61 protein-coding genes (2 of these 61 running past the window's edge) are annotated in these 57671 nt (G+C 47.8%); 7 read left to right on the forward strand and 54 right to left on the reverse strand.

Annotated features, from left to right (window positions below; all coding sequences use genetic code 11):
• Positions 1–249, forward strand: the 3' portion of a protein-coding gene (locus tag MKY92_RS23840; RefSeq protein WP_339297873.1) for a hypothetical protein. The gene continues 99 nt to the left of window position 1, outside the view; 249 of the gene's 348 nt are visible here — the last part of the coding sequence; its start codon lies off the left edge, out of view; the stop codon is at positions 247–249.
• Positions 250–405: 156 nt separating this feature from the next.
• Here MKY92_RS23840 and MKY92_RS23845 read toward each other — a convergent pair whose 3' ends face one another.
• Positions 406–945: a DUF4303 domain-containing protein gene (locus MKY92_RS23845; RefSeq protein WP_339297874.1), complete on the reverse strand. Its 540-nt coding sequence runs from the start codon at positions 943–945 to the stop codon at positions 406–408.
• Between the two features lie 226 nt (positions 946–1171).
• Here MKY92_RS23845 and MKY92_RS23850 point away from each other — a divergent pair, with 226 nt between their 5' ends.
• Entirely contained in the window at positions 1172–1465 is a 294-nt protein-coding gene (locus MKY92_RS23850) for a hypothetical protein (protein ID WP_339297875.1), read from the forward strand.
• A 202-nt stretch (positions 1466–1667) separates the two neighbouring features.
• Here MKY92_RS23850 and MKY92_RS23855 read toward each other — a convergent pair whose 3' ends face one another.
• The 6 genes from MKY92_RS23855 to MKY92_RS23880 all read right to left on the reverse strand — a co-directional run bounded on the left by MKY92_RS23855 (position 1668) and on the right by MKY92_RS23880 (position 7584).
• Positions 1668–1892, reverse strand: a complete 225-nt coding sequence (locus MKY92_RS23855; protein ID WP_017692532.1) for a helix-turn-helix transcriptional regulator — start codon at positions 1890–1892, stop codon at positions 1668–1670.
• A gap of 244 nt (positions 1893–2136) precedes the next feature.
• A complete protein-coding gene (locus MKY92_RS23860) occupies positions 2137–3129 on the reverse strand; it encodes a YhcN/YlaJ family sporulation lipoprotein (RefSeq protein ID WP_339297876.1) in 993 nt (330 codons plus the stop codon).
• A gap of 247 nt (positions 3130–3376) precedes the next feature.
• Positions 3377–4393 carry a DUF4340 domain-containing protein gene (locus MKY92_RS23865; RefSeq protein WP_339297877.1) on the reverse strand — a complete coding sequence of 339 codons (1017 nt, stop codon included), beginning with the start codon at positions 4391–4393 and terminating at the stop codon, positions 3377–3379.
• Positions 4390–5784: a GldG family protein gene (locus tag MKY92_RS23870; protein WP_339297878.1), complete on the reverse strand. Its 1395-nt coding sequence runs from the start codon at positions 5782–5784 to the stop codon at positions 4390–4392. The genes MKY92_RS23865 and MKY92_RS23870 overlap by 4 nt, the downstream gene beginning before the upstream one ends.
• Before the next feature lie 4 nt (positions 5785–5788).
• On the reverse strand, positions 5789–6505 hold the full coding sequence (locus tag MKY92_RS23875) for an ABC transporter permease subunit (RefSeq protein WP_017692528.1): 717 nt from the start codon (positions 6503–6505) through the stop codon (positions 5789–5791).
• The gene (locus MKY92_RS23880) at positions 6502–7584 is read right to left on the reverse strand and encodes an ATP-binding cassette domain-containing protein (protein ID WP_339297879.1); all 1083 of its coding nucleotides are present in this window, start codon (positions 7582–7584) and stop codon (positions 6502–6504) included. Before MKY92_RS23880 ends, MKY92_RS23875 begins: the two co-directional genes overlap by 4 nt.
• 236 nt (positions 7585–7820) lie before the next feature.
• On the opposite strand from MKY92_RS23880, the gene MKY92_RS23885 reads away from it, so the two are divergent.
• Positions 7821–8903 (forward strand): glycosyltransferase family 4 protein, encoded by a 1083-nt coding sequence (locus MKY92_RS23885; RefSeq protein WP_339297880.1) that lies wholly within the window; start codon positions 7821–7823, stop codon positions 8901–8903.
• Positions 8904–8966: 63 nt separating this feature from the next.
• Here the strand turns inward: MKY92_RS23885 and MKY92_RS23890 are convergent, their stop codons facing one another.
• Both MKY92_RS23890 and MKY92_RS23895 read right to left on the reverse strand, forming a co-directional pair.
• Positions 8967–10451 (reverse strand): DHA2 family efflux MFS transporter permease subunit, encoded by a 1485-nt coding sequence (locus MKY92_RS23890; protein ID WP_339297881.1) that lies wholly within the window; start codon positions 10449–10451, stop codon positions 8967–8969.
• A 263-nt stretch (positions 10452–10714) separates the two neighbouring features.
• On the reverse strand, positions 10715–11074 hold the full coding sequence (locus MKY92_RS23895) for a hypothetical protein (protein ID WP_076253288.1): 360 nt from the start codon (positions 11072–11074) through the stop codon (positions 10715–10717).
• Positions 11075–11260: 186 nt separating this feature from the next.
• Between MKY92_RS23895 and MKY92_RS23900 the strand changes: the two genes are divergently transcribed.
• Complete coding sequence (locus MKY92_RS23900; protein ID WP_339297882.1) at positions 11261–12499, forward strand: glycosyltransferase family 4 protein; 1239 nt, start codon at positions 11261–11263, stop codon at positions 12497–12499.
• Positions 12496–12666 carry a hypothetical protein gene (locus MKY92_RS23905; RefSeq protein WP_221820931.1) on the forward strand — a complete coding sequence of 57 codons (171 nt, stop codon included), beginning with the start codon at positions 12496–12498 and terminating at the stop codon, positions 12664–12666. Before MKY92_RS23900 ends, MKY92_RS23905 begins: the two co-directional genes overlap by 4 nt.
• 142 nt (positions 12667–12808) lie before the next feature.
• Here the strand turns inward: MKY92_RS23905 and MKY92_RS23910 are convergent, their stop codons facing one another.
• The 21 genes from MKY92_RS23910 to modA form a co-directional block, all read right to left on the reverse strand.
• Positions 12809–13339: a GNAT family N-acetyltransferase gene (locus MKY92_RS23910; protein ID WP_339297883.1), complete on the reverse strand. Its 531-nt coding sequence runs from the start codon at positions 13337–13339 to the stop codon at positions 12809–12811.
• 248 nt (positions 13340–13587) lie between these two features.
• On the reverse strand, positions 13588–14304 hold the full coding sequence (locus MKY92_RS23915; protein WP_076211216.1) for a glycosyltransferase: 717 nt from the start codon (positions 14302–14304) through the stop codon (positions 13588–13590).
• Positions 14305–14400: 96 nt separating this feature from the next.
• Positions 14401–15117, reverse strand: coding sequence for a glycosyltransferase (locus MKY92_RS23920; RefSeq protein WP_339297884.1), 717 nt, complete (start codon positions 15115–15117; stop codon positions 14401–14403).
• The gene (locus MKY92_RS23925) at positions 15114–16055 is read right to left on the reverse strand and encodes an NAD-dependent epimerase/dehydratase family protein (protein WP_339297885.1); all 942 of its coding nucleotides are present in this window, start codon (positions 16053–16055) and stop codon (positions 15114–15116) included. Before MKY92_RS23925 ends, MKY92_RS23920 begins: the two co-directional genes overlap by 4 nt.
• On the reverse strand, positions 16037–16864 hold the full coding sequence (locus MKY92_RS23930) for an SDR family oxidoreductase (protein ID WP_339297886.1): 828 nt from the start codon (positions 16862–16864) through the stop codon (positions 16037–16039). The genes MKY92_RS23925 and MKY92_RS23930 overlap by 19 nt, the downstream gene beginning before the upstream one ends.
• Positions 16861–17847 (reverse strand): polysaccharide biosynthesis protein, encoded by a 987-nt coding sequence (locus MKY92_RS23935; RefSeq protein WP_221820943.1) that lies wholly within the window; start codon positions 17845–17847, stop codon positions 16861–16863. Before MKY92_RS23935 ends, MKY92_RS23930 begins: the two co-directional genes overlap by 4 nt.
• Positions 17840–18931, reverse strand: a complete 1092-nt coding sequence (wecB, locus tag MKY92_RS23940; protein ID WP_339301896.1) for a UDP-N-acetylglucosamine 2-epimerase (non-hydrolyzing) — start codon at positions 18929–18931, stop codon at positions 17840–17842. The genes MKY92_RS23935 and wecB overlap by 8 nt, the downstream gene beginning before the upstream one ends.
• Positions 18932–18945: 14 nt before the next feature.
• Positions 18946–20571, reverse strand: a complete 1626-nt coding sequence (locus MKY92_RS23945; protein ID WP_339297887.1) for a glycosyltransferase family 4 protein — start codon at positions 20569–20571, stop codon at positions 18946–18948.
• Positions 20572–20637: 66 nt separating this feature from the next.
• Positions 20638–21777: a glycosyltransferase gene (locus MKY92_RS23950; protein ID WP_339297888.1), complete on the reverse strand. Its 1140-nt coding sequence runs from the start codon at positions 21775–21777 to the stop codon at positions 20638–20640.
• A gap of 60 nt (positions 21778–21837) precedes the next feature.
• Positions 21838–22932: a glycosyltransferase gene (locus tag MKY92_RS23955; protein WP_339297889.1), complete on the reverse strand. Its 1095-nt coding sequence runs from the start codon at positions 22930–22932 to the stop codon at positions 21838–21840.
• Between the two features lie 251 nt (positions 22933–23183).
• Complete coding sequence (locus MKY92_RS23960; RefSeq protein WP_051446920.1) at positions 23184–23525, reverse strand: hypothetical protein; 342 nt, start codon at positions 23523–23525, stop codon at positions 23184–23186.
• A gap of 1 nt (position 23526) precedes the next feature.
• Positions 23527–23826 (reverse strand): hypothetical protein, encoded by a 300-nt coding sequence (locus MKY92_RS23965; RefSeq protein ID WP_017692511.1) that lies wholly within the window; start codon positions 23824–23826, stop codon positions 23527–23529.
• Positions 23823–24164: a hypothetical protein gene (locus MKY92_RS23970; protein WP_017692510.1), complete on the reverse strand. Its 342-nt coding sequence runs from the start codon at positions 24162–24164 to the stop codon at positions 23823–23825. Before MKY92_RS23970 ends, MKY92_RS23965 begins: the two co-directional genes overlap by 4 nt.
• A 23-nt stretch (positions 24165–24187) precedes the next feature.
• Entirely contained in the window at positions 24188–24475 is a 288-nt protein-coding gene (locus MKY92_RS23975) for a nucleoside-diphosphate sugar epimerase (protein WP_339297890.1), read from the reverse strand.
• Positions 24476–24596: 121 nt separating this feature from the next.
• Positions 24597–25349: an amino acid ABC transporter ATP-binding protein gene (locus tag MKY92_RS23980; protein WP_339297891.1), complete on the reverse strand. Its 753-nt coding sequence runs from the start codon at positions 25347–25349 to the stop codon at positions 24597–24599.
• A complete protein-coding gene (locus tag MKY92_RS23985; RefSeq protein ID WP_036673453.1) occupies positions 25346–26056 on the reverse strand; it encodes an amino acid ABC transporter permease in 711 nt (236 codons plus the stop codon). The genes MKY92_RS23980 and MKY92_RS23985 overlap by 4 nt, the downstream gene beginning before the upstream one ends.
• 4 nt (positions 26057–26060) lie before the next feature.
• Positions 26061–26804 carry an amino acid ABC transporter permease gene (locus MKY92_RS23990; RefSeq protein WP_339297892.1) on the reverse strand — a complete coding sequence of 248 codons (744 nt, stop codon included), beginning with the start codon at positions 26802–26804 and terminating at the stop codon, positions 26061–26063.
• Positions 26805–26827: 23 nt separating this feature from the next.
• Entirely contained in the window at positions 26828–27667 is an 840-nt protein-coding gene (locus tag MKY92_RS23995) for a transporter substrate-binding domain-containing protein (protein WP_339297893.1), read from the reverse strand.
• A gap of 298 nt (positions 27668–27965) precedes the next feature.
• Positions 27966–28298, reverse strand: a complete 333-nt coding sequence (locus tag MKY92_RS24000) for a hypothetical protein (RefSeq protein ID WP_339297894.1) — start codon at positions 28296–28298, stop codon at positions 27966–27968.
• Positions 28299–28571: 273 nt separating this feature from the next.
• Entirely contained in the window at positions 28572–29258 is a 687-nt protein-coding gene (gene modB / locus MKY92_RS24005; protein WP_339297895.1) for a molybdate ABC transporter permease subunit, read from the reverse strand.
• Complete coding sequence (gene modA / locus MKY92_RS24010; protein ID WP_339297896.1) at positions 29255–30127, reverse strand: molybdate ABC transporter substrate-binding protein; 873 nt, start codon at positions 30125–30127, stop codon at positions 29255–29257. Before modA ends, modB begins: the two co-directional genes overlap by 4 nt.
• Positions 30128–30364: 237 nt before the next feature.
• Between modA and MKY92_RS24015 the strand changes: the two genes are divergently transcribed.
• On the forward strand, positions 30365–31408 hold the full coding sequence (locus tag MKY92_RS24015) for a helix-turn-helix transcriptional regulator (RefSeq protein WP_339297897.1): 1044 nt from the start codon (positions 30365–30367) through the stop codon (positions 31406–31408).
• Positions 31409–31555: 147 nt separating this feature from the next.
• Here the strand turns inward: MKY92_RS24015 and MKY92_RS24020 are convergent, their stop codons facing one another.
• Positions 31556–33628, reverse strand: coding sequence for a beta-galactosidase (locus tag MKY92_RS24020; protein ID WP_339297898.1), 2073 nt, complete (start codon positions 33626–33628; stop codon positions 31556–31558).
• A gap of 175 nt (positions 33629–33803) precedes the next feature.
• On the opposite strand from MKY92_RS24020, the gene MKY92_RS24025 reads away from it, so the two are divergent.
• On the forward strand, positions 33804–34661 hold the full coding sequence (locus MKY92_RS24025) for an AraC family transcriptional regulator (RefSeq protein ID WP_339297899.1): 858 nt from the start codon (positions 33804–33806) through the stop codon (positions 34659–34661).
• A gap of 75 nt (positions 34662–34736) precedes the next feature.
• Here MKY92_RS24025 and MKY92_RS24030 read toward each other — a convergent pair whose 3' ends face one another.
• From MKY92_RS24030 to MKY92_RS24140, 23 genes are all read right to left on the reverse strand, one after another.
• Positions 34737–34970, reverse strand: a complete 234-nt coding sequence (locus MKY92_RS24030) for a helix-turn-helix transcriptional regulator (protein WP_076211193.1) — start codon at positions 34968–34970, stop codon at positions 34737–34739.
• Positions 34971–34979: 9 nt separating this feature from the next.
• Entirely contained in the window at positions 34980–35456 is a 477-nt protein-coding gene (locus MKY92_RS24035) for a DUF2975 domain-containing protein (protein WP_307542436.1), read from the reverse strand.
• A gap of 206 nt (positions 35457–35662) precedes the next feature.
• The gene (locus MKY92_RS24040) at positions 35663–35998 is read right to left on the reverse strand and encodes a DUF3024 domain-containing protein (protein WP_181155550.1); all 336 of its coding nucleotides are present in this window, start codon (positions 35996–35998) and stop codon (positions 35663–35665) included.
• Positions 35999–36041: 43 nt separating this feature from the next.
• A complete protein-coding gene (rpsN, locus tag MKY92_RS24045; protein ID WP_339297900.1) occupies positions 36042–36311 on the reverse strand; it encodes a 30S ribosomal protein S14 in 270 nt (89 codons plus the stop codon).
• Between the two features lie 240 nt (positions 36312–36551).
• A complete protein-coding gene (locus tag MKY92_RS24050) occupies positions 36552–37748 on the reverse strand; it encodes a GTP-binding protein (protein ID WP_339297901.1) in 1197 nt (398 codons plus the stop codon).
• A 235-nt stretch (positions 37749–37983) separates the two neighbouring features.
• A complete protein-coding gene (locus tag MKY92_RS24055) occupies positions 37984–39144 on the reverse strand; it encodes an MFS transporter (RefSeq protein ID WP_339301897.1) in 1161 nt (386 codons plus the stop codon).
• A gap of 101 nt (positions 39145–39245) precedes the next feature.
• Entirely contained in the window at positions 39246–40439 is a 1194-nt protein-coding gene (locus MKY92_RS24060; RefSeq protein ID WP_339297902.1) for an MFS transporter, read from the reverse strand.
• Positions 40440–40453: 14 nt separating this feature from the next.
• Positions 40454–41206 (reverse strand): ABC transporter ATP-binding protein, encoded by a 753-nt coding sequence (locus MKY92_RS24065; protein WP_339297903.1) that lies wholly within the window; start codon positions 41204–41206, stop codon positions 40454–40456.
• A complete protein-coding gene (locus MKY92_RS24070) occupies positions 41207–42016 on the reverse strand; it encodes an ABC transporter ATP-binding protein (RefSeq protein WP_145325176.1) in 810 nt (269 codons plus the stop codon). It abuts the gene before it with no gap.
• Entirely contained in the window at positions 41997–42893 is an 897-nt protein-coding gene (gene opp1C / locus MKY92_RS24075; RefSeq protein ID WP_339297904.1) for a nickel/cobalt ABC transporter permease, read from the reverse strand. The genes MKY92_RS24070 and opp1C overlap by 20 nt, the downstream gene beginning before the upstream one ends.
• Entirely contained in the window at positions 42893–43825 is a 933-nt protein-coding gene (opp1B, locus tag MKY92_RS24080) for a nickel/cobalt ABC transporter permease (protein ID WP_339301899.1), read from the reverse strand. Before opp1B ends, opp1C begins: the two co-directional genes overlap by 1 nt.
• 13 nt (positions 43826–43838) lie before the next feature.
• Positions 43839–45467 (reverse strand): nickel ABC transporter substrate-binding protein, encoded by a 1629-nt coding sequence (nikA, locus tag MKY92_RS24085; RefSeq protein WP_339297905.1) that lies wholly within the window; start codon positions 45465–45467, stop codon positions 43839–43841.
• Between the two features lie 216 nt (positions 45468–45683).
• Positions 45684–46985, reverse strand: a complete 1302-nt coding sequence (locus MKY92_RS24090) for an opine metallophore biosynthesis dehydrogenase (protein WP_339297906.1) — start codon at positions 46983–46985, stop codon at positions 45684–45686.
• A gap of 66 nt (positions 46986–47051) precedes the next feature.
• Positions 47052–47849, reverse strand: a complete 798-nt coding sequence (locus tag MKY92_RS24095) for an SAM-dependent methyltransferase (protein WP_339297907.1) — start codon at positions 47847–47849, stop codon at positions 47052–47054.
• Positions 47850–47892: 43 nt separating this feature from the next.
• Positions 47893–48753: a diaminopimelate epimerase gene (locus MKY92_RS24100; protein ID WP_339297908.1), complete on the reverse strand. Its 861-nt coding sequence runs from the start codon at positions 48751–48753 to the stop codon at positions 47893–47895.
• Between the two features lie 335 nt (positions 48754–49088).
• Complete coding sequence (locus tag MKY92_RS24105; protein ID WP_339297909.1) at positions 49089–50315, reverse strand: amidohydrolase; 1227 nt, start codon at positions 50313–50315, stop codon at positions 49089–49091.
• Between the two features lie 50 nt (positions 50316–50365).
• Positions 50366–51424: an LLM class flavin-dependent oxidoreductase gene (locus MKY92_RS24110; RefSeq protein ID WP_076319775.1), complete on the reverse strand. Its 1059-nt coding sequence runs from the start codon at positions 51422–51424 to the stop codon at positions 50366–50368.
• Between the two features lie 54 nt (positions 51425–51478).
• A complete protein-coding gene (locus MKY92_RS24115) occupies positions 51479–52351 on the reverse strand; it encodes a LysR family transcriptional regulator (protein WP_339297910.1) in 873 nt (290 codons plus the stop codon).
• 69 nt (positions 52352–52420) lie between these two features.
• Positions 52421–52969, reverse strand: coding sequence for an NADPH-dependent FMN reductase (gene ssuE, locus MKY92_RS24120; RefSeq protein WP_339297911.1), 549 nt, complete (start codon positions 52967–52969; stop codon positions 52421–52423).
• Positions 52970–53092: 123 nt separating this feature from the next.
• A complete protein-coding gene (locus MKY92_RS24125; protein ID WP_339297912.1) occupies positions 53093–54010 on the reverse strand; it encodes an ABC transporter permease in 918 nt (305 codons plus the stop codon).
• A gap of 61 nt (positions 54011–54071) precedes the next feature.
• Positions 54072–55004, reverse strand: a complete 933-nt coding sequence (locus MKY92_RS24130) for an ABC transporter permease (protein ID WP_339297913.1) — start codon at positions 55002–55004, stop codon at positions 54072–54074.
• A 41-nt stretch (positions 55005–55045) separates the two neighbouring features.
• Entirely contained in the window at positions 55046–56689 is a 1644-nt protein-coding gene (locus MKY92_RS24135; protein WP_339297914.1) for an ABC transporter substrate-binding protein, read from the reverse strand.
• A 172-nt stretch (positions 56690–56861) separates the two neighbouring features.
• On the reverse strand, positions 56862–57671 hold the 3' portion of the coding sequence (locus tag MKY92_RS24140) for an LLM class flavin-dependent oxidoreductase (protein ID WP_339297915.1). Its footprint extends 534 nt past the window's final position; the window shows 810 of its 1344 coding nt (coding positions 535–1344); its start codon lies beyond the right edge, outside the window; its stop codon occupies positions 56862–56864.

Below are 57671 nucleotides of genomic sequence, written 5' to 3' on the forward strand. Positions count from 1 at the left end.
TGGAAACGCGGAGGTAGGCTCAGTTGGGAAGGCTGGAATCGACTTGAAGACTTGCTGCAATTTCATATTCCGATCAAACGAAAAGCCAGAGGCCGGAAATCTTCTTCCCAGCCTGCCGCCAAAATAGCAAAAAGAGCGCTCCATCTTCATCTGAATGAAGCACAGTTCGAGGAACTGGAGCGGCTCTTTTATCAGCCTTTATCGAAGAAAAGATGGAAGATGTTCATTCAAACAAATAGGAATCTATAAGTGATATGTATTCGGTTGTTTCATTTTTTCACGCTAAAACAAAAAAGCCTCTTCCTTCTTTAGATAAAAGAATAGGAAAGACTTTCGCGGTACAACGATTCAATTCAATTTGATTCATTTCCATTCAACTAAACCCTCAACTCAAGTTAACTTGTTCTAATTCATGCCATCATATCGTTTTAAAAACTTGCTGACTAAGCTGGGGTCTGTCATTTGATGAACCGATTGATTCTCAATCTCCTCCGCCAGATCGTCATCTGTGAGAGAAACGAAGAACGTAATGTCTGCTTTGGTTTGTCCATATCGGGCGAGAACGTCATCTGCTGTCTCATTCACAACTTTCGCAATGATTCGAATGATCTCATCCTTATACTTCTGGACATCTTCTGTTGCATACAACAATCGGCTGATATGGTTAAAGTGCGTATCCTCGCCATATTGATATTCGGAGCAGCCCCATCTGTAATAGATCTCGTCCTGCTCGCTGTCGCACAACCCCTGCTCTTTCATATTGGTGATATGTTTGCTCAATGACTCCTCTGTATTTACCGCCATGAATAGCGTTACCCAATCACTGTCTGTTCCAAATGCACAAGCATATACTTTCTCATGCTCTACCTTAGCCAGCGTTTGTTCCAGATCGGGTAGAAACCCCGCTCGAAATTGGTCTTCGAATTCACTTAAAAAGTGGTCCATTTAGCTCATCCTTTCATTTTTAATGCAGTTTAAGATTCAAATGTCTTTTCAAACCATTGATTCGGGCCGAAACGGTTAACGAGATAATCACATCCCCGCCCTGTTGCTATATAGGTCTCTCGATAACTACAAGGTACCACATAATCGAAATTAACACGCTTACTTCCTACACCCTTAAACGACTATGCTATAATAAAAATACAACTATCCAAGCGAGGTGACGCCGATGAAATGGGGAGAGATTACTGAATTACACCCAGATCGTTTTGTGCTTGTGGAAGCAATCAAGGCAAGCTCCAGCAACCGTGTCCGTCAACTAGAGGATATAGCATTTATTCAAAACTATGATAATCCTCAAGAAGCCTGGAGCGGTTATAAAGAACTGCACAAGCTCCATCCGACACGCGAGTTATATGTATTTCATACGAGCAGAAGCGATGTTGAGGTAGTAGAGGAATTTTTCTCAGGAGCCTCATGCAAAGTCGACTTTGAATTAATGGATGTTCAATTCTTAAATTAAGTCATGTAATGATAACCTTTGGATGGTTGTCGTTGCGTGGCTTATTTTTGTACACCATAGTTGTGTGACTCAATCCCGTAACAGCGGATCATCTGATGTAATAAACTATAAATCAGCAGCAAAAAAGCCTTGCCCCATTCTTCATGACAAAGAATAGAGAAAGGCTTTCATGCTGCTACTTAATCCTAACTGTAATTCGCAACTAAATCTTCAGTTCTCCAAGCTTAATCAGCTCGACAACTGCCTGCGAACGACCCTTAACATTGAGTTTCTGCATCACATTCGAAATATGGTTACGCACCGTTTTCTCGCTGATGAATAACTGCCCTGCGATGTCACGCGTTGTTTTGTCTTGAACCAGTAATTCGAATACTTCGCGTTCACGGTGGGTCAACAAAAATTTGCTTTTATGATCGATACCCTTCAATGTTCACCCCTCCTTGCTCGGGTTGTGTTGGTGTAACAAGGTTAAGGGGATACAGTCAACTCATCTTATGTTAGGTCAAGGGCGTTGGTTCAGTTTTATAAGAAAAATGGGCAGTAAACATGTGATTCATTGTCCAAAGAGAACGTATGCAATGGTATATGTATTGGATCATGTAAAACAAACATGCCTCTGCAGCGGATGTTACCATCTGCGCAAAGGCACACTTGTTCATGTCTTAAAAAAACTACCGATTCATTCGGTTCATCATGCCGCCATCATGGTGATTACGGTTCATCAGGCCATCGTCAAGGATGCCATCGCGGTGATTCATACCTGTTCCGTTCGTTGGGAAAATGCGCTCCACCATCGATTGGAACGTATCGATCATGCCGCTGACTGGCTTACCATTACGAATATCTGTGGCATAGCTCTCGACATGCTCCACAAACTCCGGATTGGCTGATACATATACATTCTCGATGTTTGGTGCAAACTGTTTGATTTTGGCTGAAATCTTACCCTTTATCTCAGCTGATGTGTTATCGTCCGTGCTATCTACACGTTGTCCTTCACTTTTCATACCATAATGCCCATCGTCCGTCCCATGTGCTTTGCCGCTGTTTGTCAGACCACGCATCATACCAATTGTGCCTGTGCCCATGGTTCCATAGATGCTGCGGTCATTCCCCATATGGCTGCGATCCGTTGCTGAATTTGTGTTCAGTCCTGGAGCAATTCCGCTAGTGCTGTACGGAGACATTGTGCCCGTACCGCCATTCACACGCATACCACCCATATCGTGATTCATGTTGCCCCCACGCATGGTATCACTGGCATGATTACGCATCGTTCCATTCAGCATGCTCGTACGACCATTGGACTTGCTTTCCAACTTACCTGCATGACCATCTGCCAAACGAACCGCCACATAAGCATTACGATCCGTTAACATGACACGGGCAGATTGCACTTCCTTCATCTCCGTGATGCGTTTTGCCAGCTCTTCACTGGATTTCAGGTCAGTCACATTATGCATGCGATAACTTTTCGCACGGATGCCATCCATGCCATTTGTTTCTACACCATAACGGTTAATGCCGTTGGCTTGCTGACGAACACTTTGCGTATGCATATTGTTGGTATCCCGATTCGTGCCACAACCTGTCAAACCGGCCATTACAAAGATTGCAGTAGATAATGATAACGTAATAGCTGTTGCCTTTTTGACTGCTGGCATGTACTCATCCTCCAATGTATGTTGGTTTTGGTCACAAAGATAGGATGCGCTTCTGTACGTACCGATATGCTGAAAGGATATGGTACCTTACCCTGTAAAATTGGTTCTTCTTTTGATCTTTGGTTTTGATCAGTGGACCGTGTTTCTTCGCTATATGAAATAAAAAAACAGTGCTGCTTGTTCGCAGCACTGCCTCGAAATAATATTTGCATCTCAACACAATAATATCACTTATCTTCCGCCCCGCTCATTTCCCGTCTGTTGATGAGGAAGTTGTTGCGTCATTTGCAGAACTCGATGACTCTTCCGAAGAAGTTGTCGATGTTTTAATGGTATCAGGGAATTTCTCTGCTTCCGTTAGACTTGTCACATCCATGGCATATGCCCATTGACCGTCCGGCGTAATGACCCAGATCTGATCCGGTTCGGATGGCACCGTAAGTCCCCGATACACATCTCGAACTTGTTGCCCGTTGACCGTCTGTTCAACAGACAAGGTGAATCGGGGAACCGAATTCTTCAGCTCGGACGCTTTGCGCACATCATCTGCTGTCGACAGGTTTTTGATTTTGCCGATAAGAGATACGGCATCTGTGGCTTCAATCGTTTTCCCATTCAGTGTCCAGGTCTGTTCTGCCGCATCGTTCTCCGATGTCGATGTTAACATCCAGGTAGCTGCTTCACCTTCCCACTCTAGGGACCCAACATTCGTCTCATCCATGTTGAACGGTGTAGTATCCAACAGATCACGACGTGACAAGGCTATATTGGTAATCGTCTCTGTCTGCACGGCAACCACAGGGCCCGTATCCACACGCACATAACGTGCATCATCTGCTGGAAGCTGGCCACCAATAGCCAATTTGATCTCCCGATTATCTTTGAGTTTGATATCCATAAGTGTAGCATCTGTTCCTAATCCGTACTTATCCAGATCCGTTGGCGCTTCTTCCACCACCAGTTCCTGATTCGCACCACTCAGAGCATCTAACCAACTGCTGACACTGTAACCGTTCAGAGGGTAGGCTTTCGGCTCAACCATGTGCCATACGCCATTTTCAAGCGACAAAGTCGAAGATGCTGCTGCACTTGATGTCTCCTCCGTTGTGTCATGTATTGTAATGGACTGGATATCCCCGGATTGAATACCGAGCAACTTGGCTTGCACCGCTTCTTCTTCTCGAAAATAATTTTGACTGGCCGCGTACACCCAGCCCACAATTAGTACGATGACCACCAGAATTGTTGGAACCCATTTTCTCATACGCGTCTGCGCCTCCACCATAAGAGTACACCGATAATAACAAAGATGAGTGGGAACGCTACAATAGCCACGAAGAAAATCGTTCTGGCCTGTTCGCCATTCAGGTATGCCATCTCATACCCGGCTTGTACCCGTGGGCGAATCGTCAATCCATTTTCTTTCTCACTCAAATAGTTTACCGTATTCAAAATAAAGTCCCGATTGCCGCCATTCGCAATTTCTGAATCCTGCATGAAAATGGACGAGCCCAGAATAACCGCCTTCGGTTTGCCATCCGTCGTATCGGCTGCATATCCTAATTCAACGGGTCCTTGAATATCCTCTTCGGCATCATTGGTTGTTTCATTCTGCAATAAGCCGCCGATATTTGTTTCCCCATAACTGTCATTCGAAGAATGCATTAACGGTGAAAGGGTATATTTATCCTGTTCTTTGCTGGTCAGCGCAATCGACAACGACAACATCGGATACAATTGGCTTGCAGCAAGTTTGTCCGTAATTGCATGTGTACCATACTCCGGCACCACCCAGAGTGGCCCCATCGTACTGGCTTGCTGATTATCCACCATGACTGCATGCTCATCAACGACGCCATAGTCAGCCATGAGGGCATCGATGTTTTTCCAACTGGATTTCATATCTTCCACAAATCCAAGGGATAATAACAGCTTGCCTCCATTACTCAGATAGGTGCGAATGGCTTTCATTTCCGAATCACTGAGATCACGTTGTGGACCAATAATGGCGAGCACATCTGCATCTTCCGGGACCTTCCCGGCCTGGTTCAACTGTAATTCTTCCGTCTGCACATTATTTTGTTCCAAGGAGGATTGCAGCGTAGTCATCTGAGCGAGACTCAGCTCTTCATGTCCGGTCAAAAAGACCATTTTATGCATCTCCGTGGATGACATATTCATGAGCGCCTGCGTAAGTTTTTCCTCACCTGTGAACTGATATGATCCGTCACTGCCGTCACCTGTCGCGGTGAACAAACTGGCGATATCAATCACTTTGTGTTGATCTCCCTGCTCCAGCACTATGGAGCTGCCTGTTATGCCGTATTTGGATGCAAGCGCAGGTTCCTGCGTCAGATTATATTGTTTTATTTTCAACTTGCTGTTACGTTTCGTGTATTCCTCGACCATATCCGTGACCTCACGGTTCAGGACGGTGTTGTTGGCATTTTCGACCGTTAACACCAGAATGTTGACGTCATCCTTCACATTTTTGATCGCAGTAAGGGACTGGTCAGATAACGTGTATTGTTTGTTCGAGGTAAGATCCAGCTGGAAGCCGCCAAGTGAATTCAGGAACAGTGTTAGCAAAATAAAGATGCCAATCACCGCTAAGGACAGCACGGTACTGTTGGTATGACTTAACCATTTTTTCATCTTCTCACCTCCACCGCTTCCGTTCCACAATTTGAATGCTTAACAGCAGAAACACACCCGAAAGGGTGACATAATACAAGATATCCGGTCCACTAAGTACACCTTTCATGAAGCTGTCGAACCGGTTAGTCAGGGCAAACGGGTCCAGCCACTGTTGCAAAGCAGATCCTGTATTACCTGCGAATGAATCAAGCATCCACAAAACGAGCAAAATAATAAAACCCGCCACCGCAGACACCATCTGATGCTGGGATAATGTAGAAGCGAACAATCCAATCGCCATCATGCTTCCGCCCAGGAAAAATAACCCCAGCGCAGACATCCATACGGTCGTCATATCCAATGTCCCATAGAACGACATGATGAATGGGTACACCAGACTGCACAGAATAAGCACGACCAGAATGGCCAGAGAAGCAAGATATTTGCCAAAAATAATTTCTGTTACACGTGCCGGAGAAGTCAGTAACAATTCATCCGTTCCTTGTCTAAATTCCTCTGCAACCAGTCGCATCGTTAACAATGGCACGACAAACAGCAGCATGGACAACGTATCCCCCAACACGAGACGATAATCGACAATACTCGGCTGGTAATATACAAAGCTTGAATAGAACAACAGACTGGTCATCAGTACATATACGGCAAAAGCAAAATAGGACGTTGGTGACAGAAAATAAGCTTGCAGCTCTTTATTACATACCGCCATCATTCGTCTCATTTGGAGTCCTCCCCTTTGCGAGCTTGGGGCGAAGCATCGGCTGCTGTACTAACTGATGTTCCCGATATACTTGAAGAGTCGATGTCCGAATTTGTATCTGTGTCTGTTGCCTCGGTTCTGGTCAGCTTCAGGAAGATTTGCTCCAGACTCAGGTTCTCCTTCTTCATCTCCAGTATCGGTAATCCTGCACCTGACAAAAGGTAGAACAACTCCTCCCGGAAATCTTCCGAGTTTTCTCCAGTAAGCAGCATTTTAACCGCTTCCGCTGAATCTGAAGTAAGTGAAGTATCTTTGCTGGTATTCACATCCGACGCTTGAATGACTTCACTCCGCACCTTCTCCCATGGTGTCAGCACATTATGTAATTGCTCCGCAGTGGCCTTCACTTCAATCGACACCTTGAACTGATCCCCCATTGCTGATCCGAAATGCTGAGGTGAACCATCCAGCACGAGCTGTCCCTGATTGATGATCAACATTCGATTACAGAGCGTGCTCACTTCAGGCAAAATATGCGTACTGAGCAGCACCGTATGGTTCTCCCCAAGTTCCCGAATCAGATCTCTAATCTCGATAATCTGATTTGGATCAAGGCCCGATGTTGGCTCATCCAGGACCAACAGATCCGGCTTGTGAATAATGGCTCCTGCCAGCCCAAGGCGTTGTTTGTATCCTTTGGATAACCCACGTACCATTTGTCTTTCCCGACCCTGAAGTCCCAGTCTGCTAACCATCTCACTGACCCGCAGCTTAACCTCACGTGCCGGGACATCTCGCAAATTGGCTACGAATTTAAGATAGGACTGCACCGTCATATCCGGATACAGTGGCGGAGTTTCAGGCAGATACCCAATCTTGGAACGAACACGCTGACCCTGCTCATGCACCGATACCCCATCCACCATAATGGAACCCGCGGTTGGATGCACATAGCCTGTAATCATACGCATCGTTGTTGTTTTTCCGGCACCATTGGGTCCGAGAAAGCCAACAATCTCACCACGTTCCATGGTGAAATCCAATTGATGTACGCCGCGCTGCCCTTCGTAAACTTTGCTGACCTGTTTCACTTCGAGCACATCATTCATCCTTTCCCGTTAAAATACCCGTGCAGCATCGTTTAGGATAAATGATGTACACGGGAAGTTCCTTGTATAATACGTGAGGTATCCTAGCCTCAGCTTAATGACACTTAAAAGACAGCTTAAAAATATTTGTCCAAAATGTGAACATTCCGACCAACACCCACACCCTGCACTTAAAGCCAACGTAACATAGAGTACAGGAGAATGTGCTCCTGACCAAAAGTCAGAGGGTGAATCGTGTGAAAGTATTATTCACGTTTTATGTTCCGAGCGGTGGCGTGGATACGTTAAATCGACTGCGCACCGCTGTTCTGAAACGCCATGGCATTGAAGCGCACCTATTGTATCTCAACACAGGCTCGGGATTGCAGAACAACAGTGATACGCCCATTTTTACCGCGTCCAGTGACGAGGATATCCATCATATCATCCATACTCATCATTATGATGCCATCATTGCCACTTCAGACATCGCTATGCCCGGCCGCTTGAGAGGACTTGGTTATACGGGACGAATAATTTTTGAAGCGCAGGGACTTGGAACACGCGATCAGGCTCTCGAAACAATACTGATGGGTGTCCCTTACCTTCAAGCACATTGTGATGCTGCCGTTATACCTCCCACAGACCACCTGCTGGATATGTTCATTCATATCTGTCCTTGGCTTCATCGGTTTGTTATTCCCAATATGCTGGATACGGACACCTTCGCACCAATCTTGGTGGATACCCCACCCTATCCGGTGCTGGCTTGGGTAGGACGACTTGAACACAACAAAAACTGGCGTGAATATTTAATCATATCGAGTGAAATCGTCAAAAAAAATCCGGAAGCCAGACTATGGTTATTCCACGATCCTACTTTGGCTAATCCAGAAGATGAAGTCATGTTCCGACACATGCTTGCGGAATACGGGCTTGAGGATCGCATTGGCATCTTTATCAATGTTCCTCATTCTCAGATGCCTGCATATTATTCCATGATTGCCGCTTCAGGGGGCATCATGTTATCCACTTCTCTGCTTGAAGGATTCGGTTATGCCGTCGCTGAAGCCATTAGTTGTGGCTGCCCGGTGCTCAGCACGGATTCGGATGGTGTACGTTCATTTATCACACATAATAAGACTGGAAAGTTTTATCCAATTGGAAATGTAGAGGCCGCTGTAGCCGAAGCAAGGGACCTCATGAATAACAAGAAACTGCGTGAGTATATTCGCATTCAGGGCAGACAGCATATGAGCTTGTCTTTTTCACCAGATCGATATGCCATTTCTTTCCGTGAAATGATGACAGCACTGCGAATTTTCCATTGAGCATAGCAAAAAAGGCAGTTCAGCAAATTCTCTGAACTGCCTTAGTATGGCTTTTAAGAAATCTTAGTGTCCCATCATCATCGCAGGATCAGGCTTGTCGCCATTTTGAAGTTCTTCTTCCTGCATCGGCTTAGGTTTGCGCAGAATCAGACTGAGCAAACATCCGAACAATGCAATACAAGCGGCAAGGAAGAACGTATCATTGAAACCAGCTACCAAACCATGAACGATAGCGGTTGGCTCTGTACTCGTTGTATTGTCTGCAATTCTTGAAGTAAGGAAGCCTGTAAGCCCTGCAACTGCAAAGGACACGACCACTTGCTGTGCAGCAGCCGTGAGCGGTGTCACCCGTCCAACCAACTTACGCGGAGCAGCATTTAATACGTGCGTATTGAGTGGCATCATGGACAAGCCCATACCCAGACCCATCATCACCAGAGCCGTGATAATCAGGCCAAGACCTGTCTCTGCCGTGATGGAGGACAGAATAAACAATGCTCCCGAGATAATACCCAGACCCACAAAGGCCAGAGGTCTAGCACCAATTTTATCAAACAATCGACCACCAAGCGGCATACCCACTCCGGAAGCCAACGCCTGTGGCAGCAGAATCAATCCAGTTTCCAGTGCAGTGTACCCTTTGATCTGTTGCAAATAAAGCGGGATCAGGATCATCGCACCGAACAGCGCGACTTGTGACACCCATGCGAGAATAATTCCTCGTGAGAAATCAGATGATTTGAATACCCGGAGTTCGAGCAATGGATTTTGATGACGAAGCTCCACAATAATGAACAAAATGAGCGCTACACCCCCCACAATGACACCCGTCAAAGTTGTTGCAGACGTCCAGCTCGTTCCACCCTCACTCACACCGTAAGCGAGCATCGAGAACGCAATTGGTGCCAGAATCATGCCGAGCAGATCCAGTGCAGGTGTGCGTCCACGATCTGTATCCGGCAAAAACTTGATACATAGAATGAATGCTGCAATACCAATGGGCAAGTTAATCAGGAAAATCCAGTGCCAGCTCAGTGATTCAATAAACCACCCGGACAACACCGGACCCAATGCAGGGGCAAGCAACATCGGAATTCCCAGCATCCCCATGATGGAACCTCTTCGCTCAGGAGGAGCCAGACGAAAGACCATTGCCATACCAATAGGAGCAACCATGCCTCCACCGAGACCCTGAATGATACGGTAAATGATCAATTGCTCAGGTGATTGGGCAATCGAGCATAACACAGAACCCAAGGTAAACATGGCAATCGTGAACAGGAACACTCTTTTGGCACCAAAACGGTCCGTTAACCAGCCTGCCAGCGGAATAACCGCAGACAAAGCCAAGGTGTAACCCGTAACCGTCCATTGGATCGTTTTAAGATCCGTCTCAAAATATTGAACCAGATTTGGAATGGCCACGTTCACCACGGTGCTGTCCAGTATAACCATAATCATTCCGACGATAATTGCCAGGAGTGGCAGTATAATGGCTTTAAGCGAAAACTCTGCCGGCTCCTGGGGTACTGCTGTTTGTTCTTTCACGTTCTCCACACTCTTTTCCAGCCAGTAGATCGCAGGCTAATCCATGCGTCTCACTCAGCCTATATTGACAACTAATTTCAAACTATCGTTTTAAATCTTCGTTTTAAACTTTCGTTTAATACTGATCTAATTCTAATGAAAATACCTTTGCTGTCAAGCTATTTTTTCAGACAATTCTACTATGGATGCACCACAAAAAAATGGAACAGGCACCTTCCCTGCTCCACACGTTGGTTAATCATGATTATGCAATGATGTCCATATCAATCTGCAAGCTTCATCATCTGATATTCTGACAGTATGCCCAATGTCTGACCGTGAATACTTCTGCAATATATTCGAATAACCAGATGCTTCGGTGAAGAACTGTTGCTGATGATCCTCAGTTCATAAGGCTCGGATGACACATCCAGATTATGAATGACCTGATTACCGCCCGCTCCCCCCGAATTTGACGTTAGGTGAAAAAGGTGTCGGTACAATTCTCCGTGAATACTGGCTCCACCAACAAATACATCCGTCCCTTCCTCGCCGCCCACATAGGCCAACTCCACATCCATGTACTTGACGGGAACAAATGTCTGTAACAGATTCTCATGAATCTCAAGTAAATATACCGCCACTGTAGATCCCTCCTTCGGAGCACATGAACCTTCCTGTACATAGGATATGCTTCCTCTCGTCCATTGCCATTTGCATTCACCCATTTTCGACCAATTACACGGAAATGCCCGACCTTCCGGTCCTCTTTTTTCATAGAATAAAAGGATAGAAGCTCGGCCGGTGCAGGCCGTGACAAGGAGGTAGCTATGAAAGTTCTGCTCGTTACGTATTGGGAGCTTACACATATGGGAGGCATATGGACATATGTTAAACAACTAGCCGACAGATTAATCGCACTTGGTGTAGAGGTTGATATCATGGGCACAAATGGTGCCAATAACGAAATATATGTTCGTAATCTGAATCGCGCTTTCTCCAAGGATAAGGTGTGGCCCATGCTGCAAGCCAAACTCAATCCGACTGATCTGCCACAATTTACTGCCGATCCTCTTCTCGCTTATTATGAACTGAATAGATATGCCTTCGAGATGGCGGCCGCTTATCTGGGGGTGGACCATTATGACGTTATTCATGCGCAAGATCCGGTAGCTGCCGTAGCCATAAAACGCATCTTGAACCGCAATATCCCACTGGTTACAAGCTATCATGGCGCTCTTGCACGCGAAGCCTTTTACGATGCTCAAAATTCCAACCCACAGCTTACTCTCCCTTCATATTTGCAATCCAAGCGTGGACGTTATTTTCTCTCATTGGAAGAGCGCAGTGCAGCACAGTCCGAGCTCATTCTCGTGTCAAGCCACTGGATCAAGAGTACGCTTACAGAACTTGCCGTTCCTGAATCAAAGTTCAGACAGATTCCCTATGCTGTAGATCTCCCAGCCTACCGTGCCTCAGCAGCTGTAAAGTTCCGCCAGCGACCACCTGCGGGCAAGAAAGTCATTGCCTTTACCGGACGACTTGAATACATCAAGGGCGTTCATGTGTTAATCAAGGCCTTAGCCAGTCTGAAAAACAAACGTTCCGATTGGGTCTGCTGGATCGCAGGAGAAGGCAATCTAACCGATGAATTGCGGTCACAAGCCGCGTCAACGGGTATTGGAGCCGATGTTGTGTTCTGGGGCAAGCTGGACAATATTCCTTCCTTCCTGCGCCATGCAGACATCTATGTCCAACCCAGCCTGCAGGACACCCAGCCGTTCTCCGTTACCGAAGCGCAACTGGCGGGTGTACCTGTTATCGTCAGTGGCACAGCCGGCATGCCTGAGATGGTTGAACCTGGACGTACGGGATGGGTTGTTCCTCCGCAGGATGTCGACTCGCTCCGTGAACTGTTGGATGCACTACTTGAGGATGATGTTACCCGAAGAACAGTGGGGGCGGCGGCGAAAGCTTGGGCTGAACAACATCGTTCACTGGAAGTGATGGGATTGCGTACATTTCAAGTCTACCAAGAAGCCATCTACAGAGGAGGACATACGATATGACGTTACTTGTACCGAGTGATCTATACAACCGCTGGTTTTCGACTCCAGTTTCCACACCTCACATCGACGTGGATTACGCTGTAATGAACGAATTGATGCAGAAGCTGCCTAAAGGATATGTATTTCCCGATCCTGCATCCATGGCAATCATGAATTCAAAAGATTGAGTTGTCCAATGATGCCGCCTTCATATAACATGCCGAAATATCAAACATGGGGTGTCCCATCTGTCATATGAATGACTGAGGACACCCCTTTCTCGCTTCAAATGTGTTCTAACGGACCTAGAACACGCTATTACAGATCTCTCTAATCTGTCGCCAACTTGGAATACATACTCAGATCACTGAACGTTTCGCCTACCCTCTCGTATGCTCTGAGGGTGCCTTCGCATGTGAAATTGAGCTTTTGTAATAGCTTGATAGAATTCACATTACCGGGGTCAACCTTTGCTTCCATTCGATTCAGCTTCATAGTCGAGAATGCATGAGCTAACAAAGAAGAGATCGCTTCCGTAGCATATCCTTTCCCCCAGTGTGATCTGGCAATGTCATACCCAATTTCTGCTTTAAGATTGTCAAAATCCAGTGAATTATAACCACAGGAACCTATGATTTCGTTGGACTCTTGCGCAAAGATAGAGAACCGAATGGCCTTGTTTTCCTGAGAAAGATCATTCAGAAGATTAATCATGGCTATAGCTTGATTTTCATCCGTAAAATGAGTGATATTCATAAATCTAGTCACATCCGGATCAGACCAAATCTTAAACAAGCTGGCCGAATCCGCTACGTTCATTTTTCGCAAATATAACCGTTCTGTGTGTAACTCTGTAATCAATACTCTTACCTCCATAGTTTATTAATAGTTGGGTTTAAGATATTGATATCTGCGCATAGTCCAGTCCCTTCCGTGTATGAATCATTTCATTATACAGAGACTTCAGCAATCGTTCACCCTTTCTGTCCACGAATCTGTCCATAGAGCAAAAAAAGAGCTTACCACTTATAACACTTAAAAAGTGTTTCATAAGGGTGCTCTCCTGTCCATTTAACATCTATTCCATTCAACCATCATTCCAAACCCACCTACTTCCAGTATCCGCCAACCTGAAGCAAATTGAGCAAAATAGGTCTATGCTTCGCCTGAACCCGTTCCATCTCGGCAACGAGTGCCTTGAAGTGACGTTTGGTTCCCATTGACTCGTGCAATCGGTAACACATCAGAGGTTCATTGTAGTAGAACAGCTCATACATTGGAAACAGCCTCATCCACATCTCATAGTCATGGGTGTAGCGAAAATCAGTGTCGAACAGTCCAAACCGCTCAAATGCTTCCATCTCTAACATGACAGTACAGCCGTTGATCGGACAACCTTCCAGCAGTACCTGCAACATCTCCAGACGACTTCCCACTTCCGGATGCACCGTATCCAACCATTCACTTTTCTCATTCACATAATGGTAGGCACCATGGCAGAATGAAGCCTTGACCTCTCGCATAAACTTCAGTTGTTTCTCCACCCGGTCCAGCAGCATCACATCATCCGAGCTGAGCCAGACAAAGTAATCCCCTGTTGCATGTTTGATGCCCTCATTCAATGCTGTCGCGGTTCCACCGTTTTCTTTGTGAATATAGCGGATGGAATCCATGAATGGCTGTAGCCGTTCCACGTGCTCGGTTGACCCATCATCCACCACGATGACTTCGATATGCGGATACGTCTGGTGAATGGCACTGTGAACAGCCTGCTCGATATAAGCACAATTGTAAAAAGGAATGACGATCGATACTTTTGGCTCCATTCGGGTCTTCCCCTCCTCTTACTGTCTTAGGTAAAATACTACGCAAAGAGGGCGTTAATCAGCCATCTTTTGGCTTTCTTAACTGCCCTCCCTACGCTACCCGCCTAGCGTCGCTATTCGCTGCAACAGCGGTTCCCGATATCTGGACCATACCATGGATGCCTCTCTGCCGATGACATCCGCATGACGTACCGATCCCATTCCCCCATGCCACCGATAGGCAGTAAGTGGTTCATTCAGGTATGGGAACCGATGACCGTTCAGCAAAATCCGCATCCAGAGATCCAGATCATGGGTGTAGGGCAGAAGCTCATCAAACAATCCCACTCCGCTGAACAGATCCTTGCGGATCATGACAGTACAACCGTTGACCGGATTGCTGTTAACGAACACTCGCAGCCAATCCAGATCGGCCATCGGTGCAGGCCCACCATGCATTCTGGTAACTGCCGAATGCTCGTTGATATAATGAAAGTTCGTATGGGAGACGAGCACATTCTCTCGTTGCATAAACTCCAGCTGATAACGAATTTTATCCGGGTACAGATAATCATCCGAACTGAGCCAGGCCACATAATCACCAGAAGCATGGCGGATGCCATGATTAAGTGCCGAAGCCGTCCCGCCATTGCTTTTGCCAAGCACATTAATATAAGGAAGATAGGGTTGAAGCAACTCTGCATGCCGGGTTGAACCGTCATTCACAACAACGATCTCCACATGGGGATACGTCTGGTTCAGCGCACTATGAATTGCCTGAGGCACATAAGGGCAGTTGTAAAATGGAATGACAATGGATACTCTTGGATTCAACTTGTCGTCCTCCCTTGCTGGACACGAACATCACTCAGGATATCCTGAAGTGATGTGGCAAATGGAATCATCGGCTGCCAGCCAAGCTTGCGCAGCAGTGATAATTCCTCCTGTTTCCCCGAACCATCCGGACCAGAAGATGCCCCATCCCAGCGAACAGGGACTTCCGCTTCTGTCATGGACAACAGCAGATCTGCAATTTCACCAAGACTGCGCTCGACTCCAGACACCACAGGGTATACTGTACCGCTGGACCCGTGTACCAGGAGGGTCGCATATGCTCTGACGGCATCCCGCACATCCAGAAAGTCACGCGTATTGTCCCGTCCGGACAGACGGAATGCCTCGGTTTTGCCTGCCTGCTCCCAGGCAACAACATGGCGTGCAAGCAGTGAACAGATGCCTGTGGAAGGACCCGCACCAATCAGATTGCCTGGCTCCGCCAGCATGATCTGTTGTCCGAAGAGCGACATCCACGACAAGGACACCATCTCTTCCAGCGCTTTACTGAGGCTGTATGGATGCGGAGGCTGAGGAATCCGGCCAGGTTCCGGCGTATATTTTAACCGCGATCCTACAATAACGGTTCGTGCTGTCGGACAACTGCGAAGCGCATCCAGCAGATACAGCACGGCCATAACATTGGTCTCCAGGACCAGTAGCGGATCAGACCACGAATCAGGCACTGAATTTTTGCCAGCGAGATGCAGCACATAATCGGGCTGCACCTCGCCGATCAGATGACGCACTTGCTGTTTATCATTCAGATCACAGACATGGACCTGAGTACCTTTACCAAATGAAAACACATTCGGCCTCCGGACTACCGCCGCAACCACTGCATCAACTTCCCGAAAATAAGATACGGCATGTCGCCCGGTAAAACCGGATGCGCCTGTAATCAGAACTTTCTTGCCTCTCAGCTCTGCTCCATCCATAATGCCAACTCCTTCAGCATTTTAGAATAATCCGGCAGGTCTGTCTTCACATCTTCGCGAGTGGACACCAGCGTACGGTCCTGCACTACACTGTCATCACGAACAATCGTCACATCCTGCTTATCCCAGGTCTGCTTGAACAATACAAGCAGGTCATGCTTGCTGACAGGTGCCGGATGAGCTAGGTGAATCAGACCACTAACCGATGAGGCCAGGTAATGGTCTACCCATTTGGCCAGCTCAAGTGTGGTCACACCGTTCCAGAATACGCGGGTATACCCTCCGACTTCACCTGTGCTGGACATAAACCATTGCATCAGACCAATGCCGCCCTGGCGAATCTCGGGTCCAATGATGGACGTACGGATCGTCAGATGACCTTCATCCTGAACTTCACCTAGGGCTTTGGTGATGGCGTAAGCTGAAGTCCCGTCCGTAACATCATCTTCCCGATATGCTCCCCGTTCTCCGCTGAACACACAGTCTGTGCTGATATGAATCAGGCGTGCACCAATCGTATCTGCAACCCGACGCAGACGATGTGGCAGGAAACCGTTAATATGATATGCAGTAATTTTGTCCTCATCTGCGAAGTTGTTCAACACACCTACAGCATTAATAATCACATCCGGGTGCACAGCTTCTACCAATCGATCAACCATGAAGCTGTCGTTCACATCCAGGAGCAGACCATTGGGGTCCGTTACATCCCGAGATGTGTAGAAGACGCTGTGTACACCTTGACGGCGGAAATAGTCGACCAGAATATGGCCGGCCATTCCGTTTCCACCAAGTATCAGCAGTTTCATGACAAGAATCCTCCGCGTTTCAGAATTTCACGAATCTCCTCTTTACTCATGAGTTGGTGTTCAGAACTGAAACTGTTAAAGGAGACCGGGGGACAATTGGTATAATGTTCACGCAGACCCGGTATACCCAGGGTAGGAAGAATAACCAGGTACTGCTCATCGTAGACAACGGTGGTCATACTCTCGAATTCACTCATCAATATTTCATGGATTTTCTCCCCTGGACGAATGCCACGTTCCACAATGCTCACATTCTCCACACCGGAATCCTCAATCAGCACTTCCGCGAGATCAACGATTTTACAGGTAGGCATCGTCATGACAAAGATCTCTCCGCCGACACTTTCCACCGAAGCTTTGAACAGCAAGGTAATTGCATCCTTCAGCGTAAGAAAGAATCGAGTCATACTCATATCCGTGATGGAGACCTGCCCTTTCTGGCGGATCTGATTCTTGAACAGATGTACCACACTGCCGTTTGTTCCCAGTACATTCCCACCCCGTACCGTAACAAACTTGGTATCACTGTGTAACAAGTTTGCATATACAATTAATTTCTCGCCGATCGCTTTGGTCATGCCATAGAAGTTGGACGGATTGGCAGCCTTGTCAGTTGAGATATAGATTACTTTTTCCACCTTGTTCTCAATAGCGGCCTCGATCACATTCTGTGTACCAATCACATTGGTTTTGAGTGCTTCGTACGGTTGGTCTTCACACACCGGAACATGCTTGAGCGCAGCCAGATGAAATACATAGTCCACATGCTGGCAAGCCGCCGTCAAGGCATCCTTGTCACGAATATCTCCAATCCGGAAATGAAGACGCGGGTCTTCAAATTCACGACTCATAGCCACTTGGCTGGACTCGTTCCGGGAATATACAATAATTTCTTTGGGCTGCTGGGGCAGTAGTTGAGCCACAAGTTCATAACCCCATGATCCCGTACCGCCAGTCACGAGTATACGCTTATTTTCAAACATGCATTTTCCCTCCAAGCAGAAATTTAACCACTTTACTGGATACATCTGTGGCTTTGTAACCTTGCGGGCAATCCCAGTCGCTAGACATCTTTGTCATGACTTTCACGCAATCAGCGATGCGCGCGGCATCCAGACCGGAGACTACATTGCTGCCACAATCGACCGTTTCCGGCCGCTCGGTAGTTCGACGCATCGTTACGGTCGGCACGCCCATAATGCAACACTCCTCCTGCACGGTACCGCTATCCGTAAGTGCACAGCGTGCATGACGTTCAAGCATTACAAAGTCGAAGAATCCAAACGGCTCGTGAAACTCCACCAGCGGGTTCATCTCCAGTTGCAGATGCTCCGCAATCCGGATCGCGGTACGCGGATGAATACTGCAGATCACACGCAACCCGTTTTCCTCTGCGACCTGGTTCAGCCCTTTCATAATCTCCAGCAAATGAGGGGCATGATCCACATTCTCGGCTCGATGGGCAGTAACCAGGAAGTATTGCCCGGACTTTAGCTTGAGCTTTTTGAGTATTTTGCTAGAACTTACTTGCGCGTCGTAGTGCTGCATGACTTCATAGATGGGATTGCCCGTGAGCACGATGCGCCTGCTTGGTACCCCTTCGCTGACCAAATGTTTCTTGCTCTGTTCCGTGTAAGGCATATTAACGGTGGAGATGGCATCAATAACCTTACGATTTTTCTCTTCAGGCACATCCAGGTCAAAGCAACGATTGCCTGCTTCCATATGAATAACAGGAACACCCATGCGCTCAGCCAATACTGCACATAATGCGCTATTGGTATCGCCGAGCAGCAGCAATTTATCGGGCTTCTCCTGCAATATCAGATCTTCCATCTGCGTAAACATCGAGGATAGCTGTCGTCCCAGAGTGGCCGCTTCATCCTGAAGAACGTAATCCGGTGCGCGCAGGCCCATTTCCTTGAAAAAAAGACCGCTGAGACTTTCCGTGAAGTTCTGTCCCGTGTGCACCAGAATATGTTTGGACGCGTACTGGTCCAGCTTGGAGATGATCAGGCTGAGCCGTATGATCTCAGGTCTCGTACCCAGCACCGTCATGATCTTCATCGTAATCCCTGCCTTCATCTTGTATTGGAACCCTTGCGCCCTGCTCGGCTACGTCCTGCCTTGGCAGATTTGCGTCTGCGACTAGCCGATTTCCCCATATGTGGACGCGGTCCCTTCGTTGTACGGAGTCTCCCCTTACGTTTGCCAGTTCCGGAAGTACGTTTCAGTCCCTCACGGTCTCGGCGAGAATGGGGTGCAAGTGGCTTGCGACGACGTTTCCGTGTTTTGCCCCTCTGTTGAATCAGCTTTGCAGCTGGGCCAGTACCTGAGGCAACAGGAGCATCGTGACCCAATGCGATTGGAGGTAATGAGGAATGTGGCAACGCCTGGATGACGGTCAGCGGGAATAACAGTGCCCGAACCGTAGCCGGCTCCAGAACCAGTACAGTGCGTAGTCCGCCCTCTCCATGGGCATACACAGGTCCATTCGGAGGTTGGATATAAGCAAACCATCCGGGAAAACGCAATAACCACTGTGTCACCATCGTATGCAATTTTGTTCGGTAGGTTTCAACGCCGTAGAGCCTTTCCGCTTCTGTCCGATTGCGCCATCCCGTAGTGGAGGCCAGCTCTGCATCATTCAGCAAGGTTGTTGCCAAGGTGACAAGCGCTTCGGTATCGCCCGGCGGGGCCAGAAATGCATCACTGCCTACGGATTCCATTAATTCCTTCAGTCCACCCTGAGCGAAAGCGATGACCGGTTTGGCAAAATAGAGACCCTCCAGTGCGGTCATGCCAAATCCTTCTTTGACCATGCTTGGGATGACCAGGATATCCATCGCGGTATATGCCAGAGATACGTTCTCTTCAAACGTAGTGAAGGTAAACCGGCGTGAATACCCGGATTTTTTCACCCGTGATACACACTCGTCGTAATACTTTTTATCCGATGGTGCCCCGATGATCCAGAAGCGACAACGCGAATGCGTTTCACAGATCCTCAAGGCCATATCCACAAAAGGTTTCAACCCTTTGGCATCATATATAAATGAAGAAATATAACCGATACAGGTCTGTGATGATTTGAAACCGAGCTCCTTACGCTTGCGTTCGCGCAGATGAACCCAGCGGTCCGGGGCTGGTAGCGCGGGTTCCCAAGTTGGGGAGATAATGGTCACTTTGTCACCTATGCCGGCTTCTTGGAATGGGGCTACCGCTGTCTCGGATATACCGATAATCCAATCCGCGTAACGGCCAATCATCTGGATCGCCTCGGTTGTATGTTCATTCGTATGAATGATCTCGGTAATCTTCCAGATGACCGGAATCTGAAGGGACTTTGCCGCTACAGCCGGCAGCACATTAACGCAGGTGTTCGTTAACACCATATCGGGAGCAGTCTCCCGTATTAGGGAGACCGCTTCCTGATACGCTGGTGTATGACGAAGATGCTCCGCATCATCTGCAATGCCCAGATAAGGTGTGTACACACCGTGAAGCATCGGCAGAGTGCATATTTTGACCTGAATGCCGAATCTTCGCGCAAGCCCCGCAAGCTTCCCCTCCTGAGGAGCTACGAGCACACATTCAAAGATCGTACCGATCTCTCTCATAAAATGAAGCAGCAGCTTCTCGGCGCCTGTAATGCTGCGAGTATTACACACATGTGAAAATAACATCAGCTTTGGTTTCGTTGCCATGGCCGCACGGACCCTGTACACGGATATCCGATACAGGGTACTGTGCACACCTCCTCCCGGCCAGAATTAAGGGAATATGATGGTTAACATTTCATTAATTCTTTTGCCATACGTGTGGTCTTTCAGTGTACGTTCGAGTCCACGAAGTGCAATCTCACGGCGTTCCTTTTCATGAGTAAGATAATATTCCACTTTGTCGAGTAACTCCTGCGGCGAGGAATATGTCTCAATCTCCACACCCGGTTTGTAGAAACGCGCAATGTCATCCCGGGCGTCGGTCAGCTGCAGCGTCGTGGACGCCGCAATTTCAAACGTTCTAGGGTTCGGTGAGGCTGGCGGGATTTTGAGGTGATTATTATTAACGGAATCATCTTCGTGGGATCGATGCAGGTTGATGACAATTTTGGTGCCGTTGTACACATCATTGGTCTCCGGCGGACTCATCCAGCGACCAAGTTCAATCTTCTCGCCATAGGCAGTATAGTCAGGCAGGCGATCCCACCAGATTCCGTTAAATACCGTATTGTGTGACATCAACTGAGGCATGATCGGATTGAAGAAGTATACCCGGTTCCAGTAGGCCGAGCCGATAAAGCTGACATCCCGTTTTAACGGGGAAGGGGTTGTAATTGGAAAGTAATGATTAGTGAATGCTGCAAAAGGGAGGTAGTGTACTGACGCGCAGCCGGTTTGTCGATATAGATCGATACAGTTCAGTTCCAGCGTGAAGACATGGTCAAAATGTGTCACAATTTCCAGCGTCATATCTGTATAGTACGGGTCATCCGTCAGCCAGATCGCCGTCTGAATGCCCGCTTTGCGAATCGCATCGATATGCTCGATGGGGATATCCATTCCATCCAGCACAAGCACAAGATCAGGACGCATCTGCAGCGCAATTTCAGAAACCGGTTGACGCGGATCAGAGAGGGTTACTTGAGCTACCATACCCTGTAGCGTGGCCATGATAGCCTCATCTAACGGGGAGTAAGGGAAGCCTTTACCCGAGGATACATACAGCACATGAAGCTGTCGGAAAGGCAACGGTTCCTGTGCACAATTCACAATATAGTTGGCGCGACCACGCAGATATCCTTCTTCCTTACCTGCGTCATATCCGGCATGTTGCCCATTTTTGCGCGCTTGATCAGCTAGGCTTAGTACGGGTGCATGAATCTTTTTGGTTTTACGGTGTTTGAGAGACATACCGCCACTCCTTTATTTTTTGGGATAGGGTTCTCGTTGGTGCTGCACTTCAGACGGGGATTACAAATGTTCCAGCAACTGACCGATCCGGCGAGTGAATGTGTGCTGGTTCATCGTGGTGAGAAGTCCGCGCCACGCCATCGCCTGTCGTTCTTCCTCATGCTTCAGATAATAGTGGATCTTGCGCTGAAGTTCCGCTGCGTTGGTGAACGTCTCGATGTCATATCCCGGCTTATAATAACGGGGTAAATCTGCACGTGCATCCGTAATCTGCATTGTGCCGCATGCGCTAATCTCATACGTGCGTGGATTAATCGAGTGACCTTCCAGATGGTGTGTGTTGCGATTGTCTTCCCCATTCTCGCAAGTCCGGTGAATGTTAATGACAATCTTGGCGCCATTGTAATAATCTACTGTCTCTCCAGGAGCAATCCATCCTTCGTGGATGAAACGGCCTAGTACATCAAAGCGTGCCAATCGGTTCCACTGGCTACCCGCAATGAATACCTTTTTGTCCGCAAGAAAAGGGGCCAGCTCATCAAACAAGGCAATCCGGTTCCAGAATCCGGTACCGATAAAACAAATGTCATGCTGATGCTGCGGTGCGGCGCGCCGCGGTTGAAACATGCCTGGATTCACCGCGAGTGGCATATAGATGACCTGGTTCGCTCCATGTCCCAGATAGAAGGGTACGGCGGCCTCTTCATGCGTGAACACGACATCATAATGCTGGCAAAGGGACGTTGTATCTTCGGTGAAATACGGATCATCCACAAACCACACGGCAGTTCGGATACCGAGTGCACGTATGCCTTTCACCTGCTCCACATGATCTGCGGGAAATACATGCAGACCATTCATGACGAGCACAACATCGGGCCGATGATGAGTGGCTTCCTGCAACATCGCTGCTGGCGATCCAACAACGCATTCACGTACAGATTGCTGCAGAGCCAAGGTGACACCTTCATCGATGGCATCGAATCCTTGCGGGATATATAACACCTTCATGTCCCGCAGGGTCGGTTCAAACATCTGCACCCGCTCCATCATGGCTTGACAGCCGCCGAATCTGCGGCCTTCTGCATATCCGCCGCGGTAAGCCGTTTCCGCTTCGGTCAGCGGACGGTGCCTTCGTTTTGCCACATTCTTCACCCTGTCTTCCTTCAGGAGATCTCACTTCCAGACTCTCCCCGAGATTGGTCTTCCCTCTAAAGGATATGCCTCGGGGTCAGATGCATCATGGACGGGTGTCCTGCAAGGCGCAAAATTGGCGCATGCCCTCCACATCCGCCTGTACGGGCATGTCCGCTTTTGCGGCGATGCAAATAGCCCGGAGGGATCTGTCCCCCGGGCTAACTGCTAGACAGGTATCATTCGATGCAGGAATAATCGTGTCTACTCGGTTACTGTGCTTTGTACGCCAGCTGATGTCCGTCCTCGAATCCCTTGGCGAAACCCGCGTTGAATCCCTCGTTGTACGCCTCGTTGTATCCCTGGCTGTACGCACCGTCCGGGTTCGGATCGGTAGGGGTAGCCGGGACGACTGGTTGTACGGGCTTTGGACTCCGGTGCCGCCGTACCGCACGTTTCTTTTTTTTGAGCCACGCACTGCGTCCTTTAAGTGGGCGTTTGTGAAGAACACGTTTGGCTCTGAGCGCACGCAGTTTGCGAATTTTGCGCAGACGGGCTCCACGGATTAACAAAGCTCTTTTGGTTCTCAGTCGTATTTTCTTCTTCTTTAACATGTCAACATTCCTCCTGTATGTCCCGAACGATACGAATTGCACACCCGGGGTCTTTGAGCCACGGCAAGCCAGGCTCCCCATGCTGGATTCGGGCCAGCCTGATTCCCGTAACCATACGAGACATTTCTGCCTGATAGCGACTCAGCAAACGAATGTTCTCGGCCAGACTGCGGGCGGATACTTCCGAATGAGCGGTTACACTGGCTACACTGTCCAGAATGCGTGCCAGCGCCTGCTGACTGTGTGCAATGGATTCAATGAGCGCCAGTTTGGCTTCCTGCTCACGCCGCATCAGACTCATTTTCCCATGTCTCCCAGATCCATGCCGCCAAACATGCCCCCGTCCATACCGCCGCCATCTTCGCTATCGTTCTGTACCATCACCGCTTTGAGATTGTTGCACAGTCCGGTCTCCATCCGGGTTAAACCTTCCAGCAATTCCACCAGCTGATCATGCATTTTGAGCGGCTCGCCTACCTGATCCCCGTGCGTCAGAAAGGTATCCCCATTCAAATGATTCAGCGTCCAGTTCCGTACCTTCTCGGCCTCAATCGCTTTTGCCTCCAGGATCAGGGCAATATTCCACTGCATTTTGGCTGCTGCGTCCAGCATCAGAATGAGGCTCTGTTCTCTACTCATGTTCCTTCACCCGCCTTCCGGGCTTATTCTTCCTCTTGAATCGCGATCTCCCGCATGACTTGGGTCAGTGTTTCGGCTACAGCCTCTTCCAGATCTGCAAGGCCCCCCAAGTAAGATATAATGCTTTTGTTGATTTGCCCAGAGCTATCCAGCAGACCGTCAACGCCGTCCAACTCCGGTTCGATATCTGGCAAATGATTGATGATTTCAGACATGCGTACAGCGACTTGGCGTTTGGCATCCAGCACACGTGCGATCTGCTGGTGAGAGTGTGCAATATGTGTGATGATTTCATCGATTTTGCTCTGCATGGTCCTCCTCCTTACCGTCACGGCCTGCTTCACCCATAGAAAAACCCGGCCTATCAGCATTTGCCTGTTACAGCATATGCCGGGCCGGGATCGTCAGTTACTACAGCTTGCGCCTATATCGTCAGATGACATAACTCCAGTCGGAAGAATATCGACTGAGGAATTGACGAGTACGTTCCTGCTTGGGACGTACAAACACCTCCTCCGGGGTTCCTTCCTCCACAACGGAACCTCCATCCATGAATACAACCCGACTTGCCACCTCACGGGCAAACCCCATTTCATGGGTAACTACAATCATGGTAATCCCCTCTTGAGCAATGGAGCGGATGACAGACAACACCTCACCCACAAGTTCGGGGTCCAGCGCCGAGGTCGGTTCATCAAACAAAATCACTTCGGGATTCAGTGCCAGTGCTCTGGCGATGCCTACCCGTTGCTGTTGTCCACCTGACAACATACTTGGATACTCATTGATTTTGGCAGACAGTCCAACTTGTTCAAGCACACGCAAGGCACGAGTGCGGGCATCGGCTTTGGACATTTTCTGGGCAATAATTAAACCTTCCGTGACGTTATCCAGCACTGTCTTGTGTTTGAACAGATTATAATGCTGGAACACCATCGCTGTTTTTCGTCTCAACTGCACAATGTCATGTTTGCGTGCATGCTTGCAATCGACGGTTAATCCACTGATCTGAACCTCGCCCTCATCGGCACGTTCCAGAAAATTGACGCAGCGCAGCAGCGTTGTTTTACCTGATCCGCTCGGTCCAAGGATCGCTACGACATCACCCTGTTCCACGGTCAGATCAATTCCCTTCAATACTTCCTGCTTGCCAAAAGTTTTGTGTATGTTTGTTAGTGTAATCATGACACGCCTCCTTTGCTGTACACGGCAACCCGACGCTCAAGCAGAGCAGTGATCCGCTCGGCAATGATGGTCAGCCCCCAATAGATAAACGCTGCGGCGATAAAGGCCTCCAGAAACTTCAAACTGACGGATGCCACCACATCCGCTTTACCAAGGATGTCCATCTGCGACACGGTAAAAGCAAGTGTTGATCCATGCAGGAACCCAACAAACATACTGCACAGGTTAGGCAATACAGCCCCGATTGCTTGAGGGATGATGATACGTCTTAAAGCCTGGAATGTGCTCATACCTACAGCGTGAGCCGCCTCCATCTGGCCGATATCCACAGCAAGAATGCCTGAACGGATAATCTCGGACATATAGGCACCCGCAGTGAGCGAGAAAGCAATCAGTACAAATACGAGAATAGGAATCGACGAGGATTGGAAAGCCCAACCGTAACGTTCCGCCAGCTTATCGATAATCATCGGAATACCGTAATAGATGAGGAATAGATGCATCAGCATCGGTGTTCCACGCAAGAATGAAACGTAGAAGTCAGCAATGCGGTGAATCCACCGCACGCGATAAATACGGATCAGAGCCGTAGCCAGACCGATTCCGAAGCCTGCAATCAACGGAACAATCGTAATGACAAGTGTCAGTGGCAATGCCTTCAGGATTTGAAAAAAAGATGTATAGATAAACTGGAGATCAATCGACATATGCTCACCCCGTTATTCGTTTCAGGCGTTTGGCTCGAATTGCCGGTTTGTGTACAACCCTCTTGCGTTCATGACGCTGGAGTCTGCGTTCTGCAAAGGCAAATCCTTTTTCAAGCACAATCACAATGACATAATAGACCACAGACAGACTGATATACACTTCAAGTGCATGCGATGTAGCCGAAATTAACGTCTGCCCTCTGCCCACCATATCCATGACACCAATGGAGAAGGCCAAAGAAGTATCCTTCAATGAACCGATTAATGTATTGGCCATGTTCGGAAAAGCAACAATCAGTGCCTGCGGAACAACAATCCGCCGAAAAGACTGGAATGTGGTCATACCCGCAGCATAGGCTGCTTCCGTCTGACCTTTATCCACACTGCGCACCGCTCCGCGAAAGATCTCGGCAAAGGATGCCGCGTCACTAAGCGCATAGGTCACTATGACAAATAACAACGGGTCGGTTCTCGACAGGTCGATGCCAATGGGTTTGAGCAACTCTGGAAGTCCGTAATATACCAGGAACAATTTGATCAGGATCGGTGTGCCCCGCATGAATGAGACGTACAGGGTAGCCAACTGGCTTAGTACCGGAATCCGATATAGCCGGGGAACGGCCAGAAGCACGCCGCCCACCAGTCCGAGCACGATGGAACCCCCCAGTACAATCAGTGTTATATGCAAATATCGTAGCAGTTCCGGGATGAACTCCAGAACCAATGACAGATCAAATGATTTTCCCATTACCGCTGCACACCTTTCTCAGACTACTCTTCAACCGTATAGTCAGCTCCAAGCCACTCTGTGCTCAGTTTGCCTAACGTTCCGTCTTCTTTGATCCCTTTGAGCGCTTCGTCCACTTTGGTTTTGAGTTCCTGCTCATCTTTGTTCAGAATGAAGTACACTTTGGAGTTGGAGAGGGCATCGCCTACCGTTTTCAGCTGAGCATCAACCGCCTTATTCTGATAATCAATGGCAAACTGAGTGCTGATGGTGGCATCCACCCGGCCTGTTTTGATCTGGGTATTGGTATCCTCACCCGCTCCGGAATAGACGATATCAATCCCGTTACCGTTCGCTGCATTCCATTTCTCAGCAAGTACAGCCGCATTACTTGTAGCACCAACAATCAGTTTTTTCCCTTTTAGATCCTCAATCGATTTTACTTCCTCATTCTTCTGACTTACGACAATTTTATTTGGAAAAATATTATAGGCTTCATCATTAAACAGGAACTTGGCCTGTCTCTCATCATTCACTTCCATCTGGTGAGCGATCAGGTCAATTTTTTTCGTTTCCAGACTCAGCAGCAGGTTTTTGAAATCCATCGTGCTGAATTCGAATTCATACTCAGGCAAACGTTTGTCGATCTCCCGGATCAGTTCCACATCATAACCTGTTAACTTGCCATTCTCATCAATGAAGCAGACATTTGGGAACTGTGTACCTGTTCCTACAATGATCTTTTTCACTTTGGTGTCGCCTGCTGCCGAAGCAGATTCTGAATCATTGCTTGCAGTTCCTGTGCTGCATCCAGCCAGTACCGCCAGCATTGTAATGAACAGCAGTGCTGTCCGGAATTTTTGAATCCCCCGTTTTTTAACCATTCCCAATCTCCTCCACAGGCTGTTATCACAGCGAATATGATGTGTACTCCCATTCCTCTATCTTATTAACAAACCATTCTTACTTGTATAGTCGGAATTAGGTTGAACAAAGAATATCATTACAAGTCATCTTAGGGCAATAACTAAACTAATAGGACATCCTGATATGGTTATAGGACTTCTCTATAGTACGAGAAAAAGCCATCCCCCATATCGATTGGCGGATGGCTTCTTCTTGTATGACTCTCACTAATTATACTATTTTGGCGGTGCATCACTTGGTGTGTACACTACTCATCTATCTGCGACTCGCCCATTTAATTTTACGTGCAACTTCCACTCGCTGTAATTGTAAGAGACCGATCCGTTCCTCAAACTTCTTGCGTTCATCTATGGAATGAGCGGCATGAATCTGGTGGCACAGACCTGTCAGTTTGCTGTTGATGTAATCAAACCGTGTCCATAATTCCTCTTCAGGTGTGCGTTGCTGCTCCGTCGCCGTCTGGAATATTTTGAGTTGGCGGATAAGGGATTGCTGCCATTCCTGATCCTGAATTTGGATGGCAAAATGCAAAAGATCCAGATAGTCATCGATTTGCAACGAAACGCCGCAATCAGGTTTAGTGTTCATCGTCGTCTCTCCTTATTTCAGTACTTGGCTGGAATCAATTACTTCTATCTTACAGGAACAAGCCCACTGAAAGCGAGAGCTGAACGATTAAATTTTGGAAAAATATTTATTTTTTTATGTTAAAATATCTTTACATTTCCATTAAGGTAAAATTCACATATGTTTGGTATTTGTACATATTAAATCTGTGACGAAAAACCCGTATTAAGGAATCATGACTTACCTTAACAAGGGTTTTTCGTCATGTTTTATATAATATGCACACATGCAATGTCAGTCATTTTTTCCATCTCGCTGCTGTCTGGTCATCAGTAACATGATAAACGAGATGATGATAATAGAAACAGTCCACGCCCAGGCCATGGTCTGATTGCCCGAATCCACAGCGACATAGATTGCCGTAGGTACCGTTTGTGTTTTGCCCGGAATATTGCCTGCAATCATCAGTGTGGCACCAAATTCCCCGAGTGCACGGGCAAAGCCCAGGATGAAAGCGGTCATCAATGCTCTGCCTGCGAGCGGGAGGGAGATGTAACGAAAAACCTGCCACTCATTTGCCCCAATCGAACGGCCTGCATCTTCCAAATCCCGATCCACACCACTGAATCCCGATTTCATCGTCTGATACACAAGTGGAAAAGCAACCACCACCGAAGCAATCACCGCAGCCCACCAGGTGAAAACAACCGGTGCGGAGAATATGGCTTCAATCCATTGTCCAAACAGACTTTTACGCCCCAGTATGACAAGTAACAGAAATCCAACCACCGTCGGGGGAAGGACTAGCGGCAGCATAAATGCCGTTTCCAGCAGAATCTTTCCCCGAAATGAAGAACGTGACATCTTCCAGGCTATCGCGATTCCGAGCACAGTGGCCACCACGCTGGATAACAGTGCAACCTGAAGTGACAAGCGCACCGGTGACCAGAATACGGACCAGTCTATGGCGTTCACATTCATTCCGGAATTGTGAATCCGTATTTCGCGAAGATATCGAGCACTCCAGGGGTTTGTAAATACGCATAAAATTGTTCGGCCTCTGTACGGTGTTTGGTTCCTTCAATAATGCCTATTGGATAATTGGCTGGTGTGTAGCTGTTCTTGTCCACCTCAAACGCAATTTTCACCTGATCCGAAGTAAGAGCATCTGTTTTATATACAAATCCTGCATCTGCATTACCTGTCTCTACATATTGAAGAACCTGTCTAACGTCTTTCCCCTGCACAAGTTTGCTTTCCAGTTCATCCCACAGCTTGGCATTGGTCAGAGCTTCCTTGGCATAGGTTCCCGCAGGAACACTTTCCGGAATCCCAATGGCTACCGTCTTGATGGAGTCGCTGGTGAGATCCGTTTCACTGGTTACTGTGTGGGTCCCATCTGCTGGCACTATGGCCACCAGTGAATTCTGTAGCAAATTCTTCTGATCACCCGATGCAATCAGATTTTCATCTACTAGCGCATTCATATTTTTTGTTGCCGCCGATACAAAGACATCAGCCGGGGCACCCTGTTCAATCTGCTGTTGCAAGGCACCCGAGGCGCCAAAGTTAAAATTAAGTTCTATATAAGGATTAGCTAGCTCATAATTGGTTTCAATCTCTTTCATCGCATCGGTCAGACTGGCCGCCGCAGAGATCGTCAGATCTACCGTTTCCTGCGGATCGGTATTTCCTGCTGATGAACTTTCAACTGATGCCGCTGGCGTTGGGGTTGTTTGTTCTGCACCTGTGGATGTATCCGTATTGCCCGTGCTTGCGCCGCAACCAGCCAATACAAGAGCCAGTCCCAGTGACATACTTCCCAACACATATCCGATTCTCTTTCTCATTCATTTCTCCCCCAACGTTATCTTTGGTTATAACTAGTTATAATTGATTATATCTAATTATACACAAGACCGAAAAAATGGGAAGGTGATTAAGATCACATTTGATTTTTGTTATCTGTCCTATGCGTGTATTGCGTGTTCTCAGGTTTATGGCATCCCTCAATTAATGATATAGTACAAGAAACATTCATAACAAAACCATAATTGCTCTATACCTTTGAAGGAGGATCTTCACTTATGACGGAGGAGCAATCCTACACAACCGAAGAAATATCCAAGCTTCTCAAAATATCGAAACTGACGGTCTATGACCTGATTAAAAAGGGAGACCTTGTCGCATACCGTGTAGGTAAACAAATGCGAATTGATGCAACCGATCTGGAGGCATATAAACGTCGCTCCAAGCAACTTCAGTCCTCAGGTCAGCGTATCCCGACTCCTAATCAGACCTCGGCATCAGGGACCCAGCTAGGTCATGGTGATTCTCAGGGAACTTCCTTACAATCAACTACTCCGGTTGGGTCTGCGCATGCGAATACTCCAGCGAGTTCTGCTCATGCAGTGCCTGCTGTACCACGGCATCTGGTCATAACAGGTCAGGATGTCAGTCTGGATATTCTAATGCGCCATATGGAAAAACAAACTCGGGACATTCGTCCGCTACGCTCGTTCATGGGTAGTCTGGATGGGCTTATCTCGATGTATCGTGGGGAGTCCGATCTGGTCAGCACCCATCTGCTCGACGGAGATACCGGTGAGTATAATCTGCCGTACATTCGCAAAATTCTGACAGGACGGTCCTATGTTGTGGTGAACCTGCTTTCACGTCCTGCCGGACTGTATGTACAGCGTGGCAATCCGCAGAACTTGCAGAATTGGACCGATCTGAGCAAGTCTGAACTGAGACTCGCTAATCGGGAGAAAGGTTCTGGCGCGAGGGTTTTGCTGGATGAGCAACTTCGGCTGCACGGAATTCCTGCTGCAGGTCTGATCGGATATGAAACCGAGGAAACCAGTCACATGGGCGTAGCTGCCAAAGTCAGTTCAGGTGAAGCTGATGTCGGAGTTGGCATTGAGAAAGCTGCACGACTTGTGGGTCAGGTTGATTTTGTCCCGCTCACTCAGGAGCGCTATGATCTGGTCATGCTGAGGAAGCAAGGTAATGAAGCCTGGACAGAATCTGTACTGCGAATTCTCCAATCGCCGGAGTTTAGGCAGGAACTGCAATCATTCGAGGGATATGATGTATCCCGGACAGGTGAGATTTTGTACGAAGCATAGGTATACCAAATGTAGACAATAACAGCCCATACTCATCGTGTATTCAACATTACATCCTGCATATACAAAACGCCTTGCAATGGCTGCAAGGCATTTTTTGTTGTTTCTTTCTATATATAAACCTATGTGGATGGATGAATGAATTTCTTAATGTGGCAAATCGATCTCAAAAATGAATACACCATACGCGGGCATGTTGATCTCATTCTGAAGTGTTGTACCCGACAGCAACTCTTTGGCTTGTTTTTTAAGCTTGATAGCCACTTGGTGATCCGAGTAGTTGAGCAAAAATACATAAGCTTTATCCTTACCGGAACGGATACCAAGCTCAACTTCGGAAGGTACCTCTACCAGGTCACCCACAGGTGAAGATAGCCCTATTTCATCCAGGAGAGCATCAACGACCGGTTCATTGTAAGCCGCTCCATAATACCATACTTGCCCCTGACCTACCGTACGTTTGGTCAATGCAGGACTACCTGCATAATATTCGGATGTATACTCAGCCATGATCTGCACGTCAGCACGCTCCACATGAAGAACTTCATTAAATCCGGCCGTTGACGTTCCCTCCTGAAGTCGCTCACTCGCCCCACTCCATTGCAGTTTGGCTGCTGGAATGGTTCCTTTGATTAAGGTAAAGTCCTCTACGGTTACACCACACAACTCAGCGACAGCCCCAGGGAACGGCCTCATGTAACAATGCCCCTTGAGATCCTTATATCCGGTGCGCGCACCGAAAAACAGGGCTCCCCCTTGACTGACATAGGCTTGCAGAAGTTCTGCTGTCTCGTCTGTCATGATGGCCGGATGAGCATAGATGATCACCTTATAATCAGATAACGCTTCCAGTGTTGTCGTTGGTTGCAGTGTAACCATGTCCGTCGGAATATGACGATACTGGAGCTGCTTATACCAGGAGCGTACACTCTGTTGCTGAAGCGGGCCGTGCCACTCGTCCAACTCCCCGTCCCACAGGTTATCATAGTCCTGTAGGATCGCAACATCGGCTTGATATGTAGTACCTGCAATAACACGCCCGATCTTGGCAAACTCTTCCCCTACTTGCGCAACCTCGCGTACCCTTCTGTTGGGTTGATTATGGTAATCATTGATGCCATGCCAGTACATCTCGGTGCCAAATGTTGCCGTCCGCCAGCGGAAGTAGACGAGCAGATCTGTTCCGTGCAGAACAGATTGATACGACCATAATCGGATCTGTCCCGGTCTTGGCGTACCCATGCCTATACTGTCAACCCAGCCTCCTGGCCCAGACTGTTGTTCCATGACGCAGAAGTTCGGTGACATGTTACGTACGTTCGACAGTTTCATGCTCCAGGCCCGATCTTGTAATGAGTTATCGTCTGTCCCTGGGAAGATCGTGGCAAACTGCGGATACGAATCATAAGAGAAGAAATCCAATAAATCCTCTGTCATTTCATGATTATCCAAATGTCCAAACGTACCGTTTGTTGTGATCCATTGTTTCGGATCAAGTTCCCGAATGATGTCCACCTGAAGCTTGGCAAATGAAATCGTATTGGCTGAGATGAATCTCTTTTCATCCAATGCCAGGTGAGGATTTGGCGATTGACTAACCATATTTCGGGTAAGGTGAACCTGCTCCCAGTCGGTATAGGTCTGACTCCAAAATACGGTTCCCCATGCCTGGTTCAGATTCTCCAACGATTCATAACGATTCTTAAGCCATTCACGGAAGGCGACATGATCTGCCTCAGCGTAGAAAACATCCATATGACAATTGAATTCGTTATCGATCTGCCAGCCAATAAGAGCCGGATGATCTTTATAGGCGATTACCATATTGCGCACGATTTTTTCACATTGCTGTCTGAAGATTGGGCTGCTGTAGTTGGTATGACGCCGCATTCCGTGTTGATACAACACCCCGTCCTTATTTGCGTTTAATACTTCAGGATATTTGGATGTTAACCACGCTGGTGGAGTTGCAGTAGGTGTTCCCAAAATAACACTTAAACCATATTGATGCGCCAGATCCAGTGCCTTCTGGAAAAAACTAAAATCGAACTGGTCTTCTTCTGGTTCAAAGATGGACCATGCGAATTCAGCCATCCGAATAACTGTGATATTCATCTCTTTCATTCTACGGAAATCGTCCTCCCACAACGCTTCCGACCAGTGCTCAGGGTAATAACAGACCCCCAATTTCAATTCATCCATTTGGATTGATTTTGCCACCTTTAATTGCCCCCTTAACCTGCCATATTGCCTCCATTCTATTGGAACCTTCACAGATAATAAATGACAAGATTATGCGACTTATAATAAAATATTGTCATTGCCTAAGATTCAAATAACAGTAGGCTGAATCTATTTCAGTTCACTACATAAAAATATTGCGTTTAAATGGAGGATGCACGTGAAAGAACACCTCTTTCTCCCCAAGCCGGTTTTCCCCAGACATGTATGTTTTCCCGATTTTATTGGAGGGTACAGTGATTTTCCAAAGCATCATGTGAATCGGGAATATCAAACGAAAGATATCAACTTGGAGTATTGCTATAACCTGCACCTTGTACTTGACGGTAGAGGCTACTTGGACACTGGAACCACTTGTTATGAGCTAACGCGTGGACAGGGATTCCTCTATGGTCCCGGTCTCAGACAAACCTACTATTCAGATTCGGATGACCCTTGGAATATTCGTTGGATTCACTTTTACGGCGTTCGTCTCGAAGAGCTGTTAAATGGAAAAGGGGTTGACGAGCCGTGGCTGTTCCAATGTTCCAACCTCCCGGTGATTACCAAACTGATGGATCGATTACTGGAGCTAGGCAGAGGCTATCAAGTGGAGGACGAGCACAGTGTAGCAGCTACACTCTATGAACTTCTGACCCGATTGCAATCCGCTGCGAGCCGGATTAATGTTTCGCTCAATCACACTTCAGAGCGAATTCGTGAAGCAGGGAATTATATTCGTTCCCATAGTAACGAGCACATTACACTAGACCACGCCGCCGGGATTGCAGGATACAGTACAACATACTTTAGCCGAAAGTTCTGTCAAACGTTTGGAATCTCTTTCCCGGAATTCCTCTTGGAATCCAGACTACTACATGCGAAACAACTGCTCGCAACAACCAACCTTTCCATTAAACAAATTACGCTGGAAACGGGGTTCTCTCAATCAAGCTACTTCATCCGATGTTTTAAAACCCAGGAAAACGTAACACCTATGCAATTTCGAATGATGCACAATCATTTGTTATAGGCACAAAGTTACTTCCTCAAGCTGACGTAAAAGAAGACTCTGCATACAACATGCAGAGTCTTCTTCGGTCATTTTTCACAAATGTTCATTTGTATCTTCGTCCTCGTCAGCCTTATATTCCAAAATATCTCCAGGCTGACAATCCAGTGCTTTACAGATGGCATCCAGAGTGGATAAACGGATCGCTTTTGCTTTTCCTGTTTTTAATATGGAAATATTGGCGATCGTGATCTCAACTCTCTCTGCTAGCTCGGTAACCGTCATTTTACGCTTTGCCAACATCACATCAATATTGATTATAATGGCCATATATTCACCTCAGACCACTAGGTCATTTTCTGATTTGATATCAATCGCTTCCTGTAACAATCTTTGGAGCACTGCGGAAAACACTGCAATGACCAATGAAGCAAAAATAGGAACCATTCCCATAAGAATGAGGCCTGGGGCATCATCTTTCTCTGCTACAACAAAAAGGAATGGCAACATCACAAAATAAAGACTACTAATTACAATAGCACAATATTTTATTGTTTTTAAGGATCTCACTGACATTAGAGAGAACGCTTCATTTTTGTCGATATAGCTCAGCAGACGGAATGCCTGGTACAGTGCAACGATAAACGGAATAACTGACACATACATAATAATCACTATGGGGTATAGCGCACCTGCATAATTCGGATTCACCGGATTGTTCGCTAACCAGGGTATGCCGAATATGCATAAGGCAAGAATGGGAACACCAATAAGCAACACAGCCAATTTTAAAAAGATGGTTGTACCTCGCTTCACAAAAAGCACCTCACTTGTTTTAAGTGATATGAATTTATCATAATATTTATCGTTTTACAATAAATTTTTATTGGAAAACAGATTTTATTTATTCTTTTGCCCATTAAGGAAGGAAGACCAAAAGATCCCCCCTCTTTGCTTCATTGATTCTTGGACACAAAAAAAGTCCAAAGATAGCCACTGCATGTGGTTATCTTTGAACTCGCTCACGTCCGCCAGAACAGCCCAGCCTCATCCCGCTCCACCTGCTCGAGCACATTTTCAAAATCGGAACAAGGTGTAATAACATCTACCGGATTCCAGCTGCTCTGTTCATCTCTGGCAAACACCTTCCACTGATTTTCTTCCCAGTAAAATCGGGCAATATGCATCTTCTCCCATTGATACCGTTCCTCGGCGGGTCTTTCTTCGGTCAGGATCAATTCATTGTCATTCATCACATAGGTCAACTTCACCATCGTACGCAGTGGCGCAGGAACCTTCTCGTGAATATAGCCATTCATCACCGACTGAATTCTTCGTAACGTAAACGAGTCCAACATGAAGATGCACACCCTTTCAGCAAAATACCACCCTTTGATCATGTTACCAGCTGGATTTTGTTACACCAGGAATCTGCCCTTGATGTGCCAGTTCTCTGAACTTAATTCGAGACACCTTGAACTTGCGTAGATAACCCCGCGGGCGGCCTGTCACTTCACAACGGTTCTTTAAACGAGTCGGAGATGCATTCCGCGGCAATTTCTGCAATCCCTCGTAATCCCCTTTTTCCTTCAATTCCCGACGCAGGTCCGCATATTTTGCCACGATCGCCTGACGTTGCTTCTCACGTACCACTTTTGATTTTTTAGCCATGAAATCCAGCTCCTTTATCCCTTGAATTTATGTTTATAAATTGAACTAAAGAATATTTACACTGCACACTCCGATGACAGAACAACCTTCCGATTGCTGTTATCCCCAGATTTTTTTAATTCCTTTTATAAAGGGGAAATCCGGGGATAAAGGCGAAGCATATGCTTCGGATGCAGCTTTCTTGCAGAAAGCTTGTAGGCGAACGCTCCGCTTCTTCAGGTCCTTTCTGTCCTCTCCGACTTATACAGCTTCCACAGGCCATGGTAGGGGATTATCAAAATGGCCCCAGTCGGCCAGCATCTCTTCATCACTAAGCAGGCACTGGTCCAGCTCATCTTCAATGCTCGCACGCTCCATTTCGATCCCGATCATGACAAGCTCCGTCTGACGATCTCCCCACTGGGCATCCCATTTCTCCAGAACATCGGGTTCGCTACGTAAAATCTCCTCTTTGTCCGCTTCCGGCAACGCCGCGACCCAATGTCCCGCAGGACCGAACTGAATGGATGGCCCTGCCTGACTGAGGCTTGCAGCAACATCCCCTTCAGCCGCGAGCCATACCAAACCTTTGGCACGTACCACTTCTTCCGGCCAGTAACTCATGAACTCAGCCAGACGGGAAGGATGGAATGGCTTTCTGCGGCGATAAACGAAGGAACCAATGCCATATTCCTCGGTTTCCGGTGTATGCGACTCCTTCTCCAGCTCCTGAATCCATCCAGCGGACATGCTCACCTTTTCGAAATCAAAGCGGCCTGTATTCAGAATCTCAGACGGATTCACCTGTCCATTCTCGGTCCGAATGATCTTGGCGTTAGGCTGTAGCTTGCGGATGATGCCTTCGAGCTTGTTCAGCTCGGTGTCATCGACCAGATCACATTTGTTCAGCAGCAGTACATCACAGGTTTCGATCTGATCGATCAACAAGTCTACGACGTCACGGGTGTCCTCATCTCCAGTCGCCTGATTACGATCCAGAAGACTCTGTCCTGATCCAAAATCATGCCAGAATCGATTGGCATCCACCACCGTTACCAGACAATCCAATCGGGCCAGGCGAGTCAGATCAATACCCGACTCCTCATCGGCGTATGTAAAGGTCTGTGCAACTGGAACAGGTTCACTGATTCCGGTGGATTCGATCAAAATATAGTCATACTTGCCTTCGTTCACCAGCTTCTCAATCTCTTGCATCAGATCATCCCGCAAGGTGCAGCAGATACAACCGTTCGACAACTCCACCAGCTTCTCTTCGGTTCGAGACAAGGTTGCCTCCCCCTTGACCAGCGCAGCATCAATGTTCACCTCACTCATGTCGTTGACAATCACCGCAACTTTGAGCCCTTGTCTGTTGTTCAACACATGATTCAAAACCGTTGTTTTCCCTGAACCGAGGTAACCACTCAGTACGGTTACGGGAACTTGCTTTTGTGTCATAGATCTCTACTCCTTATATGTGCAGTCTGTGTAATTCGGATCTTAATAGTAATTATTACGATTAATAACAATGACTATAATCCTGTTGGACGGTCATTGTCAAACTATTTTTGATTTCAACCTGCAAAAAAACAAAAAAAGGCTGATGACCAGCCCTTGCACTTTCGCATCCTGAGGATACGTTTTGGCAAGAAGTGAGTCATAAACCTCCTCTGTAAATGTTCTTTAGTTCAATTTATACAGACACCACAGATTTGGCCTTATTCCCCGCTTCCATCCGTTGCCTGAACACCAACACCAGAATCATCGCTGCAATAGAGAGCAACGTGCAGATCATAAACATGGTCGAATACGAACTTACCTGTACAATAAGCCCCATCGCCAGTCCACCCAAAGAGAATCCAAGGTCATACGAGGACATGAAGATCCCCATGAGTACATATCTGGAATCTGCAGGCAACACAAAAGACAAGTATGTGGTTAATGTCGGGTACAACAGTGCCAAGGCAAAGCCGCTGAACACTGCGGAGAGATACACCAACGGCCCGATGATCTCCATCAGGCTGAGCAACTGGGTTCCCAGTGCTGCACACAGCATTAACCCGGCCATCAGCCAGGTATTCCAGCTACCATCGGACGGAATTTTTTTACGTAAAATAAACCTGCACAGGATCACAACCAATCCCTGTATCGTCAGAAATACCCCAGCACTCGCCATTCCGGTGGATACCATATATAGGGGAAGAAAGGTCGCTGTCGCACCAAAGACGCAGGATGCAAACAACATGACCACACTGCTAATCAGCAGTGGCGTACTGCGCCAGATGCCGCCAAATGAACGCAACATATCGCCCAAGGTGTACGATTTGTTCTGTACGGTACTCCGCGGCAGATCCACATTATACCCAATCAGAAGTGGCAAAGCCGCCAGTCCGATCATCAGCAGCGTAAACGCCAGATCACTGGCATTTTCCCAGATTTGTATGGCGAGGATCGGAATGACCAGAGAAGGAACCATCGTAAACAGGGTGTACATGGACAGCCCTTGTGCCCGGTCTTTGTCCTCCAGCTTTTCCACAATGCCTGCCTGCATCGTCATGGAGAAAAAGGCCGTAGCCACCCCTTGCAGGGCTCGCAACCACAGATACGTCTCCACACCAAAAACAACAAACAGCAGCAACGTCCCGGCGTGTAAAAGCAATAGCCATTGCATCACACGAAGCGGCCCATGCTTACCCAGCAGCTGTGCTGCAAAAGGTCTCAAGAGCATACAGGTGAACATATATGCCCCCATCATCAGACCAATCTCGGCCTGATTCAATCCCGCAGCTTCGCTTCTCAAAGGCAGAATAATCGTCAAAGCTGAATTTGCCGCAAAAAATAAAAAGGCCAGCATATAAAACCGGATAAACGAAAAGGATACCGGATTTAATTTTCCATTGGATGTTGCTGTCACCGAAGACTTCAAACGTTCGTCACCACTTTCTCTCCTGGCAATCAACTCACAGATGTACCTGTCACGGATCTACGCCGTTCATAGGCAAAAACGATCATTACCGCTCCTAGGATAGCACACATCATGTACATAAATGAATAGGAAGAAAAGTCAGCAACCGGTCCCATAATCACACCACCCAGAGAAATACCCAGATCAGCCATCGCGATAAATAACCCGATCAGGACGTTCCGGTTCAGCTTAGGCAACACAAAAGACAAATAGGTCGTGAGCGTCGGATACAGAATGGCTTGAGCAATGCCCATGAATATAGCCCCCACATAGAAAAAGACTACGCCTCCTGTCACCGAAAAACTCACACATTGGGCAGCAACGGCCAAAAGAAACAGGGTACCCATGATAAAAGGAGAATGCCATCTCCCATCAGAAGGAATCCTTTTCCGGAGCAGGATTCGAGCCAGCACAACCGTCCCGGCCTGAAGCATCAGATACACACCCGCATTCCCATTGGGTACTTGGCTCGCATACAGCGGAATAAAGGTTGTAATTGCACCAAATACAACGGAAGCCGCAAGCATCAATACACTGCATCGAAACAGAAACGGATTTTTCACCAACTGAGCAAAGGATTCCCACATACTCACGTTCTGCTCCGAAAGATTCTCAGCAGGTTGCTCCTTGCTTGGTTCCATTTTGGCGGTATATCCGAAGACGCCCGTACAGACGGCAATGCCGATCAGAACCACTGTAAAATAATCCATACCACCCGTCTGCCAGATTCCTAACGCGATAACAGGCCCCACGATCCCCGGTATATAACTGAACAGCGAATAATACGAAATTCCCTGTGACCGATCTTTCTCCGGAAGAGCATCAATAATGCCAATCTGCAAGGCCATGGAGAAGAACGCTGTCGATACACCTTGTAAAATACGAGCAACCAAATAACCTCCGAGTCCCGTAAAGGTATATAAAATCAGCGCAAATCCATTGATGATCAGAATCAAACGCAATATTTTGATCGGACCGTGCTTTTGAATAATCCGACCTGCCCATGGTCTGAAAAACATGGTTGTGAACATATACGCGCCCATGATCAGTCCAATCGTTGTACCGCTCGCGCCCAAAGACGCCCCTTGCAATGGGATGATCACGTTAAGAATGGCATTGGCACTGAAATATAGAAGAACCAGTATGTACAAGCGCAGAAAAGGCCAAGACATCGCTCCACTCACAATGGGTGTTCCCCCTAAAATGTAATTAAATGCTTCAATAATTTCTTCGCATAGTCTGACTGAACATCCTTTAGCTGCTCAATAGGAACTATTTCCTCAATCTGACCATCTCTGAAAATAATGACCCTGTCGCAAATATAGGCTGCCGCCTGTATATCATGTGTGATAAAGACATAGCTCAGCTTGTAGATTTCCTTAAGCTCTTGCAGTAATTGCAACACCTGAATCTGAACAGACACGTCCAGTGAGCTGATCGCTTCATCGAATACGATAAGTTTTGGGGCTGTCGAGATGGCCCTCGCAATGCACACTCTCTGAGCCTCCCCGCCGGATAGTTCATGCGGATATTTGGATCTATAGGAAGGGTCCAGTCCAACTTGGTTCAGCAACAGATCCACCTTCTCTGAGTTACCCTGATCCTTTCGCAGCTTTTGCTGTGCTTGCATTGGTTCCATAATGGCAGCTTCCACATTAAGAAATGGATTGATGGATGACGTATAATTTTGAAAAACGGCGCTGAGGTTACCCATCCGTACACGTCGATCCTGTACGTCTTTACCATCCAGCGAGATCGTTCCACGATCCGGCCGTTCAATGCCCAGGATCAGACGGCCCAACGTCGATTTGCCGCTTCCGCTTTCACCGATGATGCCCAGACATTCGCCCTGCCGGCATTCAAAAGTAACTTGTTTCAATACTTGTTTTTTGTGCTTGGAGAACAGTCCGCCCTGGTTATATGATTTTTCGATACCTTCCACCTTTAGCATCTATAAGTCCTCCTGCATCAACGCCTTAAAATGATTGCTCAGCTCCAATCGGGTAGAGACCAGATACTGTGTATAGGCATGCTCCGGCTCTGTCAAAACAGAATGCATGCTACCGCGCTCGACGATCTTGCCGTCTTTCATGACCATCACGTCATCTGCAATCTTCTGAACAACGCCGAGATCATGGGAGATGAACATCATGGAACAGCCCATGCGTTCACGTAATTGAATTAATTGCTCCACCACTTCATATTGGGAAATCGTATCCAGCGCCGTGGTCGGCTCATCCGCAATAATGAGATCAGGCTCAAGCACCAATGCTAGTGCAATCATGATTCGTTGCAGCATCCCACCGGACAGCTGATGTGGATATTGATTCAGAATCTCGCGCGGATGTCTGAGCATGACGCTTTCCATGGCATTGATGATTTTCCGTTCAATCTCGCGGGTATTCCAGCCAAAATGCTGCTGAAGCGTCTCCCGAATATGGACACCAATAACACAGGAGGGATCAAATGCACTCATGCCATTCTGCAAAATCATGCACAGATGCTTGCCCCGCTTACGCCGCATCTCCGGTTCCGAAAGCTGGTTCAGGTCTTCGCCCTGAAATAACATTGTGCCCGATTGGCGAATCCATGGCTTGTTCAGTCGCATGATAGCCCTGCACGTAACGGACTTCCCGCTACCACTTTCCCCCACGATGGCCATGCAGCTTCCTTGCTTAACTTCGAATGAACTGTTATGAATGATCACTTTACCTGTATTGGTATCCCATACTTTCAAATGTTCAACCTCGACTATATTCATAAGTAGTCTTTCTCACCTCACTTTCGTAAGACTTGTCAGACTTACCTTGAGAGGTCATCAATTTGGGGTCCAGAGCCACTTGAAGCGCATCCGATAGAAAATTAAAAGCAGACACCACCACCACAATGGCCAGGCCCGGTGCCAACATCAATTCAGGTCTGGAGAACATGACTTCTCTCGCCTCATTGAGCATCATGCCCCACTCTGCATGCGGAGCCTGAATACCAAGACCCAGAAAGGAAAGGCCGGAGATCTGCAACATCATCGAACACATGGAACCACTGGCAATGACAGCAATATCGGCAAAGGTAACCGGAACAATATGTTTCGTTATAATTCTCAGATTGGGTGTGCCGGAGGCTTTCGCGAATTTTACATAATCCATATCGGAGAATTGCATCACAGATGTTCGAATAACGCGGGCAAACCAGGCCCATTTCATGCACACAAAGGCAATCAAAATATTCTCCAGTCCTGCACCCAAAATACCGACCACCGCCAGTGTCATCACGTATCCGGGGAAAGACAGCATAATGTCACAGACTCTCATGATCCATGCATCCACTTTCCCCTTGAAATAACCCGCGACGAATCCAACAATAGCTCCAATCAGAACAGAAAGGCTCAGCGCAACAAGAACCCATAACACACTTGGACGGATACCATAGATAAGCCGGGATAATACACATCTGCCCAGATGATCATTGCCTAATAGATAATCCCAGGATGAGGAGGCATAACGAAGCTTCATATTCACTTGTCCAGGATCATGCGGCGCAATAAGCGGAGCCAGTACGCCCGCCATAATCGCGACCATAATCACTACCAAAGAGGTCAACGCAAGCTTGTCTTTGCTCAGATTTTTCAATATTCGCATCAGAATTCCTTTCTCAAACGGGGATTCATCGCCGCATTAATGATGTCGGATAACGTGTTAAATAAGACAAAGGTTACAGCCAACATCAGAACATACGCCTGAATAATCGGAAAATCTCTGCTTAAAATGGATTTTACACTGAGCCTACCGAGTCCCGGCCAGGCAAATACATTTTCGATGACTACCGTACTGCCCAACACGATCGGGATCGCCATACAAAAGATGGACACGGCCACCTGTAATGAATTTCTTAGAATATGAAGTGTAACTTTCTTCTCACTCAGACCACTTGCCCGTGCATATAACACATAGTCCTCATTCATATTGTTCAGCATGGAACTTCGAACCGTTCGGAAGTAAATGCCCGTATAACTCACCGTGATTACAATCACCGGCAGAATGTAGCTTCGATACGAGTCCATGCCACTGGTAGGTAACAGGTCCAGCTTGACGGAAAAATACCAGATCATCATGGCTGCAAGCCAGTAGGATGGCATGGCGGTAAGGAAAAATGATACGCCTCTGACTGATCGATCCAGCAGCTTGCCTTCTCTCATGGCACAGATCACACCCAGCAGGATGGACAGCGCAATAATGAATACCGATGAGACAAGCGTTAACTTCAATGTGTTCATAAAAGCCGGCCCCATCAATGACCATACGGGGTCACCAGATACATAAGAGTTACCAAAGTCCAACTGCACAACAGCCATGATCCAGTTCACATACTGGATCATGAACGGCTGATCGAACCCCAATGCCTTGTTCGTCTGGGCAATTAATTCATCCGTGATCTGCGGAACTTCCTGTGCCTGTAACACCACAACCGCTGGGTCCAAGGGAGATAGATTAATCAGAACAAACGTTATAAATGAAATGATAATCAGTAAAGGGATGGTTAACAGAATCCTTTTGACGATATAACTTCCCATAGCCATCTCCGCTCTATTTAAAATTCATTTTTTCAAAAGGTAGTTCATATTGGGTCTGTTTGAATGAGATTCCATCGAGGTTCCCAGGAGCGACTACGGTGACACGCCCGTTGGTAATCGGGATGAAGACTGCTTCATCATGGACGATCTTCATAATGTCGGCATACAGGGATTGGCGTGAAGCCTCGTCCGTGGAGACCATAACCGCATCGATTTTCTGATATAGTTCATCTGCTTCAGCAATTCCGCTTGTCGTATGTTTGTATGCTGAATCAGACGTAAATGCAGCAATGGTACTCTGTGGATCATAGGCCAGCCCCCAGGTTTGATTAAAGAGCAGGTCATATTCCCCGGTGGCTCTCCGATTCGCAATGGAAGTGGACTCTTCGCCCAAGATTTCAAGCTGAATTCCCAATTCTTTCATGGAATACTGGATCAATTCGGCCTGTATTTTCTGTGAGGACGAGTTGCTGTCATAGTATAATTTCATGGCTAAAGGCTGACCGTTCTTCGTTCTCACCCCTTCACCATCTGCCAATGTCCAGCCAGCTTGGTCCAGAAGATTTTTAGCCAATTCCGGATCATACTCCCGTTTCTTCAGGTCTACCTTGGCGTAATTGACATTGGCTGAAAATAGCGTGTCCGCTACAGTCTGCGTTCCGTTGAAAATATCTTTACTGATCGTTTCCCGATCAATGCCCACCCATAACGCTTCCCGCACTGCCGTTTCCTGAACCGGGCTATTCTCGCGACTGCTATTGGCTACGATCATATTGGTATTCATCGCTTCACTTCGGACCACTTGATAACCACCAGATTCAGCCAATTGGTCCATGGCTTCGACATCGATGCTATCTGCTCCCCGGTCATCCGTGAACACAAAGTTGATCTCTCCCTTTTGTAGTGCCAGGAATGTCGTTTCACCTGCGGGAAGAACCTTGGATGTGATTTTCTTGATTGCAGGTGCACCACCCCAATAGTCTTCATTGGCTTCAAACGTGGCATTCTCTTCGACTTTATGAGCAGTAAGCTTGTATGGTCCTGTGCCGTGGAAACCACTTACTCCGTCTTTGGTTCCACCATCCTTGAAATCCTTGGGTGATATGAAGACGTAAGGTCTTGTCATGGACAATTCCACCAGTGCCGGATAATAGGCTTCCGACAGCCTCAGCTCCACCGTATGCTCATCGATAACTTTTACACTCGTGATTTTGGTAGACAGCTTGATCCAAGCATGTTTTTCGGCATTTGCCTGTACTGCATCGATATTTTGTTTAACCGCCTCTGCGTTGAACGGCTCTCCATTATGGAATTTCACATCATGTCGCAGATGAAAAGTATACGTCTTGCCATCCTCGGAGATATCCCATGATTCAGCCAGCAATGGCTTGATCCCGTCAGGCGTGTTTTCCACCAGAGATTCGTATACCATCCCTTGTGCAGGCATGGAACCAGTGTACAGATGGGGGTTCATATCATTAATATCTTTGGCAGAAGCATAGATAAGTTCCGTTTGTACCTGGCTATTGGCAGGCTCCGTTTGGGCGCTCTCTGTCTCTTTTTGGCTCTGTCCGCATCCGGCGAGCAGCGCAATGGCAGACACCAGCAATAGTATAGATGTAAAAGTAAGACCCTTTTTCACAACATTTCCTCCTGATGAGCAAATTAAATTCAAACTTTACACAAGACCACTACGTGGTCAGAACAACCTTCCTATCGCTGTTATCCCCAGATTTTTTTGATCTCTTTTCCAAAGAGAAAATCCGGTGATAAAGGCGAACGCTTCGCTTCTTCAGGTTCTTTCTGCCCCCTCCGTTACTGTGTAAAACAAAATTTAATTTGCATTATTTAAATGTAATCAGACCCTATTACTTGAAAGTCCAGTGCAGATCATGCGGATATCCTCGTCAAAGGATTGGATCACAAAGGCGTCGGACAAGCGTTGATTCGGGTGTGCGTCAGCTACTTCCTGAATCTTCGCCTCATACCTGGCGATAAATTGATCAATGGTTGGACAGCTCACATCGAGATGTCTGGCAATGCCCTGAATGATTTTGATGCGGTAGTAATCTTCCTTGGGCATACGGGGGATGTCCAGTTCCCCTTCGCGGTTCATGAACGTTTTACGGAATGGGACTGCTGAAAAGTCGAAATATTTCCCTTCCGAGTCGGGTTCCGAGAATGGATCAATCAATAATGAGGTGTACCGTATGTATAATAAATACTCCTGATGAATGACCTGCAAATGATCGAAATTCTCGATATCCTGGCGTGATATACTCTCTAATCGAACCGGATAGTTGTCATCCGTCATGAATTGAAGCAGGTTGACTCCCTGAATATCAAGTCGGTCCGTAATATTCATAATCTCCTGCCACTGTGCCCGCATTTCCCGTATCAAAACCTGTGTAATCGGACCTTCAGGATACATCTTGTATACGTACTTCTGAATATCCGAAGCTCCAAAGATGGCTTCTAATGAAAAGTCATTCATGAACAAGGGTGGATGCACGTACAACGAGATATTTCTCGTTTCCGCCTCCAGTGGAGATTGCATCACTTCCAGCACAATACCCAAACGATCATACACTTGGTATAGCTTACTGACCTGTTCAGACGGGTAACGAGTGGAACCGATATAGACCTTTTTCTTAACCCCTGTTGTAATCACATGATTGGACGGAAGTTCGTGCATCCAACGGGTATCTCCAAGGTAGGTAGAGAAACTGATCACTTCCGGCGCTGCATTCCGCTCTCTCATGTAATGGGTCACGAGTCGATTCGACCCGAATGTTGGAGAAATCAAAATGATACATTTCAGTTGTTTAATGAATTCATTTTTCATTTGTTCCAATACATCGATATAAGCATCGGTGGTAACCGCCAAAATGAGTGTGTCCCATTCGCCCTCAATGGTGTCATATCCCTTGAACACATGATCAACGTAACACTCACCTGCGAGCGATTGATGTTTCTCATTTTGAATGCTGACCTGAATACGTTGATTGTTCTCTTCAAGGGCTGAGAATACGGATGCTGAACGAACCGATTGTCTCCCCGCAATGCCTATACAGCAGTTGAGATGATCTTTGAGCGTTGCCGCAAGCTGAATGGATGCAGGTCCGGTTCCGAGTATCAGGATTCGCTGAAGATTGCTCATATAAGCCTCCTTAATTCCATGTTCAATCTGTAATCCATTTGGACGCACTTGGATGCACTTGCATACCTATGCTTTTTGATACAACGCAATATCGAATACATCATCCGGGCGCAGAATCGTATCAACCAGCTTCCACTTGTTGCTGTCCGTCTCTCTCATGGGATAATTGAACAAGGACTTCAACTGATCACCGTATCTCATGGCTACAACCACCTGCGCATTCGTCAGGGCATGCAGTTGATCAAGCAGCTCATATTTAAGGGCCACCGTAGAGCTGAAAATGATATGGGTTGCTTCCCTGGTATAATCCAGATCCTCCAGCAATGTTGACTCCAAACGAATCTTCAAGCCTGCCGTGCCCAGTGTCTCCACCACCTTTTGCCCAAGTGAAACGGACTCTTCATCAATATCGATCCCGACAACCTGTGCACCTGTTCGCTTGGCGATGAGTAATGGTGTCATGGGGAATGAACCGGAGCCTACCAGCAATACGTTGGAATCGGAGGTGACATGGAAACTGCCAAATTCTTTATCGATACACTCTTCGATATTTTTGAAATAATCGGCAATCTGCACATCCCCGTTCTCTAACTTCAATGCACGATATTTCTCCATGATCGCCACACACAGGGCGGATTTATTTCTTAAAGCCCATACAAGTGAATCTAATTCTTCCAGCTCCGACTGCTCTAACTGTTCCCAGGCTGCCTTATTCTCCGGATCGGTCACAAAGCGGGAGTAGTCATTGATCACAGCCTCCAGCTCTGAACTATGCTGAATCGTATGATCATACTTACTCGCGAGCTTATCGAATTTCTCTGCAAATTCACTCAAACATGTCTGAAAATGGACCAATGTGATCATTTCTTTTCCCCCTATACGTTGTCTCGATCATGTATCATGTCCCTCATGCGTTTACAACGCTCCATTCTGCTGGAGCATCTATGAAGGCTTTGCCCTGTGCCACGATGCCAACCGATCCCTCAATCGTAATGCTCCCAAGTTCTGCGCCATCCCACTGGGCCGCTACTTTGATCGCACCACCGGGCTGCTTGATGTACTGCGTAATCTGCCTCTGCTGGCTCCATGCGAGATACGCTCCTACGGAGGCCGTACCCGAACCACACCCTCTTTCCCAGATCAGACTGTCCAGCTCCGGAACATAGATGAGTGGGGCCATTTCTTCCAAGTGTGATTGATATAACAAGATACCAATCAGCTTATCTCCCAGGGTTAGTCCCAGTAATCTTGCAAGGGTCTGTGCCCTCTTCTTCATCGTATCGTCGAAGTCATCAACTTCGATCACGATATGGATGAACTCAGCATACCGGATGATCACCATATCGAGCTCAATGCCTTCATATCGGATTGTTCGTTGTTCGATCTGCTTCGGAATCGGCATGGTTACCTGGCAGTCGTATTCGTTCTGCTGCTTCTTCACATGGCACATGATCAATTGGTCGGTTCCGGAAACCTCCAACATGATATCCATAGATTCCTGATGTGCCAGTCCTGCTTCAGATGCGAGGTGTGCTGCAAGTGCCATGCAGGCATTGCCACAGAACTCTCCTCCGGCCATTTCCAGATGAGAAGCAGCTTCCGATCTCCTCGTTGGTTCAATGAATCCCACTTGCTCAGCGTAAACATTGTCATACGACATTAGGCGGGTAGCAATATGACTGTATTGCTCGGCTGCATGATCTGTTTTAACCAGAATCGTCATGTTTTGGGTGGGACTGAACTTGATAAAATCGATCTCCTGTTTCATCGCAGCGACTACTCCTGTTCTCCTTTTTTATCTAATAGTAATTATTACGATTAAACGTCGAGAAAAATATAGCACATCTTTTTGGGAAGCGTCAACAAATATTTCCATTAAAAAAAATAAAATTTAACAATACCTTTAGCTGCTCTTTCTGTATGAAAACTCAAACAGAGCTGACGCTTCTGCGCCAGCCCTAACCATAATTATACCATCTGATAAGATTCAACGAATCGTCGTTCCTACCTCGCTCTCACTAAAAAAAGGGAATACGATAAACGGTGCCGCAGAACAGAACCGTTTCGATCATCTGGATATGATCCAGGGTTTAACTTCTTCCCTCACTCCAGATGTGCTTGCACATTGTGCAGTGCCCGTTCAGCCAGTACTGCCAGAAGATGTGCTCCCAGCGGCAGAGCCCGTTCATCCACATCAAAGCCAGGGTGATGCCACTCATGCGGGCCAGAGGTGCCCAGGAAGAGGAACAGGCCCGGAACTTCTTTTTGATAAAAAGAGAAGTCCTCACCTGCTGGAGAAGGTAGCGGTCTAACACTGTTTAATCCAATCTCACTTGCAACTTGCTCCGCCGCAGATACGAGAGACTCATCGTTTACCACGGCAGGTGGTCCCTGAATCCAGCGAACTGTAGCCCGTGTGCCATAGGCTGCCGCCACACCGGCGACTACCTGATTGAAACGTTCGCGAATCCGTGCACGCACTTTCTCATCAAAGGTACGCACTGTGCCATCGAGTATCGCTTCATCAGGAATGACGTTCCAGGCTGTACCGCTGTGGAGCTTGGTGACGCTGATTACAGCACTCTCCTGTGCTCCCAAATTGCGACTCACAATGGCCTGTAATGCCGTAACAATATGTGCGGCAACCACGATTGGATCAATGCCGGCTTCAGGCACGGCTGCATGGGTGCCTACACCTTCCACTTTGACAACAAAACCGTCTGCTGCTGCCATCAATGCGCCTTCCCGAATGCCCACCGTACCTACCTGGAGATCAGGTTTGTTATGTAATCCGAATACCGCCCGAACATCGGACAATGCACCACTCTGGATCACTTGGCGTGCACCCGTTGCTTTTTCCTCCGATGGCTGGAATATCAACCGTACTTTTCCCGGCAAACTGGACTCGCGCTGTTTCAGTAATCGTGCAGCACCAATCAGAATTGCCGTGTGTGCGTCATGTCCGCAAGCGTGCATCTTTCCATCTACCTGGGAGGCAAATTCCAGCTTTGTCTCTTCCTGAATGGGCAGCGCATCAATATCGGCTCTTAGGGCAACCACAGGGCCGTCCCCCTGACCCACTTCAGCGACAAGCCCTGTCCGCAGCGCATATTCGTCTGCAATACGGACGCCTTCCTCTTCCAGCCAACTGCGAATGGCTACCGTCGTCTCCCTTTCCTCGCCGGACAATTCCGGGTTACGATGCAGGTGTCGCCGAATGGTGATTAAACGTTCCGCGAATTCTTCCGCCCGTTCACCGTGAAGTTTATGCTCGGGGCCCTGTACTTGTTGCTCAGAATGCTGCTTGGGCTGTTCCAGATCACTTTTCATCACATGGCCTCCCATTCGTATATATTCACTGCTATATTCACTGCCTACTTCTATCCGATTGCTGCTTCTTCCTTGGATTCCAGTGCAAATTCACTGAGTCCCTGCTCTGCCAAAATTTCACGCAACAATTCGAATGAACGAATTCGCTTGGTAAAGTCCCGTGTAGCTGTAGTCACAATGAACTCTTCCACAGCAAACTCCTGCTGGAACTTCAGCAGCGCCTGACCTACACTTTCCTTCGTACCCCGGGTCACACTTGGCTCCAGAATCTCGATCCGATAGGTTTCGTTCGATTGACGTCCGAATTCTTCCGCCTGTTCCACAGAACCAACGGTCAGCACCTTCCCACTCTCCAGATGAATCTTCACCAGCATATGCTCGCTCGCAAGTCCTTCCGCTTCTTCCTCACTTTCGGCCACGATTAACGATATGGCTAGTGCAGCATAAGGCTCTCGTCCCTGAGAACGATCGAATTGTTCACGATATACGCGGATCGCTTGAAGCGCTACCTCTATATTACTGTTAATGAACAGTGAAAAGACATAAGGAAGTCCCAGTTCCGCAGCCATGCCTGCGCTATCAACACTTGCTCCAAGTACGTACAGCTCCGCTGGAATGTCGGACACAGGCGAAGCGCTGAGTCCTGCAAGTGGATGCGATTGATCTTCAAGCGGCTCATTGTGGATGTATCGTTTCACCTGAACAATTTTCTCTTGAAGAGATGCGGCTTCCTGAATACCTTCCTGCAACGCCTGTGTCGAACGTGGTAACCCGCCTGGTGCACGGCCAATTCCCAAGTCAACTCTTCCTGGTCCGAGCGCGGCGAGGATATTGAAATTCTCGGCGACTTTGTATGGACTGTAATGCTGGAGCATTACTCCGCCAGACCCCAGCCGAATCCGCTTTGTATGCGCAAGCAAGTGGGAGATGAGTACCTCCGGGGAGGAACCTGCAACATGCCCTGAATCATGGTGCTCCGACACCCAGAATCGATGGAATCCAAGCTGTTCTGCCCGCTGTGCCAGCTCAATCGTATGCCGAAAAGCATCCACCGCCGTTTCCCCTTCATAGATGGGAGTCTGATCCAAAATGCCAACACGAATACTCATATCCTTCTCCTCCTTGATTGTGCTGAACCACTGTTCTTGAATCTTACAAGCAATCTATAACTGCCGCAGCAGTTCCCCGAAGGGCTCTGCCAATGGCGAATATTCTTCTTTTAACGTGACAACGCTGATCTGCAACGATACACCTGCTACCTCATGTACCTGAATGGGGAACAACTCCTGATTCTGCACTTCCTTCTTCACCGTGAGTCCCGGGAGAAAGGCAATGCCTGCCCCTTGCATAACCAGTTTCTTCGCAGTCTCCGAATTATCGACATGGTATGTAATATTCGGCGGATGTTCCAGCGAGTCGAAAGCCCGGTGAATGCGAAGCCAGTCCAGTGAACCACATTCGAAAAAGACCAGTTGCTCATTCCGGATGGCTTCCATGCTGACATGCCCGCTCTCAATGAATGGATGCCCTTTATACACATAGAGCTGGATCGGATCTTCATAAAAGGCAACTGTACGGATCGCAGGATGCATGACCTTGCGCACAAAAGCAAGATCGATCTCCTGACCAAGCAGTTTGGCAATCAGCTGATCCGTCGTTGCTGTCGTCAATTTAATATTAATTTCGGGGTAAGCTTTCTTGATCTTGGGTAGAAAATCGGGAATGACATAGTTGGATACCGATACTGTACTACCGAGCCGAAGAGCATCCGGTGTTGTTCGGCGTTGCTGAATCTTCTGCTTGCCCTTCTGAATCACTTGCAGCACTTGCTGCGCATACGGCAGGAATTTCCGACCTTCCTCTGTCAGCACAATTTGCTTGCCAAGCCGATCAAACAACTTGCAGCCCAGCTCCCTTTCCAGTGACTGAATGCGAGCTGTGACCGAAGGTTGGGACAAGAAGAGTACTTCGGCAGCCTTATTGAAGCTTCCATAATGATTGATATATACAAATGCTTCAATATTCTCGATATTCATGAGCGCCTCCGTATCCACGTCCGCAGACGTTTGATCTTATATTGATTTATCCAATATATTTACTTGGTTTTACGATATCGTAATCCCATCCTTTTCCAGTTTCAATATCAATTCATCCAGCGAGCGATCCAGACGTGTAGTAATATCCGCAGAGAGCACAAATTTCTCATCATCCAATCGTTCGATTCCCTGATCCACAGCATACACGCCACCCAGAATATGTCTTCCACCAAGGGCTGCCAGTACAGGCTTCAATGCATAATCAATGGCGAGCAGATGAGCAATGGAGCCACCGATGACGAGTGGGAGTATCAACTTACCCTGTAACCCTTCTTGCGGAATCAGATCCAGGAACAGCTTGAGCACTCCCGAGTACGATGCCTTATATACCGGCGTAGCCACAATAACTGCATCCGCGGCTTCCACGACAGCAAGTGCATCACGAATGAATGAGCTGTCAAACCGGGCTTGCACCAGATCCTCAGCGGGCAGATCCACAACATGAATGACTTCAACGGTAATGCCTGCCTCCGTTAATTTTTGGCTGCTGTAATCCGTCAGACCTGTCAAACGCGAACGCTTGGAAGGTGATCCGGCAATAATGACAACATGTGACATGAATATCTCCTCCTCAAGCGTAAACGGCTGTCGCCGTCCTCTGGTGGCACAGCTACCGTTTCGCAGTGAAATATAAAAATGGATAAGGTGAAACTTATAAATTCTTATATTTTGGAATAGCGGTCAAGCCGCTCCTTTTACTTTGGGGTCCAGCCGATCGCGAATGTCGTCTCCAATCAGATTAACCGCCAGTACAAACAAAGTGATCGCCAGCCCCGGGAACGTACAGATCCACCAGGCAACCGTCAGATAACCTCTACCTTGCGAGAGCAATGCGCCCCAATCCGGGATTTCCTTCAACACCCCAAGTCCCAGAAAACTGAGTCCGGAACCCGTAAGAATTGATGTCCCTACGCCCAGCGTAGCCATGACCAGCAGTGGTGACAACGAATGTGGCAATACATGTTTCCAGAAAATACGTGTATTGGAACCGCCCAGTGAACGTGTCGCTGTAATGAAAGGAAGACCTTTAACTGATATGACCTGCCCACGCATCACCCGTGCGTAGCCCGGAATGGAGGAAACCGCAACAGCCAGTGCAATGTTCATCAGCCCTGGCCCGAGAGCAGCTGCAACAGACAATGCTAGGAGCACGCCGGGTACAGCCATCAGAATATCGACAGCCCGCATCGTGATGTTATCAACAATTCCTCCGGCATAACCCGAGATAATACCCAAAGCACTACCGACAATACCGCCCACAAGAACGGAAGCAAATCCAATGAGTAATGAATCCCTGCTTCCATGTACAACCACACTGAAGATATCCCTGCCAAAATAGTCCGTCCCGAACAGATGCGCAGCAGAAGGAGCCTGCAGTATGGCATCCGTCATCATCTGAGTTGGATCATAGGGCGCAATCCAGCCCGGTACAATCGCACATGCCACGGTAAACACCACTACCAGCAATGCTGCATAAAAGAATAATCGGGATACCGCGAATGAGACGCGATAGCGCAAAGGGCGGCGATTCCACAGACGGATACGTCCTACACTGCCCGCCCATACTTTTTTGTCACCAGCCAAAGGTTTCATGCTCATGAGCAACAACTCCTCCTTTCATAACTCCGCGTCAGGACACATCTGACTGTTCTATCCATGATCATGTGCGGACTGCACGCCGAACCCGGGGATCAATGTACGAATACGAGATATCCACTAGCAAATTCAAGACCACATAGATAATGGATGTAAAGAAGACGACACCTTGCACCACTGGCAGATTCTTGGCCATTAGCGCATCCGCAATAATTCGGCCGATTCCTTGTCTGGAGAAGACAGTTTCCACCACAACAGTGCCCGCAAGCAGATCGCCAATCAGCATGCCGATTACCGTTACAGCAGGTATAAGCGCATTACGCAGTGCATGACCATACATGATGGCACGCTCCGAAAGTCCTTTGGCTCGTAATGCCACGATAAACGGTTCATTGATCACTTCCAGCATGCTGTTCCGCACCATCCGAACGATAAATCCTGCACCCACGAGACCCAGCGTAGCCGCCGGAAGAACCAGTGAGCTGAATCCGTCGGACCCCATGGCCGGGAACCAGCCAAGCTGTACGGAGAATAACAGGATGAGCAGTATCCCCGTCCAGAAGGTTGGCATGGAAATGCCAAACAGTCCAACGAGCCGGGCGACAAAATCAATCACGCCATTACGATGAATCGCAGACAATACACCAAGTGTAATTCCAATCGTGATGGCAATGATTGAGCTGAGTGCGGTCAAAGCCAGTGTCGCTGGAAAATGTTCCAGTATTTTTGGCAAAACCGGATCCGAATTGATCATCGATTTACCGAAATCTCCACGCAGCATATCACCAAAATAGTTCGCAAACTGGATGTAAAACGGCTGATCCAGTCCAAGCTGGGCCCGCAGATTCTCGATCATCTCCGGGGTAGCCGAGGACGGGTCCAGCATGAGCAGAACCGGATCACCCGGCAGAAGATACATGATGCAGTACACCAGCACCGAAGCTCCGAATATAACCAGGAGCGATGTTGCGAGTCGTGACAGTATCGTTTGAACCATACCGGGATATCTCCTTCCTGAATCTGGATTGGCCGTTCATGTTAAGGCTGAATGCGGACGTCGTTAAAGAGTGGATACCCCAGCGAATCGAACTTGATGCCTTCGACCTTTTTGGATGCTGCGACGGTATACGGGAACACATAGATTGGCAAGATTACCGCTTGCTCAATCAGATATTGTTGGATCTGATTATAGATCTCCACACGTTTATCGGGATCCGTCTCGACCGCTCCCTGCTCTAACAGTTCATCGATCTTCGGATCAGACAAACCGGACAATGTCGGACGCTCGCCCTCTGCGCTCGTATGATAAAAAGCGTACAAGGCATTCGGATCGGAATTGACCTGACTGTTGCCATAGAGATCATAATCCCAGTTCTGATAGATGACTGTTGCAATGTCTTTTGTAATCTCGACTTCAACGGCAATGCCAACCTGTTTCAACTGTTGCTGGATAATGGCAGCAATGTCATTGCGTTTCTCCCGATTGGGCGAACCATCGACATAACGCAGGGTCAGCTTCTGCCCGTCTTTGGCACGAATACCATCAGCACCTTTCACCCAGCCTTGTTCGTCCAGCAACTGATTGGCTTTGTTGATGTCCGGGTTGATGCTTCCTTCCAGCGATGCATTATAACCCAGGATTCCAGGAGACAGTGCGGACCACGCACGTTCGTAGTTGCCCAGATACAATGTTTTGACAATCGATTCCACATCTACGGCGGATTGTACCGCCTGCCTTATTTTCACATCATCCCAAGGCGCTTTGCGCAGATTGAAAAAGAGTGTGTATGGTAACCCAACTGTGTTGGCCTGCAACAGTTGCTGGTTCGGATCGTTTTTCAATGCAGCAACATTTTGCGGGGGAACCGTCTCGGCAGCGAGTACCTGACTACTCTGAACACTTCCGATGCGCGTCGCTTCTTCCGGTACAATTTTGAATGTGATCGTATCCACATGGGGCGCGGCTTTATTTTCAACCGTCTCAGGTCCCCAGTTGTAATCCTTGTTTTTGGCAACGACGATATCCGCATTTTCATCCCATTTCACAAAGGTATACGGGCCTGTGCCCACCGGATTTTTCCCCAGCTGGTCGCCATATTTTTGGGCAGCCGTAGGGGATACGATCCCCAGCAGCGCCTGGCTCAAGTTGCCGAGAAAGGCTTGCGATGGTGATTCCAGATTTACCTTGATGGTATATTCATCAATGACTTCGGAGGAGCTATAGGGTCTAATCAGGGCCAGAGAATTGGCAGCTTTGGTGGCTGGGTCGATCACCCGGTCCAGATTGTATTTCACCGCTTCCGCATTAAACGGTGTACCATCATGGAACTTCACACCTTCACGCAGCTTGAACGTATAACTCTTGCCGTCCTCAGATACGCTCCATTCCGTGGCAAGCCAAGGTTTGATGGAACCATCAGGCAGCTGCACGACCAGATTGTCGTAGATCGTCCGGATGGCACGCACCGTTACAGCAAGCCCACTGCGATGAGGGTCCAGCGTATCCGGTGAAGTTGCAAGTGCAAAAGTCAGGTTGCCTCCTTCGGCTTGCCCGGCCTGATCCCCGCCTGATGCCTGTGCCGCACCGTTCGTGCTTCCTCCCGCCGTTCCGCAACCGGATAATACCATCACCAATACTGCTGCCAATGCCATATATTTCATCCATGAGATAGACCTGTTCATATCGCTTCCCCCTCTGTGTATACAGGTGTCATTAAATTGATGTCTATACCAATACTCCATATATCCTATGAGTTAAGTAGGTTTTAAAGCAGTACAAAACGTAGTAATTGATTTCATTACCGGTTGGAGAAAACAGCCAGACAACATCAGATGCTCGTTCGCTCCCTATCCGTTATGCCAAATCAGATACAACTTGCTTCTTCGCAGCCGTATAACGGTTAACCGGAATCTGTACCCCAAGGTTCCCCCGTAAAGTATCGTGTTCATAGTCCGTACGATACAGGCCGCGTTCTTGCAGAATCGGCACAACCAGTTCCACGAAATCAGACAACCCACTTGGCAGCTCCGAAGCAATAATGAAACCATCCGCTGCTTCCGTCTCGAACCATTCCTGAATCTTGTCAGCAACCTGCTCCGGTGTGCCCAGGAATTTGCTGCGCGGTGTTGCTGCCCGCAGAGCCACTTCACGCAAGGTCAATCCCTGCTCCTTGGCATCCTTCTTGATCTTGTCAGTTCCACTGCGGAAACTGTTGCTTCCAATGCCATTCAGCTCCGGGAACGGTTCATCCAGCGGATATTGGGAGAAATCATGGTGTTCGAAGAAACGTCCCAAATAATCCAGCGCTTTATCAATGGTAACCAGGCTTGCAATCTCCTGATATTTCTGTTCCGCTTCCTCTTCCGTCCGTCCAACAATGGGATTGATGCCTGGCAGAATAACAATATCCTGTGCAGAACGTCCATAGGAAGCCGCCCGTGTTTTCACATCCTTATAGAATGCCTGTGCATCTTCAATCGTATCGTGTCCGGTAAATACAGCATCCGCTTCTTGTGCCGCCAGCGTTTTGCCATCCTCCGATGAACCTGCCTGGAAAATCACCGGCTGTCCTTGCCGTGAACGGGCAATATTGAGCGGACCTTGTACGGAGAAAAATTCTCCTTCATGATTAAGCGTGTGCAGCTTGGATGGATCGAAGAATAC

The sequence above is a fragment of the Paenibacillus sp. FSL R5-0623 genome, assembly GCF_037974265.1.
Classification (GTDB): domain Bacteria; phylum Bacillota; class Bacilli; order Paenibacillales; family Paenibacillaceae; genus Paenibacillus.

Excerpts from the sequence above, each read along its gene's own strand:
- MKY92_RS23845 (WP_339297874.1), bottom strand. The coding sequence starts at position 945 with ATGGACCACTTTTTAAGTGAATTCGAAGACCAATTTCGAGCGGGGTTT.
- MKY92_RS23850 (WP_339297875.1), top strand. The coding sequence starts at position 1,172 with ATGAAATGGGGAGAGATTACTGAATTACACCCAGATCGTTTTGTGCTT.
- MKY92_RS23860 (WP_339297876.1), bottom strand. The coding sequence starts at position 3,129 with ATGCCAGCAGTCAAAAAGGCAACAGCTATTACGTTATCATTATCTACT.
- MKY92_RS23865 (WP_339297877.1), bottom strand. The coding sequence starts at position 4,393 with ATGAGAAAATGGGTTCCAACAATTCTGGTGGTCATCGTACTAATTGTG.
- MKY92_RS23870 (WP_339297878.1), bottom strand. The coding sequence starts at position 5,784 with ATGAAAAAATGGTTAAGTCATACCAACAGTACCGTGCTGTCCTTAGCG.
- MKY92_RS23875 (WP_017692528.1), bottom strand. The coding sequence starts at position 6,505 with ATGAGACGAATGATGGCGGTATGTAATAAAGAGCTGCAAGCTTATTTT.
- MKY92_RS23900 (WP_339297882.1), top strand. The coding sequence starts at position 11,261 with ATGAAAGTTCTGCTCGTTACGTATTGGGAGCTTACACATATGGGAGGC.
- MKY92_RS23905 (WP_221820931.1), top strand. The coding sequence starts at position 12,496 with ATGACGTTACTTGTACCGAGTGATCTATACAACCGCTGGTTTTCGACT.
- MKY92_RS23915 (WP_076211216.1), bottom strand. The coding sequence starts at position 14,304 with ATGGAGCCAAAAGTATCGATCGTCATTCCTTTTTACAATTGTGCTTAT.
- MKY92_RS23925 (WP_339297885.1), bottom strand. The coding sequence starts at position 16,055 with ATGGATGGAGCAGAGCTGAGAGGCAAGAAAGTTCTGATTACAGGCGCA.
- MKY92_RS23930 (WP_339297886.1), bottom strand. The coding sequence starts at position 16,864 with ATGAAACTGCTGATACTTGGTGGAAACGGAATGGCCGGCCATATTCTG.
- MKY92_RS23935 (WP_221820943.1), bottom strand. The coding sequence starts at position 17,847 with ATGTTTGAAAATAAGCGTATACTCGTGACTGGCGGTACGGGATCATGG.
- wecB (WP_339301896.1), bottom strand. The coding sequence starts at position 18,931 with ATGAAGATCATGACGGTGCTGGGTACGAGACCTGAGATCATACGGCTC.
- MKY92_RS23945 (WP_339297887.1), bottom strand. The coding sequence starts at position 20,571 with ATGGCAACGAAACCAAAGCTGATGTTATTTTCACATGTGTGTAATACT.
- MKY92_RS23950 (WP_339297888.1), bottom strand. The coding sequence starts at position 21,777 with ATGTCTCTCAAACACCGTAAAACCAAAAAGATTCATGCACCCGTACTA.
- MKY92_RS23960 (WP_051446920.1), bottom strand. The coding sequence starts at position 23,525 with ATGTTAAAGAAGAAGAAAATACGACTGAGAACCAAAAGAGCTTTGTTA.
- MKY92_RS23965 (WP_017692511.1), bottom strand. The coding sequence starts at position 23,826 with ATGAGTCTGATGCGGCGTGAGCAGGAAGCCAAACTGGCGCTCATTGAA.
- MKY92_RS23970 (WP_017692510.1), bottom strand. The coding sequence starts at position 24,164 with ATGAGTAGAGAACAGAGCCTCATTCTGATGCTGGACGCAGCAGCCAAA.
- MKY92_RS23975 (WP_339297890.1), bottom strand. The coding sequence starts at position 24,475 with ATGCAGAGCAAAATCGATGAAATCATCACACATATTGCACACTCTCAC.
- MKY92_RS23980 (WP_339297891.1), bottom strand. The coding sequence starts at position 25,349 with ATGATTACACTAACAAACATACACAAAACTTTTGGCAAGCAGGAAGTA.
- MKY92_RS23985 (WP_036673453.1), bottom strand. The coding sequence starts at position 26,056 with ATGTCGATTGATCTCCAGTTTATCTATACATCTTTTTTTCAAATCCTG.
- MKY92_RS23990 (WP_339297892.1), bottom strand. The coding sequence starts at position 26,804 with ATGGGAAAATCATTTGATCTGTCATTGGTTCTGGAGTTCATCCCGGAA.
- MKY92_RS23995 (WP_339297893.1), bottom strand. The coding sequence starts at position 27,667 with ATGGTTAAAAAACGGGGGATTCAAAAATTCCGGACAGCACTGCTGTTC.
- MKY92_RS24000 (WP_339297894.1), bottom strand. The coding sequence starts at position 28,298 with ATGAACACTAAACCTGATTGCGGCGTTTCGTTGCAAATCGATGACTAT.
- modB (WP_339297895.1), bottom strand. The coding sequence starts at position 29,258 with ATGAATGTGAACGCCATAGACTGGTCCGTATTCTGGTCACCGGTGCGC.
- modA (WP_339297896.1), bottom strand. The coding sequence starts at position 30,127 with ATGAGAAAGAGAATCGGATATGTGTTGGGAAGTATGTCACTGGGACTG.
- MKY92_RS24015 (WP_339297897.1), top strand. The coding sequence starts at position 30,365 with ATGACGGAGGAGCAATCCTACACAACCGAAGAAATATCCAAGCTTCTC.
- MKY92_RS24025 (WP_339297899.1), top strand. The coding sequence starts at position 33,804 with ATGCACGTGAAAGAACACCTCTTTCTCCCCAAGCCGGTTTTCCCCAGA.
- MKY92_RS24030 (WP_076211193.1), bottom strand. The coding sequence starts at position 34,970 with ATGGCCATTATAATCAATATTGATGTGATGTTGGCAAAGCGTAAAATG.
- MKY92_RS24040 (WP_181155550.1), bottom strand. The coding sequence starts at position 35,998 with ATGTTGGACTCGTTTACGTTACGAAGAATTCAGTCGGTGATGAATGGC.
- rpsN (WP_339297900.1), bottom strand. The coding sequence starts at position 36,311 with ATGGCTAAAAAATCAAAAGTGGTACGTGAGAAGCAACGTCAGGCGATC.
- MKY92_RS24050 (WP_339297901.1), bottom strand. The coding sequence starts at position 37,748 with ATGACACAAAAGCAAGTTCCCGTAACCGTACTGAGTGGTTACCTCGGT.
- MKY92_RS24055 (WP_339301897.1), bottom strand. The coding sequence starts at position 39,144 with ATGCTGGCCTTTTTATTTTTTGCGGCAAATTCAGCTTTGACGATTATT.
- MKY92_RS24065 (WP_339297903.1), bottom strand. The coding sequence starts at position 41,206 with ATGCTAAAGGTGGAAGGTATCGAAAAATCATATAACCAGGGCGGACTG.
- MKY92_RS24070 (WP_145325176.1), bottom strand. The coding sequence starts at position 42,016 with ATGAATATAGTCGAGGTTGAACATTTGAAAGTATGGGATACCAATACA.
- opp1C (WP_339297904.1), bottom strand. The coding sequence starts at position 42,893 with ATGCGAATATTGAAAAATCTGAGCAAAGACAAGCTTGCGTTGACCTCT.
- opp1B (WP_339301899.1), bottom strand. The coding sequence starts at position 43,825 with ATGGGAAGTTATATCGTCAAAAGGATTCTGTTAACCATCCCTTTACTG.
- MKY92_RS24090 (WP_339297906.1), bottom strand. The coding sequence starts at position 46,985 with ATGAGCAATCTTCAGCGAATCCTGATACTCGGAACCGGACCTGCATCC.
- MKY92_RS24095 (WP_339297907.1), bottom strand. The coding sequence starts at position 47,849 with ATGATCACATTGGTCCATTTTCAGACATGTTTGAGTGAATTTGCAGAG.
- MKY92_RS24100 (WP_339297908.1), bottom strand. The coding sequence starts at position 48,753 with ATGAAACAGGAGATCGATTTTATCAAGTTCAGTCCCACCCAAAACATG.
- MKY92_RS24105 (WP_339297909.1), bottom strand. The coding sequence starts at position 50,315 with ATGAAAAGTGATCTGGAACAGCCCAAGCAGCATTCTGAGCAACAAGTA.
- MKY92_RS24110 (WP_076319775.1), bottom strand. The coding sequence starts at position 51,424 with ATGAGTATTCGTGTTGGCATTTTGGATCAGACTCCCATCTATGAAGGG.
- MKY92_RS24115 (WP_339297910.1), bottom strand. The coding sequence starts at position 52,351 with ATGAATATCGAGAATATTGAAGCATTTGTATATATCAATCATTATGGA.
- ssuE (WP_339297911.1), bottom strand. The coding sequence starts at position 52,969 with ATGTCACATGTTGTCATTATTGCCGGATCACCTTCCAAGCGTTCGCGT.
- MKY92_RS24125 (WP_339297912.1), bottom strand. The coding sequence starts at position 54,010 with ATGAGCATGAAACCTTTGGCTGGTGACAAAAAAGTATGGGCGGGCAGT.
- MKY92_RS24130 (WP_339297913.1), bottom strand. The coding sequence starts at position 55,004 with ATGGTTCAAACGATACTGTCACGACTCGCAACATCGCTCCTGGTTATA.
- MKY92_RS24135 (WP_339297914.1), bottom strand. The coding sequence starts at position 56,689 with ATGAACAGGTCTATCTCATGGATGAAATATATGGCATTGGCAGCAGTA.